General features: G+C 61.5%; 56 protein-coding genes and 1 pseudogene (1 of these 57 running past the window's edge). 22 read left to right on the top strand and 35 right to left on the bottom strand.

Annotation, left to right across the window (positions count from 1 at the left end):
- On the top strand, positions 1–574 hold the 3' portion of the coding sequence (locus AC1DYF_RS15785) for an ABC transporter permease (RefSeq protein WP_477877685.1). The gene continues 419 nt to the left of window position 1, outside the view; only the last 574 of its 993 coding nucleotides appear in the window; its start codon lies beyond the left edge, outside the window; its stop codon occupies positions 572–574.
- A 70-nt stretch (positions 575–644) separates the two neighbouring features.
- Complete coding sequence (locus tag AC1DYF_RS15780) at positions 645–1,772, top strand: substrate-binding domain-containing protein (protein ID WP_477877684.1); 1,128 nt, start codon at positions 645–647, stop codon at positions 1,770–1,772.
- Between the two features lie 298 nt (positions 1,773–2,070).
- Here AC1DYF_RS15780 and AC1DYF_RS15775 read toward each other — a convergent pair whose 3' ends face one another.
- On the bottom strand, positions 2,071–2,580 hold the full coding sequence (locus tag AC1DYF_RS15775; RefSeq protein ID WP_477877683.1) for a MarR family transcriptional regulator: 510 nt from the start codon (positions 2,578–2,580) through the stop codon (positions 2,071–2,073).
- On the bottom strand, positions 2,577–3,932 hold the full coding sequence (locus tag AC1DYF_RS15770; protein WP_477877682.1) for a substrate-binding domain-containing protein: 1,356 nt from the start codon (positions 3,930–3,932) through the stop codon (positions 2,577–2,579). Before AC1DYF_RS15770 ends, AC1DYF_RS15775 begins: the two co-directional genes overlap by 4 nt.
- Positions 3,933–4,118: 186 nt before the next feature.
- Here AC1DYF_RS15770 and AC1DYF_RS15765 point away from each other — a divergent pair, with 186 nt between their 5' ends.
- Positions 4,119–5,402, top strand: coding sequence for a metal-dependent hydrolase family protein (locus tag AC1DYF_RS15765; RefSeq protein WP_477877681.1), 1,284 nt, complete (start codon positions 4,119–4,121; stop codon positions 5,400–5,402).
- A gap of 387 nt (positions 5,403–5,789) precedes the next feature.
- On the opposite strand, the gene AC1DYF_RS15760 is transcribed toward AC1DYF_RS15765, so the two are convergent.
- Entirely contained in the window at positions 5,790–7,307 is a 1,518-nt protein-coding gene (locus AC1DYF_RS15760; RefSeq protein WP_477877680.1) for an outer membrane beta-barrel protein, read from the bottom strand.
- Between the two features lie 191 nt (positions 7,308–7,498).
- On the opposite strand from AC1DYF_RS15760, the gene AC1DYF_RS15755 reads away from it, so the two are divergent.
- A complete protein-coding gene (locus tag AC1DYF_RS15755) occupies positions 7,499–8,494 on the top strand; it encodes a KpsF/GutQ family sugar-phosphate isomerase (protein WP_477877679.1) in 996 nt (331 codons plus the stop codon).
- On the opposite strand, the gene AC1DYF_RS15750 is transcribed toward AC1DYF_RS15755, so the two are convergent.
- From AC1DYF_RS15750 to AC1DYF_RS15730, 5 genes are all read right to left on the bottom strand, one after another.
- On the bottom strand, positions 8,495–8,977 hold the full coding sequence (locus tag AC1DYF_RS15750; protein WP_477877678.1) for a hypothetical protein: 483 nt from the start codon (positions 8,975–8,977) through the stop codon (positions 8,495–8,497).
- Positions 8,974–9,333 (bottom strand): DUF5675 family protein, encoded by a 360-nt coding sequence (locus AC1DYF_RS15745; RefSeq protein ID WP_477877677.1) that lies wholly within the window; start codon positions 9,331–9,333, stop codon positions 8,974–8,976. Before AC1DYF_RS15745 ends, AC1DYF_RS15750 begins: the two co-directional genes overlap by 4 nt.
- Before the next feature lie 72 nt (positions 9,334–9,405).
- Entirely contained in the window at positions 9,406–9,864 is a 459-nt protein-coding gene (locus tag AC1DYF_RS15740) for an NfeD family protein (protein WP_477877676.1), read from the bottom strand.
- Positions 9,861–10,910, bottom strand: a complete 1,050-nt coding sequence (locus AC1DYF_RS15735) for an SPFH domain-containing protein (protein WP_477877675.1) — start codon at positions 10,908–10,910, stop codon at positions 9,861–9,863. The genes AC1DYF_RS15740 and AC1DYF_RS15735 overlap by 4 nt, the downstream gene beginning before the upstream one ends.
- A gap of 93 nt (positions 10,911–11,003) precedes the next feature.
- Complete coding sequence (locus AC1DYF_RS15730) at positions 11,004–11,957, bottom strand: GlxA family transcriptional regulator (RefSeq protein ID WP_477877674.1); 954 nt, start codon at positions 11,955–11,957, stop codon at positions 11,004–11,006.
- Between the two features lie 87 nt (positions 11,958–12,044).
- Between AC1DYF_RS15730 and AC1DYF_RS15725 the strand changes: the two genes are divergently transcribed.
- Complete coding sequence (locus AC1DYF_RS15725) at positions 12,045–12,824, top strand: MBL fold metallo-hydrolase (RefSeq protein WP_477877673.1); 780 nt, start codon at positions 12,045–12,047, stop codon at positions 12,822–12,824.
- Here the strand turns inward: AC1DYF_RS15725 and hemH are convergent.
- The 7 genes from hemH to AC1DYF_RS15690 form a co-directional block, all read right to left on the bottom strand.
- Positions 12,821–13,855: a ferrochelatase gene (gene hemH / locus AC1DYF_RS15720; protein WP_477877672.1), complete on the bottom strand. Its 1,035-nt coding sequence runs from the start codon at positions 13,853–13,855 to the stop codon at positions 12,821–12,823. The genes AC1DYF_RS15725 and hemH overlap by 4 nt on opposite strands.
- Before the next feature lie 125 nt (positions 13,856–13,980).
- Positions 13,981–15,921 carry a 5'-nucleotidase C-terminal domain-containing protein gene (locus AC1DYF_RS15715; protein ID WP_477877671.1) on the bottom strand — a complete coding sequence of 647 codons (1,941 nt, stop codon included), beginning with the start codon at positions 15,919–15,921 and terminating at the stop codon, positions 13,981–13,983.
- A 131-nt stretch (positions 15,922–16,052) separates the two neighbouring features.
- Entirely contained in the window at positions 16,053–16,445 is a 393-nt protein-coding gene (gene omp10, locus AC1DYF_RS15710) for an outer membrane lipoprotein Omp10 (RefSeq protein WP_477877670.1), read from the bottom strand.
- 174 nt (positions 16,446–16,619) lie between these two features.
- Positions 16,620–18,065 carry a homospermidine synthase gene (locus AC1DYF_RS15705; protein ID WP_477877669.1) on the bottom strand — a complete coding sequence of 482 codons (1,446 nt, stop codon included), beginning with the start codon at positions 18,063–18,065 and terminating at the stop codon, positions 16,620–16,622.
- 113 nt (positions 18,066–18,178) lie between these two features.
- The gene (locus AC1DYF_RS15700; protein WP_477877668.1) at positions 18,179–19,078 is read right to left on the bottom strand and encodes a heme-dependent oxidative N-demethylase family protein; all 900 of its coding nucleotides are present in this window, start codon (positions 19,076–19,078) and stop codon (positions 18,179–18,181) included.
- Positions 19,075–19,440 carry a nuclear transport factor 2 family protein gene (locus tag AC1DYF_RS15695; RefSeq protein WP_477877667.1) on the bottom strand — a complete coding sequence of 122 codons (366 nt, stop codon included), beginning with the start codon at positions 19,438–19,440 and terminating at the stop codon, positions 19,075–19,077. Before AC1DYF_RS15695 ends, AC1DYF_RS15700 begins: the two co-directional genes overlap by 4 nt.
- Before the next feature lie 2 nt (positions 19,441–19,442).
- Complete coding sequence (locus tag AC1DYF_RS15690) at positions 19,443–19,727, bottom strand: YciI family protein (protein ID WP_477877666.1); 285 nt, start codon at positions 19,725–19,727, stop codon at positions 19,443–19,445.
- Positions 19,728–19,835: 108 nt separating this feature from the next.
- Here AC1DYF_RS15690 and trhO point away from each other — a divergent pair, with 108 nt between their 5' ends.
- A complete protein-coding gene (gene trhO, locus AC1DYF_RS15685) occupies positions 19,836–20,780 on the top strand; it encodes an oxygen-dependent tRNA uridine(34) hydroxylase TrhO (protein WP_477877665.1) in 945 nt (314 codons plus the stop codon).
- Between the two features lie 17 nt (positions 20,781–20,797).
- Positions 20,798–21,979 carry an amino acid aminotransferase gene (locus AC1DYF_RS15680; protein ID WP_477877664.1) on the top strand — a complete coding sequence of 394 codons (1,182 nt, stop codon included), beginning with the start codon at positions 20,798–20,800 and terminating at the stop codon, positions 21,977–21,979.
- 20 nt (positions 21,980–21,999) lie between these two features.
- On the opposite strand, the gene AC1DYF_RS15675 is transcribed toward AC1DYF_RS15680, so the two are convergent.
- The 7 genes and pseudogenes from AC1DYF_RS15675 to AC1DYF_RS15645 form a co-directional block, all read right to left on the bottom strand.
- The gene (locus AC1DYF_RS15675) at positions 22,000–22,782 is read right to left on the bottom strand and encodes a maleylpyruvate isomerase family mycothiol-dependent enzyme (protein ID WP_477877663.1); all 783 of its coding nucleotides are present in this window, start codon (positions 22,780–22,782) and stop codon (positions 22,000–22,002) included.
- Positions 22,779–23,882 carry a cupin domain-containing protein gene (locus AC1DYF_RS15670; protein WP_477877662.1) on the bottom strand — a complete coding sequence of 368 codons (1,104 nt, stop codon included), beginning with the start codon at positions 23,880–23,882 and terminating at the stop codon, positions 22,779–22,781. The genes AC1DYF_RS15675 and AC1DYF_RS15670 overlap by 4 nt, the downstream gene beginning before the upstream one ends.
- Positions 23,883–23,906: 24 nt before the next feature.
- Positions 23,907–24,554: a maleylacetoacetate isomerase gene (maiA, locus tag AC1DYF_RS15665; protein WP_477877661.1), complete on the bottom strand. Its 648-nt coding sequence runs from the start codon at positions 24,552–24,554 to the stop codon at positions 23,907–23,909.
- Positions 24,555–24,556: 2 nt separating this feature from the next.
- Entirely contained in the window at positions 24,557–25,252 is a 696-nt protein-coding gene (locus AC1DYF_RS15660) for a fumarylacetoacetate hydrolase family protein (protein WP_477877660.1), read from the bottom strand.
- A gap of 52 nt (positions 25,253–25,304) precedes the next feature.
- Positions 25,305–26,030, bottom strand: a complete 726-nt coding sequence (locus AC1DYF_RS15655; protein WP_477877659.1) for an alpha/beta hydrolase — start codon at positions 26,028–26,030, stop codon at positions 25,305–25,307.
- Between the two features lie 31 nt (positions 26,031–26,061).
- On the bottom strand, positions 26,062–27,717 hold the full coding sequence (locus AC1DYF_RS15650; RefSeq protein ID WP_477877746.1) for a benzoate-CoA ligase family protein: 1,656 nt from the start codon (positions 27,715–27,717) through the stop codon (positions 26,062–26,064).
- A 147-nt stretch (positions 27,718–27,864) separates the two neighbouring features.
- Positions 27,865–28,821 (bottom strand): annotated as a pseudogene (locus AC1DYF_RS15645) (FAD-dependent monooxygenase); the annotation flags it as partial.
- Positions 28,822–28,914: 93 nt separating this feature from the next.
- Here AC1DYF_RS15645 and AC1DYF_RS15640 point away from each other — a divergent pair.
- The 5 genes from AC1DYF_RS15640 to AC1DYF_RS15620 all read left to right on the top strand — a co-directional run bounded on the left by AC1DYF_RS15640 (position 28,915) and on the right by AC1DYF_RS15620 (position 33,091).
- On the top strand, positions 28,915–29,316 hold the full coding sequence (locus AC1DYF_RS15640) for an acyl-CoA thioesterase (RefSeq protein WP_477877658.1): 402 nt from the start codon (positions 28,915–28,917) through the stop codon (positions 29,314–29,316).
- Positions 29,309–30,145, top strand: coding sequence for an IclR family transcriptional regulator (locus tag AC1DYF_RS15635; RefSeq protein ID WP_477877657.1), 837 nt, complete (start codon positions 29,309–29,311; stop codon positions 30,143–30,145). The genes AC1DYF_RS15640 and AC1DYF_RS15635 overlap by 8 nt, the downstream gene beginning before the upstream one ends.
- A 146-nt stretch (positions 30,146–30,291) precedes the next feature.
- On the top strand, positions 30,292–31,368 hold the full coding sequence (locus tag AC1DYF_RS15630; protein ID WP_477877656.1) for a CobW family GTP-binding protein: 1,077 nt from the start codon (positions 30,292–30,294) through the stop codon (positions 31,366–31,368).
- A gap of 291 nt (positions 31,369–31,659) precedes the next feature.
- A complete protein-coding gene (locus tag AC1DYF_RS15625) occupies positions 31,660–32,649 on the top strand; it encodes a WD40 repeat domain-containing protein (RefSeq protein ID WP_477877655.1) in 990 nt (329 codons plus the stop codon).
- 22 nt (positions 32,650–32,671) lie between these two features.
- Positions 32,672–33,091 (top strand): DUF2267 domain-containing protein, encoded by a 420-nt coding sequence (locus AC1DYF_RS15620; protein WP_477877654.1) that lies wholly within the window; start codon positions 32,672–32,674, stop codon positions 33,089–33,091.
- A gap of 36 nt (positions 33,092–33,127) precedes the next feature.
- On the opposite strand, the gene AC1DYF_RS15615 is transcribed toward AC1DYF_RS15620, so the two are convergent.
- Positions 33,128–33,505 (bottom strand): VOC family protein, encoded by a 378-nt coding sequence (locus tag AC1DYF_RS15615; RefSeq protein ID WP_477877653.1) that lies wholly within the window; start codon positions 33,503–33,505, stop codon positions 33,128–33,130.
- 143 nt (positions 33,506–33,648) lie between these two features.
- Positions 33,649–34,167 carry a hypothetical protein gene (locus AC1DYF_RS15610; protein WP_477877652.1) on the bottom strand — a complete coding sequence of 173 codons (519 nt, stop codon included), beginning with the start codon at positions 34,165–34,167 and terminating at the stop codon, positions 33,649–33,651.
- 449 nt (positions 34,168–34,616) lie between these two features.
- On the opposite strand from AC1DYF_RS15610, the gene AC1DYF_RS15605 reads away from it, so the two are divergent.
- The gene (locus AC1DYF_RS15605) at positions 34,617–36,548 is read left to right on the top strand and encodes a DEAD/DEAH box helicase (protein ID WP_477877651.1); all 1,932 of its coding nucleotides are present in this window, start codon (positions 34,617–34,619) and stop codon (positions 36,546–36,548) included.
- Between the two features lie 284 nt (positions 36,549–36,832).
- Here AC1DYF_RS15605 and AC1DYF_RS15600 read toward each other — a convergent pair whose 3' ends face one another.
- Positions 36,833–37,432 (bottom strand): GNAT family N-acetyltransferase, encoded by a 600-nt coding sequence (locus tag AC1DYF_RS15600; protein ID WP_477877650.1) that lies wholly within the window; start codon positions 37,430–37,432, stop codon positions 36,833–36,835.
- A 91-nt stretch (positions 37,433–37,523) separates the two neighbouring features.
- Positions 37,524–38,657 (bottom strand): ornithine/lysine decarboxylase, encoded by a 1,134-nt coding sequence (gene odc2 / locus AC1DYF_RS15595; protein WP_477877649.1) that lies wholly within the window; start codon positions 38,655–38,657, stop codon positions 37,524–37,526.
- 586 nt (positions 38,658–39,243) lie between these two features.
- On the opposite strand from odc2, the gene AC1DYF_RS15590 reads away from it, so the two are divergent.
- The 7 genes from AC1DYF_RS15590 (at position 39,244) to xylA (ending at position 46,770) form a co-directional block, all read left to right on the top strand.
- Complete coding sequence (locus tag AC1DYF_RS15590; RefSeq protein ID WP_477877648.1) at positions 39,244–40,137, top strand: LysR family transcriptional regulator; 894 nt, start codon at positions 39,244–39,246, stop codon at positions 40,135–40,137.
- Between the two features lie 101 nt (positions 40,138–40,238).
- A complete protein-coding gene (locus tag AC1DYF_RS15585) occupies positions 40,239–40,880 on the top strand; it encodes a DUF1007 family protein (RefSeq protein ID WP_477877647.1) in 642 nt (213 codons plus the stop codon).
- A gap of 206 nt (positions 40,881–41,086) precedes the next feature.
- Positions 41,087–42,157, top strand: coding sequence for a nickel/cobalt transporter (locus AC1DYF_RS15580; RefSeq protein ID WP_477877646.1), 1,071 nt, complete (start codon positions 41,087–41,089; stop codon positions 42,155–42,157).
- 83 nt (positions 42,158–42,240) lie between these two features.
- Positions 42,241–42,744 (top strand): DUF1993 domain-containing protein, encoded by a 504-nt coding sequence (locus AC1DYF_RS15575; protein WP_477877645.1) that lies wholly within the window; start codon positions 42,241–42,243, stop codon positions 42,742–42,744.
- A gap of 137 nt (positions 42,745–42,881) precedes the next feature.
- Positions 42,882–43,910, top strand: a complete 1,029-nt coding sequence (locus tag AC1DYF_RS15570) for a LacI family DNA-binding transcriptional regulator (protein WP_477877644.1) — start codon at positions 42,882–42,884, stop codon at positions 43,908–43,910.
- An 18-nt stretch (positions 43,911–43,928) separates the two neighbouring features.
- On the top strand, positions 43,929–45,383 hold the full coding sequence (xylB, locus tag AC1DYF_RS15565; protein ID WP_477877643.1) for a xylulokinase: 1,455 nt from the start codon (positions 43,929–43,931) through the stop codon (positions 45,381–45,383).
- A gap of 76 nt (positions 45,384–45,459) precedes the next feature.
- Complete coding sequence (gene xylA / locus AC1DYF_RS15560; RefSeq protein ID WP_477877642.1) at positions 45,460–46,770, top strand: xylose isomerase; 1,311 nt, start codon at positions 45,460–45,462, stop codon at positions 46,768–46,770.
- A 159-nt stretch (positions 46,771–46,929) separates the two neighbouring features.
- On the opposite strand, the gene AC1DYF_RS15555 is transcribed toward xylA, so the two are convergent.
- From AC1DYF_RS15555 to AC1DYF_RS15535, 5 genes are all read right to left on the bottom strand, one after another.
- On the bottom strand, positions 46,930–47,661 hold the full coding sequence (locus AC1DYF_RS15555; RefSeq protein ID WP_477877641.1) for a dienelactone hydrolase family protein: 732 nt from the start codon (positions 47,659–47,661) through the stop codon (positions 46,930–46,932).
- 110 nt (positions 47,662–47,771) lie between these two features.
- Positions 47,772–48,173 carry a hypothetical protein gene (locus AC1DYF_RS15550; RefSeq protein WP_477877640.1) on the bottom strand — a complete coding sequence of 134 codons (402 nt, stop codon included), beginning with the start codon at positions 48,171–48,173 and terminating at the stop codon, positions 47,772–47,774.
- Positions 48,174–48,370: 197 nt separating this feature from the next.
- The gene (locus AC1DYF_RS15545; protein ID WP_477877639.1) at positions 48,371–49,321 is read right to left on the bottom strand and encodes a 2-hydroxyacid dehydrogenase; all 951 of its coding nucleotides are present in this window, start codon (positions 49,319–49,321) and stop codon (positions 48,371–48,373) included.
- An 11-nt stretch (positions 49,322–49,332) separates the two neighbouring features.
- Entirely contained in the window at positions 49,333–50,355 is a 1,023-nt protein-coding gene (locus AC1DYF_RS15540; RefSeq protein ID WP_477877638.1) for a LacI family DNA-binding transcriptional regulator, read from the bottom strand.
- 126 nt (positions 50,356–50,481) lie between these two features.
- Complete coding sequence (locus AC1DYF_RS15535) at positions 50,482–50,988, bottom strand: MarR family winged helix-turn-helix transcriptional regulator (protein ID WP_477877637.1); 507 nt, start codon at positions 50,986–50,988, stop codon at positions 50,482–50,484.
- 80 nt (positions 50,989–51,068) lie between these two features.
- On the opposite strand from AC1DYF_RS15535, the gene AC1DYF_RS15530 reads away from it, so the two are divergent.
- Positions 51,069–51,848 carry a creatininase family protein gene (locus AC1DYF_RS15530; RefSeq protein WP_477877636.1) on the top strand — a complete coding sequence of 260 codons (780 nt, stop codon included), beginning with the start codon at positions 51,069–51,071 and terminating at the stop codon, positions 51,846–51,848.
- Positions 51,845–52,312 carry a hypothetical protein gene (locus AC1DYF_RS15525; protein WP_477877635.1) on the top strand — a complete coding sequence of 156 codons (468 nt, stop codon included), beginning with the start codon at positions 51,845–51,847 and terminating at the stop codon, positions 52,310–52,312. The genes AC1DYF_RS15530 and AC1DYF_RS15525 overlap by 4 nt, the downstream gene beginning before the upstream one ends.
- Positions 52,313–52,342: 30 nt before the next feature.
- Here AC1DYF_RS15525 and AC1DYF_RS15520 read toward each other — a convergent pair whose 3' ends face one another.
- The 4 genes from AC1DYF_RS15520 to AC1DYF_RS15505 all read right to left on the bottom strand — a co-directional run bounded on the left by AC1DYF_RS15520 (position 52,343) and on the right by AC1DYF_RS15505 (position 56,143).
- On the bottom strand, positions 52,343–52,888 hold the full coding sequence (locus AC1DYF_RS15520; RefSeq protein ID WP_477877634.1) for an NADPH-dependent FMN reductase: 546 nt from the start codon (positions 52,886–52,888) through the stop codon (positions 52,343–52,345).
- A 6-nt stretch (positions 52,889–52,894) separates the two neighbouring features.
- A complete protein-coding gene (locus AC1DYF_RS15515) occupies positions 52,895–54,277 on the bottom strand; it encodes a GH1 family beta-glucosidase (protein ID WP_477877633.1) in 1,383 nt (460 codons plus the stop codon).
- A gap of 165 nt (positions 54,278–54,442) precedes the next feature.
- Positions 54,443–54,862 (bottom strand): CopM family metallochaperone, encoded by a 420-nt coding sequence (gene copM, locus AC1DYF_RS15510; protein ID WP_477877632.1) that lies wholly within the window; start codon positions 54,860–54,862, stop codon positions 54,443–54,445.
- Positions 54,863–54,973: 111 nt separating this feature from the next.
- Positions 54,974–56,143, bottom strand: coding sequence for a Gfo/Idh/MocA family protein (locus tag AC1DYF_RS15505; protein ID WP_477877631.1), 1,170 nt, complete (start codon positions 56,141–56,143; stop codon positions 54,974–54,976).
- Positions 56,144–56,211: the final 68 nt, after the last annotated feature.

Raw genomic sequence — 56,211 nt, 5'->3', positions numbered from 1 at the left:
CAATGGCGTCGCCTTCATGTGGTCGGGCGGTTCGCCGCGTGGCTATCTCGCCGACAGCTTTCGCTGGTTCGGGCGCTACAATTTCACCGGTCTGCCGGTCATCCGCATCCTGCCGGTGGCGATCATCGTGCTCTTCGTCGTTTGTTTCGCGCTCTACTGGCTGATGCATCGCACCAATCTCGGGCGGATGATCCATGCGATCGGCGACAATCCGCGCGCGGCACAGCTGGCCGGCGTGCCGGTCAATCGCGTCCGCATTCTCGCCTTCGTCATCTCGTCGCTGACTGCTGTCATCACCGGCATCCTGCTCGGCGGCTTTGCCGGCGTGTCGACGGATGTCGGCAAGGGCTGGGAATTGCAGGCAATCACGGCGGCGGTGCTCGGCGGTGCGCAATTGCTCGGCGGGCGCGGCTCGGTGTCGGCGACGATTGCCGGTGCGCTGACGCTGACGGCGATCTTCACGCTGCTCAATTTTATCGGCCTGCCGCAGCCGGTGCGGCAGGTGGTGCAGGGGGTGATCCTGATCGCCGCCGTGGCGCTTGCCATGAACAGGCGCAAGCATACCGGCCGCTAGGCCGCACGAATTTCGCATGGCGGGAGGTTTGCCATGCGGATGGAGTCATCGAAACCAAAGGGAGGAACTGATGAAGAAACTACTCTTTCTCGCACTCACGATGGGGCTGACATTGGTCACCAATGCCTTCGCCCAGGCACCCAATTTCGACGATCCGAAGGAATTCGCCCGCCAGCGCGAACTCCTGAAAGTCAAGCCCATGGGGCCGGAAGGCAAGCCCTGGGAGCAATATCTGGTCGACGGCATGAAGGACACGTCGAAATTCAAGAAGGATGGGCCTTACACCATCTGCTTCTCGAATGCCGGCGTGAACAATCCCTGGCGCGTCGTCGGCTATACCGACATGCAGCAGGAGGTGAAGCTGCATTCGGATATCAAGGAACTGATCCATGTCGATGCGCAAGGCTCGGATGAGAAGCAGATCGCCGATATCAACGACCTCTTGAACGGCGGCAAGTGCAGCCTGCTGATCGTTGCGCCGAACACCACGGCAGCCCTGACGCCGGCCGTCGAAAAGGCCTGCGCCAAGCTGCCGGTCATCGTCTTCGACCGCGGCGTGACCACGACCTGCCCGATCACCTTCGTGCATCCGATCGGCGGCTACGCCTTCGGCATCCTCGGGGCCGACTACATCGTCAGCAAGGTGCCAAAGGGCAGCAATGTGCTGATGCTGCGCATCCTGCCCGGCGTCGATGTTCTTGAAAACCGCTATGCTGCCGGTAAGCGAATCCTGACGGAAGCGGGCATGAAGATTGTCGGCGCCGAATTCACCGATGGCGACAATGCCAAGACCAAGTCGATCGTCGAGGATTATCTGCAGCGCGGCAAGATCGACGCGGTGTGGATGGATGCCGGCGCCACCTCGGTTGCGGCGATCGAAGCCTTCCAGGACAGCGGCAACGACGTGCCGGTCTTCGTTGGCGAGGATCAGCAGGATTATCTGCAGAAGTGGAAGGAGCTGAAGCTCAACGCCATCGCGCCGACCTATCCGACCTATCAGTGGCGCACGGCGATCATTGCCGCCCTGCACGTGCTGAAGGGCGAGCCGGTGCCCGGCCCGGAATGGATCCTGCCGCAACCGGCCATCACCCAGGACACGCTCGACAAATATGTCAACACCTCGATGCCGCCGCTGCATTATGCATTCTGCGGCTGCGAGAACATGCCGAACTATCCGGCGGCGTGGATGCATAAGTAAGATTGACTGGCGGACTGCGAGGGGCGCCGTGAGGCGCCCTTTTCGCGCCCACTGGTTCGAGAAGAAATGGCGCCGCACGGCGCCAACTTCATTTGGGGCAAGGGGCCGCCGCGGGTTTTCCTCGCCCCTTGCGGGAGAGGATGCGAAGACCGGGTGAGCGTAAGCGAACCCTTGGTCGAAGTTGGTGAGGGGTGAAAACTCCGTCACATTACCCCTCACCAAGCGCGGCCAAGGGTTCACTGCGTTCACCCGGCCTTGCTATCCTCTCCCGCAAGGGGAGAGGTAGGGTGCCACAAGCTCACCTCGCCAGATGCTGTTCCAGCGTCTGCCGAACTCGCTCAAAATCCACGGCAATCCGCTGCCGCTCGGTCAGGCTCGTATGCGGACGCCAGGCGAGCCGCAACCGGGCACGATCAACCCCGGTCGCATCCGAGATCGCGGCATCGAGATGCATCTCATACTGCGGCTTGCCGAAAGCGATGATCGCTGTGTCGCCCACCACAAGCTCGGTAAAGGCATCGCTACGCTCATGCAGCCAGGCGAGCAATGTCTCAGCCGGGCCGGCAAGCGGGGCGATGCCGAAGGCGGCGAAGCCGAGTGTTATGGCCGCCGGGCCAGCCGTGATCGCGCCGTCGAGGCGGCGGCGAATGAGCTGGGCGTCCGACAGGCGCCGTACGATGTCGAAGGCGGTGCTGCGCGACACATCCGCCTTTTCGGCCAGGTCCATGACACTGGTGCTGTCGTCCCGGCTGAGTTCGGCCAGGATGCGCGCCAGCGATGCGACGCCCTGGGTTTCCTCGACGCTCATTGCCAGGACCTCGTCGCCGAACGATTATAGCTGTTGCCGGGATAGTGGACGCGGAAGGCGCGGGGATTGTAGCCCTCGCCAAGGCCCGAATGGAAGACGAGATCATCCGGCAGATCCCAGCGTACGCGATCCTCGACCCAGGCATCGGGCTTCAGCGAGCGCGTCGCCGCACCCTTGGTGATCGCGACATAGAGCGGCACGTCGACGCGTTTCGGCACCCATTGCCCCTGCAGTGAGGCATGGAGGATCTCCATGGCGCGAAAGCCCATGGATGCGGGATAGTCGACCGCGGCAAGCTGCACCTGGTGACGGATGGCGAGCTTGTAGGCGAAGTTGAGGTCGCCGCCGGTATGCGGCGGAAATTCGCCGCGCGACGTGGCGAAATCGTTGAACGCCTGCAACGAGCCGACACCTTGCAGGCCGCTGTCGCACCAGACGCCCGAAATCGGGGTGGCGCGCGAAAGATGGTCGCGGACGATGTCGCGTGCCCGTTCGCGGTCCCAGCCGGTCCATTCGACGGGCAGAAGCTGGATTTCAGGGAAATTGGCGAAGGCCGACAGGGCTGCGGCAAGCCGCTTGCGCGCCGGCTCGGCCTCGGAATGGCCGGGCAGCATCAGCACGGGGCCTTGACCAGCCAGGCGTTCGCCGAGCCAGATCGCCGAGAGACGGCCGATACCGGCATCGTCGGCACAGACGAAGCTCAGATAGGGGACATCTTCGGTCACGCCGCGGTCGACAAGCACGACGGCGATGCCGGCCGCCATGGCGCGCCCAACGGCGGGCGCCACGATATCCGGCACGGCGGCGCTGACCAGCAGGCCGTCGACACCCTCGGCGATGAAGGCGTCGATGTCGGCAGCCTGCTGCAAGCCATCTTCATTGGCGTGGCGCACGGTGAACCGGTCGACAGCGCGGCCGAGCCGGGCGGCGGCGAATTCGGCGCTATGCACCAGGGCATAGCGCCACGGATTGGAGAGCGAGGCATTGGAAAAGCCGATGCGGTAGCGACCGTCGCGGTGGCGCACATGCGGTGCCGAGAGCGCGATCGGCCCCGCCTCCGGTTTTTCGCGCAGCCTTTCGGACTCGGTCAGCCGATGGCTGCCACCGGCGGGAGGGCAGGGGCGAGCGCCAGGCCGGGTGGCGAAGGCCGCTGCGGCAGGGCCTATGCGCAGGCTGCCGCGTGCGCGCAGGATCAAGCCGGCCTCTTCGAGGATGCGGGCAATCCGATAGGCACTGGCGCGCGCAATGCCACATTCGGCAGCGAGATCGGTAAGTCTTGCCTCACCATTATGCTGCGCCAGTGCCAGCAGCAAGGCGATCGCATCATCGATACCATTGCGGTATTGGCCCATGCCGCCTCCCAACGTTTGGACCCTTTCATTAGAGGATGCTTGGGCTCTGCAAGTCAACCGGTCTGTCTCAAATAGCGGATTCGGTGCAAAACATGGCCGTAGGACACGGCATTTTCGCTGCCTATCATCGCCGTCATCGGGAGCGGCTTGCTCCGCTCTCCCCGTGACGATCGAGGAGGAAACGTCATGACCGCCTATCTGTTCACCAATGTCACCGTCTGGGATGCGATCGACGACGAACCCTATCGCGGCGAGGTTTTGGTTGAGGGTAACCGGATCAAGACGGTTGCGCGCGGCGCCAACCAGATCGCCCGTGAAAATGCAGCGGAGGTGATCGACGGCGGCGGCCAGTTCCTCATGCCCGGCCTGGTCGAGGGTCATTGCCATCTGAGCTTCACCAATCCGAGCCGCAATCAGGACCTCGGCGAAATCCCGCCGGAGGAACATCTGCTGAAGACGATGCGCAATGCGACGCTGCTGCTCAATTGCGGCTTTACCTCCGCCTATTCTGCGGCATCGGCAAAGCTTCGCCTCGACGTGGTGGTGCGCCAGGAGATCGAGGACGGCTATCTTGCCGGGCCGCGCTACAAGGCTGCGGGGCCGGAAATCACGGTCACCGGCGGGCTTGGCGACGAGCGCAAGAACCATGGCAATTTCGAAGGTTTCGGCATGATTGCCGATGGCGTTGCCGAAATCCGCCGCGCGGTGCGGCTTTGCGTGCGCGAGGGCGTCGACAATATCAAGTTCAACGTTTCCGGTGACGAATTCACCTCCAATATCCGCGCGGAACTGGTTTCGATCAGCCAGGAAGAGTTGAACGCCGGCGTCGAGACCGCGCACGACTTCGGCAAGCGTGTGGCGACGCATGCGCGCGCAGCCGAATCCGTCAAGCGGGCGCTGAGGGCCGGTGCGGACTGCATCTACCATTGCGATTTCGCCGACGAGGAGGCGCTAGACATGCTCGAAGCCGCCAAGGACCGGGTGATCGTCGGCCCAGCCTTCGGCCTGGTGCACAATTCGGTGTTCGAGGGCGATGTGGTGGGCATGACCAAGGCCGTGGTCGAGCGCATGGGCCTGCCGCGCAAGCTGGAACACACGATCGCCACCTATCACCAGATGCGCAAGCGCGGCATGCGTGTGGTGATCGGCGGCGATTATGGCTTCACCGTCACGCCTATGGGCCAGAATGCGCGCGACATCGGCCATTTCGTCAAATTCTTCGGCTATTCACCGGTCGAGGCGCTACGCTGCGCCACGGTCGTCGGCGCCGACCTGATGGGCCATAAGGGTGAACTCGGCGTGGTCAAGGCCGGCGCACTGGCCGATCTGCTGCTGGTCGATGGCGATCCGCTGAAGGACCAGTCGGTGCTGGTCGGACCCAGCCATTTCTCGATGATCATGAAGGACGGGTCGATGCATCGCGATCCGCGCAAGGCGAAACGGCAGGTGCGGTGGGTGGCGGCGGAGTAGTTCGCGTCAGGATTCATGGTTCAGCCGAGTCTGCCGGCGGCGGTAGGGTCGGTGCGTGTTATGACGGGGTCTGCGCATGTGGCAAAGACCCTCTCTGGCCTGCCGGCCATCTCCCCCACAAGGGGGGAGAAGACGCGCGGCACGCTCTTTGCCTCAATTGGGGCACAGCGAAGCCGCGGGTTAAGCCCCTCCCCCTTGTGGGGGTCCGAAGGACGGGTCGAGACCAGTGGCTCGACCCCGTAAGTTGGGGCGGGGTCTTTGCGCAATATGCGACAGCTCTGATGTCCATGGGGCAGCCTAGCCCGCAAGCTGGTCAACGAATGTCAGTATGATGTGGATCGCGCAGCGAGTTCTCAGCCGCCTCGGAAAAACGCGTCCCTGACACACTCACCGCTTCAGCGACAACCCCATGCCGGCCGTCAACTGGCTAGACGTCGGCGTGCCGGGCTGGGTGGTCTTTTCCCAGGCGATGTCGGCGTTGAGATCCAGTGAGCGGGACAGGCCCCAGGTCAGGCCGACGCCGAGGTCGTAGACTTTCTGGTTGGCCTGGGCGGCGGCGGAATAGTCGCGGATGGTGAAGGCGGTGCTGACATGGCCCTTCAGCGTGTCGATAATGTCCTGGGTGATCAGCGCGTTGGCGGTATAGGCGATGTCGCCGCTGGCGCCGGCCGTGGTCGATGGTTCGATCAGGGTCGTCAGGCCGAAATTGACGTCGGTGCCGCGCTCTGGCGACCAGGTCGCGTTGCCGTTCAGGGTGGCGGCGGAGATTGATTTCAGCCGGGAATCGTCGAACTGCGCCAAGGCATAGCCGCCCGCCAGTTCGCCGCGCAGCTTGTCGCCGAAATCGGTTTCGACGCCGCTGCGCAATTCGTAGACCTGCGCGTCGCGGACGAAGCCGAGGCTGTCCTTGTGCTCGTCATAGATCGTGCGGGCATAGGACGCCTGGATGAAGGGGATCATCGCGGCCGAGACTTCGTAGCCGATACGGCCGCGCAGCGTCACGGTATTGGCATTGCGGTCGGCCTGCGACACGAACTGGCCGGGCGTCACTTCGGCATCGCCAAAGGTCTGCCGCTGGAAATCGACACCGGCAGTGCCTCTGATGAGGCCGAGGTTGCGGACGATTTCGGCGGTTGCCGTCGTCGTATCGACCAGCGACTGGCTGGTGGCGTTGGAAATGGCGTTGACGGCGCTGATATCCTCGCGCTGGACGGAATAGCCGGCCTTCAGGTTGACCGCGGTGCCATCGGTGATGTCAAGCCTCAGCGCCGCATCGATGGAGCCTTCGGGATCGTCCTGCCTGATGCCGCTCAGCGTCTTCTGCCAGGTGCCCTGGGTGTTGATATCGAGCTGGTGCTCGTCCCAGTCCGATGTCAGGCTGCCCTTGAGGCCGGTCTGCAGGAAGGTGCGGTTGACGGAATCCTTGCCCGTCGCGGTCCGCTCGGTATTGATCGATTCCGACACTGTCGGCCGGAGAATGAAGGAGCCCATCCGGATGCCCGGTGTCAGCCCGTCATCGACCTTGCGCGGCCTGTTATCATCGACCTTCTGGTCGCGCATGTTCTGGCGGCGCAGTTCTTTCAGCGTCGCCGCATCGGCAATGGCGTTGAAATCGGCGCTCGGATCGAAATCGGGGTCGGCCGAAGTGACCGCGTCCTGTCCGGGCCTGCCGTTGCGGTCGGTATTGCCGGTGTCGGAATCGTCCGCCGTCGAGTCGTTGTTCGGATCCTGCGCCTGCTGATCCGGTGTCGTGGCGGTCAGCGGCTGGTTGAGCCGGTTCGATGCGCCGGTATCTGTCGGCGTCGCCGATTGCGCCGCCGCATGCCCGGCCGTGAGCAATGCCGCCAGTACGGCCGCCGACAGGCCTGCCGAAACGAGTTTGGCGTTGAGACGACGGTTTTTCATGCTCGGCCGGCCGGTCACAGCTGTTTCAAATCATTACCCATTGGTAAAGGAGCAAGGTTAATCATTCCTTTCAAAGTGCCGCGCCAAGCCACAAATCAGGCGATTTCATCCGGTTGAAGGTGGCGGCGAGGGCGCGCGATGTGACGGATTTCCGGTCTGGACATCGCCCCATTAAAGAGTAAATCGGGCCAATGACAGAAAATGTGCTGAAACTCCCCCAAAGCGACGCCGCCCGGTCGGCGATCCGGACGATAAAATACGAGAAGGCCGGGTTGGCCGAGCTTGAGCGCGCGCTCGGCAATGGTCTGTCGAGGCCCTTCGAAGAGGCGGTGGAACGCCTCGTCAAATTGCCGGGCCGTGTGGTCGTCACCGGCGTCGGCAAGAGCGGTCATGTCGGCACCAAGATCGCGGCGACGCTCGCCTCGACCGGCACGCCGGCTTTCTTCGTCCATCCGGTCGAGGCCAGTCACGGTGACCTCGGCATGATCACCGTGCACGACGCGATCATCGCGATTTCCTGGGGCGGCGAGACGACGGAACTGCAGGCGATCATCGCCTATTCCAGGCGTTTTTCCATTCCACTGATCGCCATCACCTCGGGCAAGGATTCGACGCTGGCGCGTGCCGCCGATATCGTGCTCTGCCTGCCGAAGGTGGATGAGGCCTGCCCGCATGGGCTGGCGCCGACGACGTCGACATTGATCACGCTTGCTATGGGCGATGCGCTCGCCGTGGCACTGCTGGAAGCACGCGGCTTCACCGCACTGGATTTCAAGACCTTCCATCCCGGCGGCAAGCTGGGGGCGACGCTGTCGCATGTGCGTGAGGTCATGCATACCGGCGACAGCGTGCCGGTCGTATTGCTGGGTACAAGCGTGCCCGACGCGGTCATGACGCTGACTCAAAAGCGCTTTGGCTGTGTCGGCGTCGTCGATGATGACGGCGTGCTGGTGGGGATCGTGACGGATGGCGATATTGCCCGGCGGCTCGGCAAGAACCTTGTCGAGATGAAGGTCGAGGACATCATGACCCATAGCCCCAAATTCGTGCATGGCGATATGCTCGCCACTAGCGCCATGGGGCTGCTCAACCAGTACACGATTTCGGCGCTGATCGTTACCGACGAGGACAAGCGCCCGGTCGGGGTGGTGCATTTCCACGACCWGCTCAGGATTGGCGTGGCGTAGTTACTGCGCGGAGACCGCGGCGATGCTGTCGCTGCATTGGCGAATGATCTTCGTGTCGCCTTTGGCTTTGGCAAGTGCCTGGAGAGCGGCCTTCTTCCATTGGGCCAGCTGTTCCGGGCTCGGCTCGATCAGCGGCACGGTGCAGACCTCATCCATGGGAAAGGCCGGGCCGATCATGGGCAGCACGGCATCCGGATTGACCTTCAGCGCCGCCGCGACCGCGCCGACCAGGTCTTCTCCGGTCCCGGCATCGGTTCCGGGCCGCAGCCGGGCGGCAATATCAAGCCAGGATTTGTTGCCGGTCGCGATCGCGTCGAGCACATGCTGCCAATCTTGCGGCGCAGTGGACGACAAAGTGGCGACGAGCTTGACCGGTCCGTTCCTGTCGATATCGGCTGCAATCTGCTCCGCAGTCCTTTCCGCTGCCATCAGCGGCACTGCAGCCAGTGCCAGCAGGATTGCAGTGCGTAGCGCGATGATCATGCCGTGACCTTCAGCGTTTGATCCTTGGAGCCCGAAATCCTGTGCCGTATGGATGGACCGAGGATGATGCAGCCTTCCGAGGCATCGTGCTTGGAATTGTCGCCGTGGATGAGGAATTCCGATCGGCCGAATGTGTTGGTGTCGGCGCTCGGGGTCAGCGCCATGACATGCGGCCCATGCGTCTTGGTGTCATAGGGGGCGCTGATCGCGTAGGTGCCCTGCGGAACCGGGCCGACATTGCGGACATTCTGCATGTCCGGATTGTTTCGCCCTTGTCCGGTCCCGGAATATCCGGTTCCGACCAGTTTCGTTCCCTGTTTCATCTCGCCTGATTTCTGACTATAGGTCCACGTCATTTGCTCCTCCAGTTCTCGCTGTCGCTATACTGGTCCGAGCAAGTTGCCGGCGCGGTTACCACGGGAACACTGTCACATCGCCTCGACCATCAGCCCGCTGCCACGGCTGCCCACCACCCTGACCTTGGAGCCGAGCGGCAGGTCGGGACCGTTGACCATCCAGACGGTGTCGCCGATCTTGACGCGGCCATGGCCGTTGACGATCGGGTCGATGAGATTGGCGGTGCGGCCGATCAGCGTCGCGCCACGGTCGTTGAGCAGCGGCTCGTCAGTCCGAGCGTTGGAACGGATCAGCCAGCGGCGGCCGATGAAGACGCTGATCACCGACAGGATCGCGAAGACGATCCACTGGACCTCCCAGCTCCACCAACTTGCGCCCCAGAAGGCGACCGACAGGCCGCCGGTGACCAGCCCGGCGAGGCCGACCCAGACGAGGAAATTGCCTGGGACGAGGATTTCGGCGACCAGAAGGACGACGCCGAAGATCAGCCAGCTCCAGGCGCCGAATTCGTGGATGAGATTGAGGATCATGTCTGGTTACCTCCCGGTTGGAAAGGCGACACGAACGGGTTGGGGTTGGCGTTGGTGACGATCGGGGTCGAGCGCGACCCGCTGTTGCGGGTGGTCGGCGCGGGCGTGGGGGTCGGCGTGTCGCCGCCGCCGAACACTTCCTTGGCAATTGCGCCGATTCCGGCGAGCGAGCCGATCAGGGAAGCGGCCTCCATCGGCATCAGCACGATCTTGGAATTGCTGGCCGAGCCGATGGCGGTCAGCGCCTCGGTATATCTTTGCGCCACGAAATAGTTGAGCGCCTGGACATTGCCCGCGGCAATGGCTTCGGAGACCATCATCGTTGCCTTGGCTTCCGCCTCAGCCAGGCGTTCGCGGGCTTCGGCATTGCGGAAGGCAGCTTCGCGTTCGCCTTCGGCCTTGAGGATGGCGGCCTGCTTGGCGCCTTCGGCTTTCAGGATCTGCGAGTTGCGCAGGCCTTCGGCTTCCAGCACCTGGGCGCGCTTCTCGCGTTCGGCCTTCATTTGCCGGGCCATCGAATCGACCAGGTTCTGCGGTGGGGTGATGTCCTTGATTTCGACGCGGGTGATCTTGATGCCCCAGGGATTGGCCGCCTCATCGACGGTCCTGAGCAGCCGCTCATTGATCGTGTCGCGGTTGGAGAGCAGTTCGTCGAGGTCCATCGAGCCCATGACCGAGCGGATATTGGTCATGGTCAGGTTGAGCAGCGCCTGGTTGAGGTTGGAGATCTGGTAGGCGGCCTGCGGCGCATTCAGCACCTGGTAGAAGGCGACGGCATCGGCTTTGACGCTGGCATTGTCCCTGGTGATCACTTCCTGGGTGGGGACGTCGAGCACCTGCTCCATCATGTTGAGCTTGGCGCCGATCGAGTCGATGAAGGGGATGATCAGGTTGAGGCCGGGATGCAGGGTCTTGGTATAGCGCTTGAAGCGTTCTACGGTATAGTTATAGCCCTGCGGCACGGTCTTGATGCCGGCAAACAGTGTCAAAATCACCAGAACGACTATGGCGACAACCGCCCAGTCCATGCCGGAAAAGGAATCCATTTTCGCGCGCTCCCTCGTTGCGAAATTCATGCTTGTTCGTAACATAGAACGTTGGAGTGGCGCGCTTTATTTGCAAGAGGCTGCGTCCTTCAATTACCCGGATTCGACCATGTTGCGCCGGTACTGACCCGGCGTCATGCCCGTCTCGCGTGAAAACACGGCGCGGAAGAAGGCCATGTCGGAAAAGCCGGCGCGTTCGGCGACCGTGTCGAGCGACAGCTGCTTTTGCGCCAGCATCGTCTTTGCGGCTTCGATCCGCCGCAGTTGCAGGAACTTGATCGGCGTGACGCCGTAATTGTCCTGGAAACGGCGCTGGAAGCTGCGCAGGCTCATATTGCAGAAGGTCGCCATATCGGGGACGGTGAGGCCGCCGCCGCCGCGCCGGTCCATTTCCCGTTCGAGCGCTTCGAAGATAGTCGCATCTCTCGGCGCCGCCACCAGCTTGGTGGCGTAGACCGACTGCTTCTGGCGGATCGTGTCGGCCAGCAATGTCTGGCCAAGACGTTGCGCCAGCGCGCCACCTTGCGTCTTTCGGACGATGTGCAGGCAGAGATCGACGATCGACAGCAGGCCGCCGGCCGTGATGACATCGCCATGGTCGACCAGCATTTCTCGTGTGTTCCAGCGCACTGCGGGGTAGGTGCGCGTGGCAAAGTCCACGTAGTTCCAGTGTGTCGTCGCCTCGCGGCTGTCAAGCAGGCCGGCGGCGGCCGGGAGGAATGCGCCCAGACAGGCACTGGCAATCGTGGCTCCCGCGTCAGCCGATTGGCGCAGCAAATCGAGCTCGGGGATGTCAAAGTCCTGCAGCAGGCGCGCGGAGTCCATCGGCGGGATGATCAGGTAGCCGCTGCCCATATTCTCGATCGGCTGCAGCTTGATCGTGCCGTCCTCCCATTCGAACCTGTTGCCGGTGCCGACGAGCCGGATATCGAAGACGGTGGCGCCTGAATGACGGTTGCCGAGGCGAAAGATGGAGGCCGCGAGCATGGCAAAGCCTGGTTGGGTGCCAGCGTGAAAGAGAATAGAAACAGGAATCGGCTTTGGCAAGAATGCCTCCATAAATGGCTTATTTGCCAATTGCGTCTTTTATAGCATGGCGTAGTTTCTGGCGCAAATACAGCAAAGGAGGCGAAAATGCCAGACAAGGAAGTAGCGCTCACATTGGTCGGCGGTCCGACGGTGCTGGTCGAGTATGGTGGATTGCGGTTTCTCACCGATCCGACTTTCGATCACAGCGGCCACGAATATCCCCGCAATGGTGTAACGCTCAAGAAAACCGCAGACCCTGCTCTTACGCCAGAGGCACTGGGCAAAGTCGACGCGGTGCTGCTGAGCCATGACCAGCATGCTGATAATCTCGATGACCATGGGCGGGAATTTTCCGAAACCGTGCCCGTCGTGCTGACCACGCCAGTCGGCGCCGGCCGTCTTCAGGGCAATGCCCGTGGTCTCGCCGTCTGGGAGACCGAGACGTTTCACGCAGCCGATGGCACTGAGGTGCGGATCACCGCGACACCCTGCCGTCACGGACCTGCGGGCATCGAGCCGGTGACCGGCGATGTCACCGGGTTTGTGCTCGAGACGGTGGACGGCTCGTTGCCGTCGCTCTATGTGACGGGCGACACGGTCTATTACGAGGGCGTGGCCGAGGTGGCGCGGCGGTTTTCGCCGGGCTTTGTCCTCGCATTCGCCGGGGCGGCGCGGGTTCGCGGTCCGATCGATCTCACCATGTCGGCCAATGACCTGCTCGACACGGCCAATGCCTTTCCGCAGTCATTGATTATCCCGGTTCATACGGAAGGCTGGGCGCATTTCACCCAGGCCGCCGAGGAAGTCGCGGGCGTGTTCGGCGCGCTCGGTCTCGGCCATCGCATCCGGACAATCAAGCCGGGCGATCGCACGATCCTCGGCTAGATCCAGCCCAGCAGTTCGCGCCGGACCTGGGCTTCGAGCACGTTCATCCCATCGTCGCTGTCGTTGAGGCAGGGGATGTGGGTGAACTTCTCGCCGCCATGGTGGAGGAAGGATTCCCTGGCCTGTTCGCCGATTTCTTCCAGGGTTTCCAGGCAGTCCGAGACGAAGCCCGGATTGAAGACGGCCAAGCGTTTGACACCCTCAGCCGGCAAAGCCTCGATGGTCTTGTCGGTATAGGGTTTCAGCCATTCTTCCGGTCCGAAGCGCGACTGGAAGGTCAGCATCAGCTTCTTCTCGTCCCAGCCGAGCCGCTGGCGCAGCAGCCGGGCGGTCTTCTGGCAATGGCAGTAATAGGGGTCGCCCTTGTCGAAATAGCTCTGCGGAATGCCGTGGAACGAGGCGATCACCAGGTCCGGCTGCCAGTCGAGCGTCGCCAGGTGATTGGTGATCGAATTGGCCAGCGCTTCGATATAGGCCGGATGGTCATGGTAGGGGGGCACCGTGCGGATCGCCGGCTGCCAGCGCATTTTTTGCAGTGCGTCGAAGGCCTTGTCGTTGACGGTCGCCGTCGTGGCTGCGGCATATTGCGGATAGAGCGGGAAGATCAGGATGCGGTCGCAGCCCTGGGCCTTGAGCGCATCGAGCCGTTCGGCGATCGACGGATTGCCGTAGCGCATGCCCCAATCGATGACGACATTGGGGAAATCCGCGAGCCGTTCAGCCATTTTCTCGGCCTGCGCCCGCGTATAGGTGCGCAGATAGCTCTCGTCCTTCTCCTTGTTCCAGATCGTCTCATAGGCCTTGCCGACTTTTTGCGGGCGGCGGTTCAAGACGATGCCGAACAGGATCGGATACCATTTCCACGGCGACCATTCGATCACCCGGCGATCCATCAGGAATTCCTTGAGATAGCGGCGCATCGAGGCATAGTCGGTGCCATCTGGCGTGCCGAGATTGACGARSAGCACACCGACTTTGCCGGATGTCACCGACGGATGGCCGGTGGGGAGCTGCGCTGCTGCAATGGTCATGATCGGTCCTGTTTTTCTTTGTTCTACGCGCAACGCCGCAGCGCGGATGATGCCGCCCCGGATATAGAAAAGAACAGCGGCCCGGAAAAGACCGGGCCGCTGGAAAGAAGTACCACAGATGTCGTTTACTTGGCGGGGATCGTCAGGTCCGCGCCGATCGTCAGCGCATGCGGCCGCATGCGGTTGGCTTCACGAATCTTTCTCCACTGAGCACCTTCGCCGTAATAGGTCTTGGCTAGATCCCAATAGGTGTCGCCCTTCGCGATGGTGTGCTTGGTTTCCTTGCCGGCGGTCTCGGAGGCCCCGGTATCGGCCGGCTTGGCCTCCGTTGTCGTGGTCGTCGCCGGCTTGGTTTCGGTTGTGGTGGTGGTCGTCGCCGCCGGTTTGGTCTCGGTGGTCGTGGCGGCGGGCTTGGCTTCCGTCGTTGTCGTCGTAGCAGCAGGCTTTGCCTCAGCGGCAGCCGCGACGACGGTCACGCGGCCATCGGTATAAGGCTTGTAAGGCGAGTGCTTGCCGATAAAGGCGGCGACCACGTCTTCGAGGTTCGGGCCGTAGTCATAGGCATCGATGCCCTTGTCCTTGAATATCTTGTAGCCGTCGCCGCCGCTGCGCATGTAGTTGTTGGAGACGATGCTATAGGTCTTGTTCGGATCGAGCGGTGTGAAACTACCGTTCTCGGCCACGTCGACCGACGTGATACGCTGGCCGACCGGCTTGCTGGCGTCGAAGCTATATTTCAGCCCGGCGACCTGCGGAAAGCGGCCGGCACCGTCGGCAACTTGGCTCAGGCCGTTTTCGAGCGCGGCCTTGACGTCCTCGCCCTTGAGCTTGAAGGTGGCGATGGTGTTCTGGAACGGCAGCACGGTCAGCACCGCGCCCATCGAAATGTCGCCGCCGTCGATCGAGGCACGCAGGCCGCCGCCATTGGCGATGGCAATCTGGACGCCTTGCGCCTTGGTGCTGTCGAGCATGGCGTCGGCCACGAGGTCGCCCATCTGGCATTCCTTGGAGCGGCAGGTGTCGTGCGAGCCGTCGATCGCGGTCGTTGACGAGCCGATGATCTTCTTCTTGACCGCCTCGATCGGCGCGCCGAGTTCCTTGATCCGGGCGGCGAGCACCGGATCGGGCTTGAACGAGGAATCGACCAGGATCGGGTCACCCTTTGCGGATTTGACCACGCCCTTGTCATCGAAGATCACGGTTATATCGCCGAGATATTTGCTATAGGAGGCGGCCTGGACCACCGGCACCTTATAGCCGCCAGGATTGTCAGCCCAGGTCGGGTAGGGGCCGGCCGCACTCTTGTCGGTGTTGGATAGCAGCGTGTGCGAATGGCCGCCGACCACGACATCGACATCCGGGATCTTGGCGATCGCGTCGAGATCGCGCTGGTAGCCGACATGGGTGAGCGCAATGATCTTGTCGACGCCCTGAGATTTCACCTCCTGCACCGCCTTGGTGATCGCATCGACATCGTTGGTGATGGTGATGTTCGGACCCGGCGAAGAGATTTCCGGCGTGTCGTTGGTCACGGCGCCGACAATGCCGATCTTCTGGCCGCCGACGGTCAGGATGAGATAGGGCTTGATCTTGCCGGCGATCTTGGACTTGGCGGAAGCCTCGACATTGGCGGTCACGACCGGGAACTGGACCTTTTGCAGGAAGGTCAGGAGCGCGTCTTCGCTATTGTCGAATTCATGATTGCCGACGGTCATGGCGTCGAACTTCATGGCATTCATCATCTCGGCTTCGACGGCGCCCTTATAGGTTGTGTAGAACAACGACCCCTGGAAACTGTCGCCGCCGTCGAGCGTCAGCACATTCTTGCCGGCAAGGCCGGCGCGGGCCTGGTCAATGGCGGTCTTCAGGCGGGCAGCGCCGCCGAAGCAGGCATTCTTCGCCTCATCCGCGGCCGAGCAGGTCGAGTCATATTTGTTGATCGATTCGACGCGGGAATGGAAATCGTTGATGTGCAGGATATGCAGTTCGTAGTCGGCCAGTGCGGCGCCGGCCGAGAAGGCAAGCGCCGAGGCACTGACGCATACGAGACGGATCGTGCGTAACATGGTGTTCTCCTTCCTATTGCAACATGCCTCTACCGCTGAATTATCCAGGGCGTATGACATCTATGCTTTCGCAAGCGACCGGACCTCCAAAGAAGTCCGGAATCAGGTTCAAGAGAATCGGCCGGCGGTGATTATTGTGCCGCCACCGGCGTCGCTGCGCCCTTGCGCACCAGCGAGAACTGGGCGCCGGAATCAGCCGTACAATTGAGCTGCTGCGGCGAGATCATCGCACAATTGACCTTGGACTGCTTGTTCTGGACATGCGAGACCATGTTGATCGCGTAGAGATTGTCGCCGGGCAGCTTCACATAGGTGCCGGATGCGAGCAACTGGTTGGTATCGGTGGTGCGCGTGTTGAAATTGCCGGCCTGGAAGGTCGAGACAAGCCCGTTTGGATCGGTCCAGTTGCCTTCGATCGTCGTCGGCGCGGCCGGGGTGTTGGGCGCCGGGCGGTCGCCGCTGTCTGTGGTGCACGATGCCAGTGTCGCAGCGGCTATCAAGGCCGGAACGGCAAATTTCCTCATATCGATCTCCCCATGGGGCCGGCGTGGCGCAGTGTGCCGGCGGCGTGTCGGAATTGATTTTGCCGTCATTCTGAAATGAACGCAAGGCGTTGGCAGTGATCAATCCGCCTGTGCGGGAAGAATGCAACAGCACCCCCGAGCGTTCCATGCGCGCGGGGGTGCCTGTTAGACGGTTCAGCGAACCAGAATATTCTTGAACTGCCAGGGATCGGACTCGTCGATGTCCTCATCGAACAGCGCTTGGCGGCCGTCAAGCGGCGTCCAGTCGGTATAATGGCCTTCGACCGGGCCGAGATAGGGCATCTGCACTTCGAGGCAGCGCTTGTAGTCCATTTCCTCGGTCTCGACGATGCCGGCATTGGGGTTTTCAAGCGCCCAGACCATGCCGGCGAGCACGGCGGAGGTCACCTGCATGCCGGTGGCATTCTGGTAGGGTGCGAGCTTGCGGGCCTCTTCGAGCGACAGCCGCGAGCCATACCAGTAGGCGTTCTTCTCGTGGCCGTAGAGCAGCACGCCGAGTTCGTCCTTGCCGTCGACCAGTTCCTTCTCGTCCAGCACGTGCTTGACCGGCTGTTCGTTGCCGCCATTGCCGAACATTTCGTGCAGCGACAGAACCGCGTCGTTGGAAGGATGATAGGCGTAATGGCAGGTCGGCCGGTAGGTCACGTCGCCATCCTTGTCGCGGACGGTGTAATAGTCGGCGGTCGAGATCGCCTCGTTATGGGTGACGAGAAAGCCGTATTGCGGGCCGGGTGTCGGGCACCAGGTGCGGACGCGCGTATTGGCGCCGGGCTGTTCAAGGAAGATGGCGGCCTTGCTGCCCTTCTTGAACTTGCGGCCGTTCTTCGGCATCCACTTCTCGTTCGTGCCCCAGCCGAGTTCGGCCGGCTGCAGGCCCTCGGAAATGAAGCCATCGACCGACCAGGTGTTCCAGAACGTGTTGAACGGCTTCGGCTGCTTGGTGCGCTGCGTGTCGCGCTCGGCGATATGGACGCCCTTGACGCCGAGCTTCTTCATCAGCTTGGCCCAGCCCTCGCGGTCGCCGGTCGCCGGCTCGTCGTATTTGAGGCCGGTGTCATTGGCGAGATTGATCACCGCCTGCTTGATGAACCAGGACACCATGCCCGGATTGGCACCGCAGCAGGAGACCGCCGTCGTGCCGCCCGGATTCTTCACCCTCTCGGCCTGCACGGTTTCGCGCAGCGTATAATTGGTGCGCGCGGCGTTGTCTTTTTCCTTGTCGAAATAGAAGCCGAGCCAGGGCTCGACGACTGTGTCGATATAGAGGACGCCGAGCTTGCGGCAGAGCTTCATGATATCGAGCGAGCCGGTGTCGACCGACAGGTTGATGCAGAAGCCCTGGCCTTCGCCCTCGGTGAGCAGCGGCTTCAGCAGGTCCTTGTAATTGTCCTTGGTGACTGCTTCCTGAATGAATTTGATGCCATGCTTCTTTATGAGCTTGGGATCGGTGTCCTTCGGATCGATGATCACCATGCGGCTCTTGTCGAACCGAAAATGGCGTTCGAGGAGAGGCAAAGTACCACGTCCGATCGAGCCAAAGCCGATCATCACGATCGGGCCACTGATGTCGCCGTAAACGGGGTAATTTTGTTCATTCATTTTAGGGAGGCACTCCTGTGATTGGTTGTTGTACAGTTGGAGAATTTCTCTAACCACAATCCCTTGTCACAATAAAGGGGGTTCGCCCACTATATATGACGGTTTTATGACGATCAGCCCTGCGATGAGCGCAGTTCTAAGGCGCGCAGATAGTCCAGAAGTGCTTCTTTCTTGGTGAGCATGCCCTTGTAGGCGAGCTGTTCCGGCGAGAAGTCTGCCAGCCGCTCGGCGAGTTTCGCCGCGATCTCACGGCCATCCCGCAGCGTGGTGAGCAGGCCGATCGGATCGGTATAGATGCGGATGGTGAAGACGATGCCGCCGGTTTTCGGCAGGCGGCGGAGCGTCTGGCGCTCGACGCGGATGAAATTGGTCGCCGGCGTGAAGAGCCGGCTCTCCTGCCGGGCGCCGCGCTCGGGCGGCCAGAAGAGGTCGCCTTCGGGGTAGATCGACCAGTTCAACCGGACGGCCGGGAGGTCGGGCTGCAGATTGTCGAAGATGCGGTTGACCATGGTGGCGTTGCGGGTGCCGCCGGCAAAGCCGGGCACATGATGGTGGACGCCTTCCATCGGTAGGCCGATCTTCTCCTTGAGCGACCAGGAAGAGGGGAAGGCGACATAGCCGGCGGTGACATGCCAGCCGGTGTCGCGCTTTTCGAGGACGACGAGGTCGTCTTCAACCAGTGCGCCAGCGGTCAGAAGCGGTGGCTGCTCGGTATCGAGATCGACTGTGCGGCCGGCGAAGCGGATGGTCGAGCCGTCCCTCTGATAGGTATCGGCGTGCTGGTCCAGCAGGTGTGCCGCGAGCAGATGAAGGCATTCGCTCTGGGCGGGTTCTGAGCCTTCGACCGTCTGGAAAACCGCGTCGAAATGATCTCTGAGCAGCCGGTCTTTTTCCCGCAGGACGCTATCGAGGTCGGCATCCGGCTCGATCCAACGGTTTGGGTCGAGCGCTGAAAGCCCAATGGTGAAGGGATTGGTACCGGAAGCGTAAGGCTTGTATTTGAGATTGGTCATTCGCACTTCGTACCCTGATGGAAGAGCAGGCGCCAGCGACTGTCTTCGCCGCGCTGCCAGACCGAACTGCGAAGCGCTTTTGTCTCGCTGCCATCAGGAGAGATGACGGAGAGTGTATAGAGAGCAAGGGCCGCGTCTTCGCCCAGGCGTTGGACGCCGAAGTCGTCAAAACGATAGTTGATCGGGTGCCGTTCTGCCGCCATCGCTGCGATAATTTCGTCGCGGCGCCACGCATGGCCTGATTTACCGAATTCGCGAAAACCATCGGCGAGCAATTCACTCGCCTGCTCCGGCGATGCGCGGACGCCAAGGTCCAGAAGTCGCCGCTCCAGAGCTTCGATCTCGCAGGCGAGCGCGTCCATGGTCAAGCCTTGAGGATGTCTGCGCCGGGCAGCGTGGTGGTGAAGGCCACTTCCGTGATCTCGTATTCCGCCACGCCGGCCAGGACGAAGGGATCGGCAGCGCAATAGGCTTCGATCTCGGCGCGGTCGCCGCGCGACAGGATCAGGCCGCCGGTGCGCGGCACCTTGCGGCCGGAGGCGATGAAATGGCCGTCGTCATAGCCCTTCTTCACCCAGGCCATATGCGGTTCGACGACCGCGTCGACCTTTTCCAACGGCACGATATAGTTCAGCGAGAGAATGAGCATGGCGGACCCCGGCAAATTATACAGTTGCAAAACTAGCATCCAGAAACTCAATTGCAAGCTTTTGCCAAGCCGATTGCGCTTTGCCGCCAAACCCGGTATTTCCCGGCCATGAACGACCAGATACATTCCCCTGAAAACATGGAGGCGAGCCCCTTCCTGGTGGCGGCGCTCTATCATTTCGTCTCGTTTCCGCAGTTTCGCGAGATGCAGGAGCCTTTGCAGGCGCTTTGCGAAGCCAACGATGTGCGCGGCACGCTGCTGCTTGCGCATGAGGGGATCAACGGCACGATTGCGGGTCCGGATGACGGTGTGAAGACCGTGCTGGGGTTTTTGCGCGCGCAGCCGGCATTTGCTGGGCTGGAGCACAAGGAAAGTCGCGCCAGCAAGGCGCCATTCATTCGGATGAAGGTGAAGCTGAAAAAAGAGATCGTCACCATGGGCGTCGAGGACATCGATCCGACGCGCGTGGTCGGCACCTATGTCAGCCCGCGCGACTGGAATGCCTTGATCACCGATCCGAATACGATCGTCATCGACACCCGCAATGATTACGAGACGGCGCTTGGTGTGTTCAAGGGTGCGGTCGATCCTGATATCAAGACGTTTCGCGATTTCCCCGATTGGGTGCGGCAGAACGATAGCCTGCACGACAAGCCGAAGGTCGCCATGTATTGCACCGGCGGCATACGCTGCGAGAAGGCCACCGCCTTCATGAAAGAGCAGGGTTTTGATGAGGTCTATCACCTCAAGGGCGGCATCCTGAAATATCTGGAAGAAGTGCCGGCAGAGGAAAGCCTCTGGGAAGGCGCCTGCTTCGTCTTCGACGAGCGCGTCTCCGTCGTCCAGGATTTGAAACAGGGCGACCACAAGCTCTGCCGCGCCTGCCGCAACCCGCTAACTTCCGAAGCCCTGGCTTCTCCGCTCTACGAAGCCGGCGTTTCTTGCCCGCAATGCTACGAGGTGCGGAGCGAGGACGACCGCAATCGGTTTCGCGAGCGGGAGAAACAGGCTCGCCTGGCGCGCGAGCGTGGGCAAAAACTGTTTGGTGTGTGAATTCACAAGGAAAATCGATGTTCGAAACGCTGACCGCCGCCCCGCCCGACAAAATTCTTTATCTTTCCACCCTGTTTCGCGCCGACCAAAGGCCGCAGAAAATGGATCTGGGTGTCGGCGTCTACAAGGATGAGGCCGGCGAGACCGTTATCATGCGGGCGGTGCGCGAGGCGGAAAAGCGTCTCTATGACAGCCAGAAGAGCAAGACCTATGTCGGCATGGCCGGCGACGAAGGTTTTAACCGGGCGATGCTGAAGCTGGTCTTCGGCGCGGATGCCGATCTAAGCCGTATGTTCGGCTGCCAGACAGCGGGCGGCTCGGGCGCGCTCCGGACAGTCGCGGACCTGCTGAAGAAGGCGCGGCCGGATGCGACAGTCTGGCTCTCCGACCCGACCTGGGTCAACCATCCGCAGATCATGGCTGCCGCGCATCTCAAGACGGCCACTTACCCCTATTTCGATGCCACCTCCGGGACGGTGAAATTCGAGGAAATGCTGGCGGCGCTGAAGGCCGCCAAGCCGGGCGATGTCGTGCTGTTGCATGCCTGCTGCCACAACCCGACCGGCGCCAACCTGACCCTCGATCAATGGGGCAAGCTGGCCGACCTGCTGGTCGAGCATCAGCTGTTTCCCTTCGTCGATCTCGCCTATCAGGGTTTTGGCGACGGGCTGGACGAAGATGCTGCGTCCGTCCGGCTGCTCGCCGGCAAGGTGCCGGAAATGGCTGTCGCGACCTCCTGCTCGAAGAATTTCGCCGTCTATCGCGACCGCGTCGGCGCGGTGCTGCTGATGGGACGAGATGCCGAGACGGTGAAGATTGCCGGCGGCCAGGCGACAGCGCTGACCCGCATCCTCTATTCCATGCCGCCGGATCATTCCGCGGCAGCAATCCGTATCATCCTCGAAGACGAAGCGCTGACCGCAGATTGGAAGGCGGAACTTGAAGGCATGCGGCTCCGCATGCTCAAGCTGCGCAAGGCGTTTGCCGAGGTGATGCGCCGGCAGACCAATTCGGACCGTTTCGATTTCGTCGCCGAACATCGCGGCATGTTTTCCCGCCTCGGCCTGAATGAAGCTCAGGTCAACCGCCTGCGCGACGAATTCGCGATTTATATGGTCGGTGACAGCCGCATCAATGTCGCGGGCCTCAAGGAAGACCGACTGGAAGAGCTGGCGAAAGCGATCGTGGCGGTTCTTTAATTGCCGCTTGGCGCTTTGGCTCAAAAACCGATCAAGGCCGGTGGGCCGACTGTAGGTAATGCGCCACCCACGCATTCGAGATTGCGTACTCCGCGGCCGCTGAGCCAGCGGGCGATGTCAGCGGCCCGCCCCGTCACTCTGAGTTTGGCCTGACGGGTTGAAAGAAGCGGCCCGGTCCGATCTGTCGCGGAAAGCGCCACCGCATGTGTGCCAAGCCGTTGGGCGGCATGCTGGACGATGAGCCGATCCAGCAGGTCGTCCGGCATGTCGGCAAAGCGCCCGCCGCTATCGAGATCCACGGCATGCAGCCAGAGCGCCGCGGCGCGCATGACGGGGGTGCTCCTGAGAGAGATCATCCGGCCGCCGGCATCGGCGATCGAGCCGTTCCAGCCGGTGGCGTCAAGATCGCGCCATTCGACATTGAGATGAGCCTGCGAATGGTCGAAGAGATAGCGCAGCGCTCGCGACGGCTGGGTGACGCCGAATTCGAGGTCCGCCTCGTTCACTCGGGCGGCGCGCGGAAAGGCGCCGTCTTCGCCCGTCCTCGCCCAAGCGATCATCTCGCTCGTCAATCGGGCGTGATAGCCGATATAGGCGATCAGCCGGCGCCGCGTAAAGCCGGCAACGGCGCTGGCTTCGTCAAGCGCCGTTGCCGGCAGATCATTGAGCAGGCGGGCAAAATAGGCCGTTCCGCGTCGTGCCCAATCCAGTTCACGGGCCGGAGCATTGTCCGCATCGTAACGCGCGCCACTTCCCTGCCTTTGCCGGAGCGCCATTCGCGCGGTGTCGATCGATTGGGTCACGGTTCGGCCGCCTCGACATGGGTGCGCATGAAGTTGAGCCGTTCCATGATCGGCGCATCGGAGAAACGGAAGAGATCGAATTGCGTTTCCGCCTGCAGTGACCAGGGTATCCACGAGGGAATGACGAAGAGATCGCCGATGTCGAGCTGATGGGTGACACCATCGATGACGGCCGCACCGCGTCCTTCGAAGACCTGAAAGACGGTCGAACCGACTTCACGGCGTGCCGGCGTTTCCGTTCCTGCTCGCAAACGATGAAATTCGCAGCGGATGGTGGGCATGACATCGCCGCCCGTGGTCGGATTGACATAACGGATTGCGGCGTGGCCCTGCTCCACCGTCGCCGGCTGGCCCTCTTCCTCAAGCAGGAGCTGCTCCATCAGGGCGCGATCGGTATGCTCCCAGCGATAGGCACCGATGGGTGAGTTGACGGTGTCACGCGGGCTGGACAATGGACGCAGGCCAGGATGACACCAGAGCCGCTCGCTGCGCGAAAAGCGCGGTGTCGCATAGTCGGTCACCCTGTCCGATCCGAATTCGAAAAAGCCGACATCGTTGTGTTGTGCAAACGGGATATCCAGCCCATCGATCCAGGCCATCGGCCGGTCGCTGTCGTTGTGATGTCCATGGAAATGCCAACCCGGCGTCAGCAGCAGATCGCCCCGGCTCATCCGCACCGGGTCACCGTTGACGACGGTCCAGACGCCTTCGCCTTCGACGACGAAGCGGAATGCGTTCTGCGCGTGACGGTGTTCGGGCGCCGTTTCCCGTGGACCGAGATATTGGATCGCAGCCCAGAGGGTGGGGCTGACATAAGCGTGACCGCCGAGGCCGGGATTGGCCAGGCCGATCGCGCGCCGCTCGCCGCCACGTCCGACGGGCACCAGATCGCCGGACCGCTGCGCGAGTGGCAGGAGCTCCGCCCATTTCCACACATGCGGCACCGCCCGGGGCTTGGGATGGCGCGGCATCAAGTCGCCAAGCTGAATCCAGAGCGGCATCAGATGCTGTTCTTCAAAGCCACGGTAGAGGGCGCGCAATTCCGGCGTGTCGTCGGGCGTCATTTGATTGGCGGGAACACCTTCCGTCTTGTCGAGCATGGCATTTCTCCAGATGGTGTTTTGTCAGGCCGCGTCGGGCTGATTGGGCGGCGCCGCCCGGCTGAAGGCGGGAATTGCGTCGAGCCGCTCAAAGATGCCGGCAATCGTCGGCCATTTGGCTGTCGCAATGTCGAAGCGGCGGTTGTTCCAGACCTGGGCATAGAGGCACAGGTCGGCGAGGCCCGGCGTGTCGCCATGGCAGAAACGGCCAGTCCGCCGGTCGCAGGAAAGCAAAGTCTCGAACGTATCGAAACTGGTCTCGACCCAGTGGCAGAACCACGCCTTTTGTGCGGCTTCGTCGGCTCCGAATTGGTCTGCGAGATAGCCGAGAACGCGAAGATTGTTGAGCGGATGAATCTCGCAAGCAATCGTCAGCGCGAGCGCCCGGACGCGTGCCCGGCCATCCGGATCGGAGGGCAGCAGCGCAGGCTCCGGATGGGTTTCCTCCAGCCATTCGATGATCGCGAGCGACTGCGCCAAGTGCGTGCCGTCGGGGCGTTCCAGCGTCGGCACCAGCCCTGCCGGATTCATCGCCAGATAATCCGGCCTCAGCGTGTCACCCCGGCGAAGCACGTAAGGGACATATTCATAGTCGAGCCCCTTGATGTTCAGGGCTGCGCGCAGCCGCGTCGAGGTGGAAGAGCGAAAGAAATTGTGCAGTCTGAAGCCCATGGTTACATCCTTGGCCCGACATCCGTCCGGATTTTCCCCAGTCCATCGATGCTGACGACGCATACATCGTCCGGCATTAGCGGCCCGACACCAGCCGGCGTCCCGGTCATGATCAGGTCGCCGGGCGCAAGCGCGATGGAATGGGACAGATAGGAAATGATCTCCGGCACCGACCAGATCAGTTCGGAAAGGTTCGCATCCTGCTTGGTTTCGCCGTTCACCCTCAGGCGGATCGCCCCTTTGCTCAAATGCCCTGTTTTGGAGACAGGCGAGACAGGACCGATCACGGCGGATCGATCGAATGCCTTGCCGAAATCCCAGGGACGTCCCAGGTCACGCGCCGCGAGTTGAAGGTCGCGGCGCGTGAGATCATTACCGACGGCGTAGCCCCAGACGTGATCGAGCGCATCTGCTTCGGCGATGTTGCTGCCGGCCTTGCCAATCGCCACCACCAGTTCCGCTTCATAGTGGAAGTTCTCGGTTTGCGGCGGATAGGCAATGGTGACATCGGAGTCGACCACCGCATCCGCGGGCTTGGAGAAGAAAAAAGGCGGCTCCCGGTCAGGGTCCTTGCCCATTTCTCGAGCATGGGCCGCATAATTCCTCCCGACACAAAAAATCCGTCTCACCGGCAGGCGGTCGATGCTGTCGGCGACTGCCACGCTCGGAACCGGCGCGGGAGGAAAAACGTAACCCATGAAAGTCTCCAGTTTGGTTGTATGGCGGGAAACGAAATATTCCCTGCCCGCTTCAGTCTCGGCCAGCCTCGATTATCTTCAGGCCCAGCAGTTCCGGCGCCGTGAGATGGGTCGAATGGCTGCCCGGCATGCTTACCAGCCGGTAGAGGCCGAGCTTTTCGGACAGGCGCGGATGAAACGGCAGCGATTGCGGCAAGGATGTATCCTCGGTGCAATGCAGGAATGATTTGCCGATGGCGAATTCGGCCGGGTTCTTCGAAAGGCTGATCCGGTCATTCATCGTGTTGAACGGCTGCGGATTGAGACTGTCGAACAGCGATCTGGCCTGTTCGTCGGTGCCGTCATTGATGAAGGCTTCCCGGAGAATGGGATAGGGGAACAGGACCTCTCCGGTTTCTCCCGCAAGCTGCGGGAAAAGCGCCTGGTAATGCGGCGGACACATGTCGATCAGGCTTTCGCCGTTATTGGGCACGAACGCGCTGAAATAGACCAGACGCCGCACCCGGCCTGGGCCAAGCCGGTCCGCTGCCCCGGTGATCGCCATGCCGCCCCAGCTGTGGCCGACGAGGATCGCATCATCGATCCCATGTTCGTCGAAATACTCTACCAGCGAGTTGATCGCGTCGTCGAGCGTCACTGCCTTCCGGTCGTCGCCGGGGCGATTGCCTTTCAGCGTGGGACAATGAACCTCGTGTCCGGCCGCGCGGATCGGAGCCGCGCAGGCCTCGAAGTGATTGCCGTCGTGGCAGGCACCGTGAACAAGAACGTAAGTCGCCATAAATCTCTCCTCCTCTATGGTCGATTTGACTCTATGCAGGGATTGCTTCCTTCGAGACCAGCGGCATGGCCGCGACCGCCTGGCGGTCGATCTTGCCCGTTCCGGTCTTCGGCAAATCCGCGACATATTCGACGATGCGCGGATACTTATAAGGCTGCAGCCGGGACTTCACATAGGCGCGCAAAGCCTCCGTCTGCGCGTCGTCGGCCGTCTTGCCGCTGCGCAGGCGGACCACGGCCCGCAGCGTCATGCGGCGATCTTCGAGCTGATGTGCGAGGACTGCGCATTCATGGACATCCGGATGTTCGTTGAGGCAACGTTCCACTTCGAGCGGCCACACCCATTGGCCGGAGACCTTGATCAGTTCGTCAGCGCGACCCTGGAAGTAATAATAGCCGTCCCTCTCGATGAACCGGTCGCCGGTATAGAGCCAGTCACCGCGCATGGTTTCGCGCGTTTTGTCGGGACGGTTCCAGTAGGACGGTGCCGAGGAATGGCCACGCACGAACATCACGCCTTCTTCGCCCGGGCCGGGAATTTTGCCTTCCTGCGTCTCCAGACGGATCTCATAGCCGGGCACGCGGGCGCCGGCCGAACCGATCCGATGATCATTGAGACTGTTGGAAAGATAGATATGCAGCATTTCGGTCGAACCGAGGCCTTCCGTGGGGCCGTGGCCGGTCAGTGCCTTCCAGGTGTCGTAAATATCCTTGGACAAGATCTCCGCGGCGGACATCGATTGCCTGAGCGAGCTCAGGTCGCGGGACTTGAAACCATCCGCCCGGGCCAGCGCCGTGTAGAGCGTCGGAAGGCCGAAGAGAACGGTCGGCCTGAACCGTTCGATCAGGTCGAGCACAGCATCGGGCTTGGKCTGTCCGGGCATAAGAAGCGTAGTCGCGCCCACGGAAAAAGGGAATGTGAGCGCGTTTCCGAAACCATAAGCAAAGAAGATCTTTGGAACGGAAAAGCAGATATCGTCGTCCTTCAGCTTCAGGACATTCTGGCCGAAGGATGCCTGCGTATAGGCCATGTCGTGATGCAGATGTACGATGCCCTTCGGACGTCCGGTCGAACCCGACGAATACATCCAGAAGGCCATGTCGTCCGCACCGGTATCGGCGCATCCGAGCACATCGGATTGGCCGGCAAGGAAATCGGCTGCCAACAGGCGTCCATCCCCCTGGGCTGCGCCATTGACGATCACGACACGCTCCAAAGCAGTGCCTCGCAGGGTCTCATCCGAGAAGCGGCCGGCAAGCGAGGCTTCGCACAGCGCGATCTTCGCTCCGGTGTCCTGCAGGAAGAAGTTCAGCACATCCGGCGTGGTCTGGGTGTTGAGAAGCACAGGCACATATCCGGCGCGGACCGCGCCGAAAAAGGCGGCCGGATAGACCGGCGTGTCGTCGAGGAAAAATGGAATGCGATCGCCGCGCCGCAAGCCGGATGCGATGAAGGCGTTGCCCCAACGGGCAGCCTCGGCGATGAGTTCGGCATAGGTCGTCGTGCCGGCAGGTCCGATCAGCGCCGGCTTGTCGGGATTTCGGGTCAAGTTATCCCAAAGAATGCTGGAGCAGTTGGGATGCGCGGCTTTATCGAAACCGATCTCGGTTGCACCCGGCGTGCCATCGCCGACCGGATCGGTGACGGATGCTGTATCCCCGCTCTTTGCCGCTTCGTAACGGGCCATGAAGGCGGGCGCCATCTGGCGCAGCCGGTCCGTGTCGATACGGCCGGAACGGGTGATGTAGTCGAAGGCGAAATCGACCGGCGGCAGCGCCATCTTGTTCGCGAAACCCTCATACCATTGGGCCGACGTATTGGCGGCGTCGACGATTTTCCTGGCCACCGGCTGGCGTTCTGCCTGATAGGCGGCGAGCGCAGCATCGACATCCGCATGGGTCGAAAGTGCACGCACCAGAGCGATTGCATCCTCCATCGCAAGCCGGGTGCCGGAACCGATCGAGAAATGGGCGGTATGTGCGGCGTCGCCGAGAATCACGCGCCGTCCGGCAAACCAGTTCCTGCACCAGAGTCGTGGAAACTGGCGCCACATCGACTTGTTGGTGATGAGCGGTGCACCATCGAGGATGTCGGCAAAAACAGTCTCACAGACGCGTGCGCTCTCGTCTTCATCCATTTTGGCGAAGCCGCAGGCGTTGAACGTCGCATCGTCGCATTCGACGATGAAGGTGCTGCGGGCGGCCTGAAACCGGTAATGATGGGCATTGAATGCGCCTTTGGCCGTTTTCACGAAGGTCTGCGTCAGTGTCTCGAATGGCCGATCCGTTCCAAACCAGGCAAAGTGATTGCTGAAATATTCGAGGCTCGGCGCGAAGCCGGCTTCATCGGATCTGCGCACCAGCGAATTCAGCCCGTCCGCGCCGATGATGAGATCGGCTTCAAGGTCATCGAGCGACGCGACCGGCTGCGAGAAACGGATCTCAACGCCAAGCGCCTCGGCGCGCTGGCGTAAGAGTTCGATCAATTCCAGCCGTCCGATCGCCGAAAATCCGACGCCGTCCAAAACCACTGGCCCGCCGGGCAAATTGAGCACCATGTCCCGCCAGCGCTCCATGCCCGACGTCACGAGGTCGTGCGTTTCCGGATCGTCCGCTTTCAGAAAGTCCAGCGCCTGATCCGAGAAGACGACGCCGAAGCCGAAGGTGGCGCCCTTGCGATTCTGTTCGGTCACGCGCAGCCGGACATGCGGCATGAAACGTCGCAGGAGAATGGCGGTGTAAAGCCCGGCCGGGCCTCCACCCAGTATCTCGACGGTCGTCAGTTTCGACATGGCATCCTCCAGAGCCCTCGACATATGTTGCATTGAAGGATAGATATTTTTCCGTATTATGCAACGAATTTCATACGGAGGAAAATTGGAAAAATGCATCTACTTGAATATCCGGTGAGTTTCGGAGATTGCGATCCCGCGGGAATCGTTTTCTATCCCCATGTCTATGCATGGTTCGACCGCACGTTTCATGATTGGCTGAGGCGGTATGGCGGCCATGAGGAGGTCTGTCGAAAGCTTTCCGCGCAGGGTCTCGGATTGATGGAGGCCTCGGCCCAGTTCCGCCGCCCGATGCGTGATGGCGATATTCTGGCAATCACCATCGCAATCGAGAAATGGGGACGGAAGACGATGCACATCGCTTACGAGGTGTGCGTTAATGGTCAGATTGCCGTTGCCGGCACGGAGGTGAGGGGTCTATTCAAGCGCGATGGCGCGGCGATCGTTGCTGCGGATATCGAAGCCTTGCGCGAGTTGGTGAATGGCCATGAGTGACGACGAAAAGACGGAGGTGCCGGCTGGCGGCATCCAGTCGCTGGATGCGGCGCTGAAGCTGCTGCAGTTCATGACCGGCCTGAGCGGACCGGTTTCTTTATCCGAGCTTGCGCGCGATTGCCGGATGCCGCCAAGCAAGGTGCATCGATATCTCGCTTCCTTTCAGCATGCTGGTCTGGTGGTGCAAGCTGGTCGTTCCGGCAAGTATGACCTCGGTCCAGGTGCGGTCATGCTTGGCCTTTCCGCGCTGGGGCGGCTCGACTTCGTGAACCGCGTTTCCGATATGCTGCCGGATCTGCGGAGCGACACAGGTCTGACTGCACTTCTTTCCGTCTGGGGCAATCAAGGCGCGACAGTGGTCCGCTGGGAGCGGGCGGCCTCGCCGACCGTGACCTCGATGGGATTGGGTACGATCCTGCCGCTTCTCAATTCCGCCACTGGCCGGGCGTTTCTCGCCTGGGCGCCGGCCGAACCGCTGCGGGCCGTGCTCGACGCGGAGCTTCGACAGGCCCGCGGCAGTTCGAAAACCGGGCCGCAGAGCAGGCAAACAGCCAAGGACGTGGGCGCGTTGGCCGAGACCATTCGAGCACAAGGTTATGCGTCCGTCGAAGGTCGCTTCATCCCGGGACTTGTTGCCATCGCCGCTCCGATACTCGATTGGCAGGCTGAGGCACAGGCGATCGTTACCCTGATTGGCACCGATCCGGCCGTTGCTCAGCCAAATTCCGACGCCGTCAAACAACTCAAAGCCTTTTGCGCAAAGCTGTCTTTCGCGACGACGGATGGAAAGGAGGAGAAAGGCGGGAAGTCACGAAGAGGGCGGTTCTGAGAGGTTGGCTCTTTCAGACATCGAGGATGGCAGAGGCACGACCGTTGTCTCCGCGTTCGCCGCCCTATTTGCGCTCCGGCCCATCCTCTCCTATATAGGCCCTGACACGGTTCCCAGCCGCGCCCGTCATTTTTTTCGAGGCTCTTATGACCGAAGCTGCCACCCAGACCAAGCCCATTCCCGTCACCGTTCTCACCGGCTATCTCGGCGCCGGCAAGACGACGCTGCTCAATCGCATCCTGTCCGACAATCACGGCAAGAAATATGCTGTTATCGTCAACGAGTTCGGCGAGATCGGCATCGACAATGACCTGATCGTCGAGTCGGACGAAGAAATCTACGAGATGAACAATGGCTGCATCTGCTGCACGGTGCGTGGCGACCTGATCCGCGTCGTCGAAGGCCTGATGCGCCGGCCGGGCCGTTTCGATGCCATCATCGTCGAGACGACCGGCCTTGCCGATCCGGTGCCGGTCGCCCAGACCTTCTTCATGGATGACGATGTGCGCGCCAAGACCCAGCTCGACGCCGTCGTGGCGCTGGTCGACGCCAAGCACCTGCCGTTGCGGCTCAAGGATTCGCGCGAGGCTGAGGACCAGCTTGCGTTTGCCGACGTCGTGCTGCTCAACAAGACCGACCTGGTCAGCCCCGAGGAAGTCAAGCGCATCGAGGATATCGTGCGCGTGATCAACCCCTCGGCTCGCATCTATCACACCGAGCGTTCCAATGTGGACCTTGGCAAGATCCTCGATGTCGGCGCTTTCGATCTCGACCGGGCGCTGGAAAACGACCCGCAATTCCTCGAACACGGCCATGAAGACCATGTCTGCGGTCCCGATTGCGATCATCACGACCATGATCACCATGGTCACGACCATCATGACCATGACCATCATCATGACCATGGCCCGTCGGCGATCCATGATGTGACGGTGCAGTCGATCTCGCTGCGCGGCGGCGCGATGAACCCGAAGAAATTCTTCCCCTGGATCGAGCGCATCACGCAGACGCAAGGGCCGAACATCCTGCGGCTCAAGGGCATCATTGCCTTTGACCAGGACGATGAGCGCTATGTCGTCCAGGGTGTCCACATGATCATCGAGGGCAATCACCAGCGCCCGTGGAAGGATAGCGAGAAGCGCGAAAGCAAGCTCGTCTTCATCGGCCGTGATCTCGACCGCAAGAAGATCGAGGACAGTTTCAGAGCCTGCGAGGCGGCTTGACAGAAACCTGGTCCGCCAAGGGCATTTCCTGCGGCAATGGACGGCGCCTACCGATCTCCCCGATCATAGTCTTTGGCGGGGAGATGTCATTCGGCCTCCCCATCGGCCCCGAGGCGCCTAAAGTCAGGGCGAAGGCAAATTATCGCTTGAAACCGCGTGGCTTCACGCTAATTGGAGCACATGGTTCGTCTATGGCTGCCATCTCGACGAAAATGAAAATCCAGTGCCGATGCCGATGGCCGGAACCATGGTCAGGCGGAATTCTCGGCCCGCACCAAGGTTGATTATCTGATGCCGACTGTCGCACCGCTTGACCTCGAAGGCCATGTGCTGGGTGCCTTCTTTCTCGGCAATGTGCCGTTCTTCATCGCCTCCTCCGGCGAGATCCACCGGCTGGACATGGGCCAGAAGACGGTTGCGGCACATGAGGGTCTGCTGACCGTCGTCGTCGATCCACTGACCAATTCGCTGGTCACCGGCGGCGAGGACGGTAAGGTCAATCGCATCTCCGCAGACGGCAGCGTCAAGCTCCTTGCCGAAGTGCCGCGCAAATGGATCACGGCCTTGGCCGCTGGGCCATCAAGCGCGGTGGCCTATGCCTATGGCAAGACGGCGACTGTCGTGATGTCGGGTGGCAAGACACGCGAATTTTCCGAGCAACGCTCGATCGAGGGCCTCGCCTTTGCGCCGAAGGGGCTGCGGGTCGCCATCGCCCGCTACAATGGCGTCACCCTGCAATGGGCGGGCACCAATGGCGCCCCGGTCAACCTCGAATGGAAGGGCGCCCACAATCAGGTGACGTTTTCGCCTGATGGCCGCTTCCTTGTCACCACGATGCAGGAAAATGCCCTGCACGGCTGGAAGATCGACGGCAAACCCGGTGAAGAGACGCGCCAGATGCGCATGAGCGGCTATCCGGCCAAGCCCAAGTCGTTCTCCTGGTCGCCCAAGGGCAAGTGGCTGGCTTCTTCCGGCGCGCCGGCGGCGATCGTCTGGCCCTTCGCCGCCAAGGACGGACCGATGGGCAAGGCGCCGCTGGAACTCGGCACGCGTGCCAACATCCTCGCCACCGCCGTCGCCTTCCATCCGCATGAAGAAGTGCTGGCGATCGGTTTCATCGACGGCATGATCCTCGGCGTGCGCATCGGCGACCAGAAGGAGGCGCTGCTGCGCCGGCCGGGCAAGGGCGCGATCTCGTCTATGGGGTGGTCGGAGAACGGCAAGCTGCTTGCATTCGCCTCGGAAGCCGGCGATTGTGGCGTCGTGGATATTTCGGTTTAGGGCACGCTCTGGGAGGTGCATCATGACCCTCCCACAAGACTATGAGAATGCCTCGCGGGATTTCGACCGGTTCATGGATGATCTGCTGGAGATCTCTATGCTGGCTACCCATCATCAGGCCCTTGCCGTGTTGCGCGGCGTGCTGCATACATTTCGTCAGCATTTGACTGTCGAGCAGGCGTTGCGCTTCGCCGATGCCTTGCCGCCGGTGGTCCGGGCGCTGTTCGTCGAGGATTGGTATCCGCAGGCCAACTCGCCGCCGTTCCCGTCCGAAGCGCAGCTTATCGCCGAGGTGCAGGCCGTCCGGAAAGACCACAATCTTGCCTCGGCGAGCTCGATCCGCGATGTCGCGCAGGCGCTTCGGCGCAATGTCGCCATGGGCGATTTCCGCCGGACGCTCGACACGCTGCCGCCGGCGGCGCAGCGCTACTGGCTCGATTGAGAGGGTAGGGCGGCCGGCGGCGGCCGCCCCGATCCTTCAAGCCATCGGCTTGGGTTCGAGCAGGCCGACGGCCGTGTGGGCCGAATCCATGACAATGGCGATCCAGCCGGTGCTTTCGATCTCGAAGGGCTCGCGCATGACCATGCCACCGGCGCCGGTCACTGCTTCGATGGCTGCGTCGATGTCATCGACATTGATGTAGGCGAACCAGTCATTGGCGCCCGGCTGGTCGGCGGCGCAGGGCATCATGCCCGCAACCGGCACCGGATTGCCCTCGACGAAAGCCAGCGTATAGGTCATGCCGCCGAATGGCATATCCTGATAGGTCCAGCCGGCAACCTTGGCATAAAAGGCCTTGGACGCCTCGACATCGCTCGTCATCAATTCGTTCCAGCCGAATGTTCCGTGGCTCATCGTCATCTCCCTTGATCTGCGAAAATGCAGCGGGAGGCGGTTTAGCAGAGAAATAAGAACGCCGTTCGACGGGTAGCGCTACAACGTGTGCATCCAGCCAATATTGTTATTCGAAAGTTAGATCGGGGTATCAGAAATTGGACTCAGTCCATGGACGATATTTCACCTGAAATGAGCTGACGAGCTCTTTCGGCGACATTCGGATCGTCAGCATGTGTCAGCAACTGCAGCTTTTCAAGAGCATACGCAGTTCCAAATCCAGCCAATGCCCACGCACACTTCTTGCCCAGAGAAGAGAATTCATCTTTGATCGGGTACGGATAGTCCCGGATTGCTGTATCATAAAGAAAGTCGATAGCTGGCTCGTAACGCTCCTCTTCTATTACCGCAACGATATATTCATGTGAGCGGTGCCAATCCTCCTTCAATATCGGACACAGCGTCGCCGGAAAATCCTTTGGCATACCGAACATGTCTGCAACTATCAGACAGAATGCGAGATTTTTACGGTTATGTTCCGCAATTGAGTATGCCAATTCTTCTTCGAAATAGGGGATCAGGGATTCAGGAAGTAGCTCCCTTATTGCCTTCCGAGCTATCTCCTTCTTGATCTCGAAACGTGCACTGGCTGCAATTATGTTTATTATCTCTTCTGAAATCACTCTCTCGCCTCCACACTATCTCACTTTGGCGCATCCAGCCGTCACAGACATAGTACCCGTCGAGCAGGTCGGCGATCACGGTGGCGAAGGCGCCAAAGCCAATCAACAGGCAGGTTATTCGACCGAGAAGTGTCGGGAATTTCGTACCCGATTTCCGCACCACGTCGGCTATGCCCCGTTTTTCGAAGAGCTTAGTGCCGCCGAGGTGGCACGGCAAGACGGTCGACCGCGACCGACATTTAATGTAACCTGCCGAAGACACCCACGCATGAATGCCAGTATGCTTCATCGGCGGCGCACGCGTTAACCGCATTCAAGCTATGTCACGAGCGCACTCGACATTTTGTGCAATGCACTCTATGTAGGCGCAAGCTTAATATCGACGCGGTCCGCCGCGCTTGCATCCGACCCGTTGAGGTCTCGGATGCGCGACATCCGAAAGACATGAAATGACACAATTTGCAGGCATTGCGCCGGCGCTCGCTGTGGCGCTTGAGAAGCGCGGCTATCTTGAACTCACCCCTGTGCAGCAGGCCGTACTGGCGCCCGAACTCGATGGCGCCGATGCACTGGTCTCGGCGCAGACGGGATCGGGCAAGACGGTGGCCTTCGGCCTGGCGCTGGCGCCGACGCTGCTTGGCGACAAGAGGCGTTTCGAGCGCACGCACGTGCCCTATGGCCTGGTGATCGCGCCGACGCGTGAACTGGCGCTGCAGGTCGCCCGTGAACTCGAATGGCTTTATGAGGACACCGGCGCCTCCATCGCCACCTGCGTCGGCGGCATGGATGTGCGCACCGAGCGCCGGGCGCTGGAGCGCGGCGCCCATATCGTCGTCGGCACGCCCGGCCGGTTGCGTGATCACATTACGCGCGGTGCGCTGGATCTCGCCGGCATCCGCGGCGTGGTGCTCGACGAAGCCGACGAAATGCTCGATCTCGGCTTCCGCGAGGACCTGGAATTCATCCTCGAAGCCTCGCCCAGCAATCGGCGGACGATGATGTTCTCGGCCACCGTGCCGAATTCGATTGCGACGCTCGCCAAGAGCTACCAGCGCGATGCTGTGCGCATCGCTGCTTCCACCGAGCGCAAGCAGCATATCGACATCGAATACCGCGCGCTGGTCACGGCGCCGAGCGATCGCGACAACGCCATCGTCAATGTGCTGCGTTACTACGAAGCCAAGAATGCCATCGTCTTCTGCAACACACGTGCGGCGGTCAATCACCTGACGGCGCGGTTGCACAATCGCGGCTTCACCGTCGTGGCGCTGTCCGGCGAGCTTAGCCAGAACGAACGCAGCCATGCGCTGCAGTCGATGCGTGACGGCCGTGCACGGGTCTGCATCGCCACCGACGTGGCGGCGCGCGGCATCGACCTGCCCAATCTCGAACTGGTCATCCATGCCGACCTGCCGACCAATCCGGAAACCTTGCTGCATCGTTCGGGCCGCACCGGCCGCGCCGGCCGCAAGGGTGTTTCGGCGCTGGTGGTCCCGACCAATATCCGCCGCAAGGGCGAACGCCTGCTGCAGGCGGGCTCGATCCGCGCCGAATGGGCCTCGCCGCCCTCGGCCGACGATGTCAATGCGCGCGACCGCGAGCGGCTGCTGGCCGACGATGTGTTCGAAACGCCCATCGACGAGGACGAGCGCGATCTGGTCGGTGCGCTGGTCGCGAAATTCGGTGCCGACAAGATTGCCTCAGCCTTCCTGCAGCTCTATCGCGGCAGCCGCTCGGCGCCGGAAGAGCTGATCGATATCGGTCCGGTCACCGAATATGCGGCCGCCAAGCGTCCGGCGACCCGTGACAACGCCTCCCGTGACGCAAGCCCGCGTGAGGCGACACCGCGCCGTTCGCGCGAAGAATTCGGGCCGAGTGTCTGGGTGGCGCTTTCGGTCGGCCGCAAGCAGAATGCCGAGCCGCGCTGGCTGATCCCGGTGCTCTGCCGCGCCGGCAATATTTCCAAGGCCGATATCGGCCAGATCAAGATGCAGCAGGACGAAACCTTCGTCGAACTAGCCGCCGACAGCGCCGACGCGTTCCTGCACCAGATCGGGCCGAACAAGACGCTGGAGCGGGGCATGCGCATCCGGACGATCGAAGGCATGCCGGACTTCAACCGCGCCCCGCGTGCGCCAAAAAAATTCGAAGGCGAACGCAAGACGTTCAGCGATGATAAGCCGGCTAAGCGTGATGGCGCAGCCTCTGATTTCGAGGGCGAGCGTCCGCGCAAGCCCTTCGCCAAGAAGGCTGAGTTCGAGGGCAAGCGCAGCTATTCCGATCGGCCCGGCAAGGATTGGGCAAAGCCGACCAAGGCGCCCTATGACCGCGGCGGCGAGGGCAAGCCCAAGGGCAAAAAGGGCAAGAGCAACACGCGCTGAGGTCTGCGATTGCTTTCCGCATGTTGCTAAAAGCAATTTGCCCTCTTCCCTTGTCAAAGGGAAGAGGGCATTGGCTTCGTCGACGCCGCCTCGTCGCGAAGCGTGTGGCATGCGGGGGAACGCGATGGGGCCAGACCGGCCCTGCGGCTAAAACAACTGGTCGCCGCCTCCCCACGCATTGGCAAGGATAGCTTGAGCTTAAAGAAATGCATCCCCTAGGAATCAGGGGCTGTTTCTTGTTGTGTTTCAGCAGGATTGAATAGAGGCCGGGTTCTTCCCGGCCGTCAGGCGGCGTTTTTCAGCGGCGGTTCGGCCAGCCGGCGACCCGAGGGGACCAGCACACCGGCGGCGCCTTCGAGCCAGCGGTCTTTGAGCTCGAGCGCCAGGAAGCGGTCGCGGGCGAACGGGCCGGGCATCATCAGCGTGCGGGTCTTGTCGACCGAGAAACCGAAGCGCTCGTAATACGGCGCATCGCCGACCAGCAGGATGGCGCCATGGCCGCGCTTCTTGGCTTCGAGGATGGCCGCACGCATCAGTGCTGCGCCAATGCCTTTGCCCTCATGGTCGGAATCGACGGCCAGCGGGCCGAGCAGCAGCGCCGGCACGCGGATGTCGTCGCGGGTGACGCCGGCTTCGATTTCCCAGAGGCGGACAGTGCCGATGACATGGCCGGACGGGTCGCGGGCGACCAGCGCCAGGCCTTCGGCCGGCACGCGGTTGCGGCGGAGCGCTTCGGAAGATTTCTTCTTGCGGTCGGGACCCATCATCTTGTCGAGCAGGCGCTCGCGCGCGACGACGTCGGACGGATTTTCGGCGTCGATCCGGAAAGCGGTTTCGGTTTTGTGCGCAAACAATGCGCGGACAGTATCAAGAACAGCGGCCATCTTGGCCTCCCGTGCTCAATGCCGTGGTAAGCGGTCAGTGGAGTGGAATTGTGAGTTTGCCGCCCCGGCTGGCTACGGGGCTGGCGGTATTTCAGATGATATAGGCCTTGAGCGGCTCGAAGCCGTTGAAGGCGACCGCGGAATAGGTCGTCGTATAGGCGCCGGTGCCTTCGATCAGGAGCTCGTCGCCGATCGTCAGTGTCACCGGCAGCGGATACATGTTCTTCTCGTAGAGCACGTCGGCGGAGTCGCAGGTCGGGCCGGCGATGACGCAGGCTTCCATCTCGTCGCCGTCACGCTCAGAGCGGATCGGGTAGCGGATGGCTTCGTCCATGGTCTCTGCGAGGCCGCCGAACTTGCCGATGTCCAGGAACACCCAGCGATGGGCGTCGTTGTCGGACTTCTTCGAGATCAGCACGACTTCCGTCTTGATCACGCCGGCATTGCCGACCATGCCGCGGCCCGGCTCGATGATGGTCTCCGGAATGTGGTTGCCGAAGTGCTTGCGCAGTGCTGCGACGATCGCGCGACCATAGGCCTCGGAGGTCGGGATGTCCTTGAGGTACTTGGTGGGGAAGCCGCCGCCCATATTGACCATCTTGAGCTCGATGCCCTGCTTGGCCAACTGCGCGAAGACACGCTTGGCATCGCCGAGCGCCGAATCCCAGGCATCGACCTTGGTCATCTGCGAACCGACGTGGAACGAGACGCCATAGGAGACGAGGCCGAGCTGATGGGCATAGACGAGCACGTCGACGGCCATCTGCGGCACGCAGCCGAACTTGCGCGACAGCGGCCATTCGGCGCCTTCGCCATCGGTGAGCACGCGGCAGAACACCCGGGCGCCGGGGGCCGAGCGGGCGATCTTTTCCACTTCCTCATGGCAATCGACAGCGAAGAGGTTGATGCCGAGCGCATGGGCGCGGGCGACGTCACGCTCTTTCTTGATCGTGTTGCCGAAGGAAATGCGGGAGGGCGTCGCGCCGGCATCAAGCGCCATTTCGATTTCGGCCACGGAGGCGCAATCGAAGTTGGAGCCGAGCCCGGCGAGGAGCTTCAGGACTTCAGGTGCGGGATTTGCCTTCACCGCGTAGTAGATCATGCTGTCCGGCAGGGCATGGCGGAACGCGGTGAAATTATCCTTGACCACATCAAGGTCGACGACAAGGCACGGACCCTCGGGACGTCGGGTGGCGAGAAAATCGCGGATGCGCTGTGTTGTCATGAAAGTACCCTTCCAAAATCGAATCAAGGGGCGTTGCGTCAACCGGGTGCATACGGTCTGATCGCTATGTCCGTGTGGCAGTACTCCGGAAACCGGAGGGCAAAGTGGTGACGATTTCTTGTTCCGGCGCCAGCCGATGGAGACCCCGGCGCCAAAATTCGAAAGCCATCACGCGGCTTTATGAACCAACGCCACGGAATGGCGATCGTTCAGATTTGCTGCCTTAGATTGGAGGGTGGTTCCCACCGCACATCGGGCAATGAAGGTGTGCCTCTTCAGTAACCCCGGCTGTTGGAAAGCCGGCAGACACCAGAAAGGCCCGCACCGTCGTTGCTTCAAGATGTCCTCGCTTGTCCCGGTTGGCCGGGGTAGCGACTGGAGCGGTTAGTTCCAGGTACCTTACCGATTTCCTCACCATTCGAGGGTTCGGCGGACACCCACAGGCACGTGCGACTTTGGGCTGACGGTGAAATAGGGATATTCGCCGTCATAATCAAGAATTTTCTTGCCTCTTTTTGAAAAAAATTTGCCGTGGTAAGACACTGGCACACATAAGAATTTTAACGAATTTCTGAAATGGGGTTTCATGGACACGCTGACCAGGATGCGGGCCTTCATCGACGTGGTGGATGCCGAGGGTTATTCGGCCGCCGCGCGCAAGCTGGGACGCTCTAAGGCGCTGCTGTCCAAATATGTGAAGGAACTGGAAGACGAGCTCGGCGCACTTTTGCTCAACCGCACGACGCGGCAATTTTCGCTGACCGAGGCCGGCCATACCTACTATCGGCAGGCGTCGGAGATATTGAAAGAGATCGACAGCCTTGCCGACCAGGTACGCGAGGGCGCCACCGACCTCAAGGGCCGTATCCGTATCAGTGTGCCCAGAAGTTTCGTCGATGCCGAGATCGGCCGCTCGCTGATCGACTTCTCGCTGGAACATCCCGACATTACGCTCGAGATCATTGCCGAGGACCGCTTCGTCGATCTGATCGAGGAGGGGTTCGACGTGGCGATCCGCATCACCCGGCTGGAAGATTCGGGCATGATCGCGCGCAAACTCTGCGATTTCGGCTTGCACTGTTTTGTCTCCCCGGCGCTGCTGGAGAAATACGGGCCGATCAAGACGCCGCAGGACCTGGCGCTGGTGCCCTGCATCGTCGACACCAACAGCCGGGCCTACAACAACTGGCGTTTCGCCGGCGCGAGCGGCGGCTTCCAAAGCGTCACCGTCAGCGGGCCGATCGAGGTCAATTCGCCGATCGCCTCGACACGGGCGGCGATCGCCGGGCTTGGCGTGGCGCTGATCCCGGATTTCGTCGCCAAGCCCAAGACTGAGTGCGGCGAACTCACCACCATCCTGGAAGATTTCATGCCGGATGGCGGCGGCATCTACGCCATCTACCCGCATCGCCGCTATCTGCCGGCCAAGGTCCGCCGCTTCGTTGATTACCTGCATGGCTGGTTCAAGAAGAACGTATAGGTCCGGGCATAGTGTCCAAATTGCCGCAGGCGGTTAACCATTCGGAATTTTGACTCATTCATTCGGTTTTTGGGCGGCCAGGATTACGGGACAGTCTCCAGATGAAACATTCATTTCTGCCGCTTCTGGCCATGGCCGTGCTTTTGCCGGCGGCAGCTTCTGCCCATCCGCACGTCTTCGCCGATGCCCGGCTGGAGATCGTTGCCGATGCCAATCACAATGTCGTCGAGCTGCACAATGTCTGGCGCTTCGATGAAGTGTTCTCGTCCAGCGTGCTGATGGATTTCGACAAGAACACCAATCTCAAGCTCGACCCGGAGGAGCTCAAGGAAGTGGGCGAGACGGTGCGCACGTCACTCGCCGATTTCGATTACTATACGAACCTCACCCAGGACGGCAAACATGTCGACGTGCAGAAGCCTGATGTGATCAATGTCGACTACCGCGACGGCCAGCTGTTGATGTTCTTTGCCATCAAGCCGGCCAAACCGATGCCGCTCAAGGGCAAGCTGACCTTCGGCATCTACGATCCGACACTCTATACTTCGATCGATTTTCCGACGGAGAAAGACGTGGTGATGATGGGCGACTTCGCGGGCTGCACCGGCAAGATCGTGCGCCCGGATCCGGATGAGGTGATTGCCGAAAACAAATCGACCCTGACCGATGCCTTTTACAATGACCCCACCGGAACCAACATGGCGAAGCTGTTTGCCATCCGCGAGGAGGTGACATGCAAATGAGATCGAACACTCTCGCGGACGATGTGTCTGTGGCTCACCCCCCTCTGCCCTGCCGGGCATCTCCCCCTCAAGGGGGGAGAATGGCAAGAGGCACGACCGATGCCCCAAAGGGGCGGATACCGAGCATGSAACACTTTGATGAGGCAGGACAGCGCCCCATCCAATCTCCCCCCTTGAGGGGGAGATGGCCGGCAGGCCAGAGAGGGGTGGCCAAGACCATCTCGATAGCAATTCTGGCGTTCCTTACCACCGCGACGCTCGCCCATGCCGGCTCGTCGCTTGGCATCGGCAATACCGATCCCGGTGCAGGCCCGCCGCCGAACTTCGTCATTGAATATATGCCCTGGCTGGCCAAGCTGATGTTCTGGATTAACACCATGCAGGCGCAGTTCTATCGGCCCCTGGTCGCGGCCCTGAAGGGCATGCGCACCGATTTCTGGCAGGTTTGGCCGTTGGTTGGTGTCTCCTTTCTCTACGGTGTCTTCCATGCCGCAGGTCCCGGCCACGGCAAGGCGGTGATTTCGTCCTACATGATCGCCAACAAGATCGAGTTGAAGCGCGGCATCGTGATCTCCTTCCTCTCCGCCCTGCTGCAGGGGATGATGGCGATCGTTGTCGTCACCGCTGGCTTCCTCATCCTGCGCGGCACGACAATCACCATGAACGATGCACAGAAATGGCTCGAAGTCGGCTCGTTTGCGCTGATCGTCGTCTTCGGCATGTACATGCTGGTGCGCAAGCTGCGTAGCCTGATGTGGCGGCCTGTGCTTGAGCTGGCGCCGGTCGGCCCGGAGCTCGCCGTTGCCGGCATGGGCAGCATGAATTTTCGCGAGGGCATCGAGCGCGGCCATCGCCATGGTCCCGGCCTCAACCATCCGCATGCGCACACGGCCGGCGAGGTCTGCGAAGTCTGCGGGCATGCGCATGTGCCATCCGTCGACATGGTCGCGGGCGAGGAATTCTCGCTCGCCTCGGCCTGGACGGCAATCATCGCCGTGGGCTTGCGGCCCTGCACGGGCGCACTCTTCGTGCTGACTTTCTGCTTCCTCAACGGGCTTTATCTCGGGGGCGCGCTCTCGGTGCTCGGCATGTCGATCGGCACCGCGATCACCGTATCGATCCTGGCGACGATTGCCGTCATGGCCAAGGGGACGGCGTTGAAGATCGCCGGCGACGGCTCGGCCGGCCTGTGGATCGGCAATGCCGTGGAATTGCTGGCCGCCGTCTTCGTCATCCTGTTCGGATTGCTGTTCCTGCTCGCCTCGCTCTACGACTGATAAAATAGCGACACGCTCTGGTAAAAGCGTCGGCGGCAGCGCACATAGAGGCCGCCGATTTTCTTTTTCAGGACACCGAAAATATGAGCATCACCCTTCATTCCGTCGCCACGCTTTCCATCCTGCCGCGCTTCAAAGGCCTCAAGGCCGCGCTTGACCAGGCCGAAGCGCTTTGCATCGAGCGCAAGATCGACCCTTCGGTCTTTCTCAATGCCCGGCTTGCGCCCGACATGCGCAGCCTGACCAATCAGGTGCAGCTCGCTTCCGACCATGCCAAAGGGTCCTTCTATCGCACCGCCGGCCTGCCGAACCCGTCGCTGCCCGATACCGAATCGAGCTTCGCCGAACTGCACGCGCGCATCGACAAGACGATCGAGCTCATTAAAGCCGTGACGCCCGAGCAGATGAACGGCCGCGACGACGCGATCGTCGAGCTGAAACTCGGCAGCGGCGTGCGACAGTTCACCGCACATGATTACCTGATCGGCTTCGCCCTTCCGAATTTCTATTTCCACGTCACCACCGCCTACGACATCCTGCGCCACAACGGCCTGCCGCTCGGCAAGATCCTCTATATGGGCGCCTGATCGCAGCTTGCAGACAGTCAACGGGCGTTCCTTGCCGGCTGGCGAAGGGCGCCCGTTTTTTGACCGGAGCTTAAAGTACCAAATTCTGATTTACGTACCTCAAAATCTGTTGTAAGACGAGCCGCAGGGAGGACACCATGCGGCCAACAGTACATGACATCGCTGAGGCGGCGGGCGTCAGCCTTGCTACGGTGGATCGCGTGCTGAACCGCCGGCCGGGCGTCCGCGCCGAGACGCGGGCACGGGTTGAGGATGCGATCGGCCGCATCGGCTTCGTTCGTGACATGGCTGCGGCCAATCTCGCCAAGGGCCGTGTCTATCCGCTGGCCTTCGTCATTCCCGGCAGCGATAATTCCTTCATGGTCGAATTGCGCCGCGAGGTCGGCGAGGCGATCAAGCGCTCGCCGCTGGAACGGACCAGCCTCCACTGCATCGAGGTTCCGGCCTTCGACGCGCACCGGCTGGCGGAAGCGCTGGACGGTTTATTCGCCGATCCGCCCGCCGGTGTTGCGGTCGTTGCTGTCGATGCGCCGGAGGTGCATGCGGCCATCGGCCGGCTGCGGCAGCAGGGTGTCGCCGTGGTTACCCTGGTCTCCGACCTGCCGGGTTCGGAGCGCGACCATTTCGCCGGCGTCGACAATGTCGCGGCTGGCCGCACCGCCGGCAGCCTGATGGGCCGGTTCCTGAACGGGCAGCAGGGCAGCGTCGCCGTCATCGCCGGCTCGATGCTGGTGGGCGACCATCGCGACCGCCTTGCCGGATTTTCCGCGCGGCTCGCAGAGATCAATTCCGGCCTCGATATCCTGCCGGTTGTGGAAGGGCAGGACGATCCGTCGCGGCTGCATGATCTCGTTGGTCATCTCCTGCACCAGCATCCCGGGCTGGCCGGCATCTACAATCTCGGCGCCGGCAACCGCGGCCTCATCCGGGCGATCCGCGAGCGGCAATCCGGCGCCCGGCGGCCGGTCGTCATCGCGCACGAACTGACACCGTTTACGCGCGAGGCGTTGAATGCCGAGCTCATCGATGCGATCCTCAACCAGGATCCCGGCCACGAGGTTCGCAGCGCCATCCGCGTGATGAAGGCCAAGGCCGATGGCGTGCCTGTTATCGATGCGCAGGAGCGCATCCGCATCGACATTTTCTTGAAGGACAATCTGCCCTGAGCGGCAGCAGGAGGCATCATGTATCTCGGTCTCGATCTCGGCACGTCCGGCGTCAAAGCCATGCTGATGGACGACCAGCAGAAGATTATCGGCTCGGCGAGCGGTTCGCTCGACGTGTCGCGGCCGCATTCGGGCTGGTCTGAACAGGATCCGGCGCATTGGATAAGGGCGACCGAAGAGGCGATCGCCGGCCTCAAGGCAGCCCATCCGAAGGAATTGGCTGCGGTCAAGGGCATCGGCCTCTCAGGCCAGATGCATGGTGCGACGCTGATCGATGCCGATGACAAGGTGTTGCGGCCCTGCATCCTCTGGAATGATACGCGCTCCTATCAGGAAGCGGCGGCGCTCGACGCTGATCCGCGTTTCCGCGCCATTACCGGCAATATCGTTTTCCCCGGTTTCACCGCGCCAAAACTGGTCTGGGTGAAGAACAACGAGCCGGATGTCTTCGCCAGGGTGAAGAAGGTGTTGCTGCCGAAGGATTATCTCAGGCTTTGGCTCGCCGGCGAGTATATTTCGGAAATGTCGGATTCGGCCGGCACAAGCTGGCTCGATACCGGCAAACGTGCCTGGTCTGCCGATCTGCTCGCCGCCACCGGTCTCGACGAGAGCCAGATGCCGTCCTTGGTCGAAGGCACCGATAGAGCCGGCACACTACGCAGCGAACTGGCGGCCAAATGGGGCATGGGCTCAGGCGTGGTGATTGCCGGCGGTGCCGGCGACAATGCGGCTTCGGCCTGCGGCATGGGCACGGTCAGCGAGGGTCATGCCTTCGTCTCGCTCGGTACGTCCGGCGTGCTGTTTGCCGCCAATGCCCGCTACCTGCCCAATCCGGCCAGCGCCGTGCACGCCTTCTGCCACGCGCTGCCGAACACCTGGCACCAGATGGGCGTCATCCTTTCTGCGACCGATGCGCTTAACTGGTATTCCGGCATCACCGGCAAAGGTGCTGCGGAACTGACGAAGGAACTCGGCGATGACTTGAAGGCGCCGAGTTCGGTGACCTTCCTGCCCTATCTTTCCGGCGAACGCACGCCGCATAACGATGCGAAGATCCGCGGCGTCTTCACCGGCCTGGGTCACGAGTCGGAGCGGGTCGTTCTGACGCAGGCGGTGCTCGAAGGCGTGACCTTCGCCATCCGCGACAATCTCGAAGCCTTGAAGAGCGCCGGCACACGTATCGCCCGCGTCACCGCCATCGGCGGCGGTTCGCGTTCGCGCTACTGGCTGAAGTCGATCGCCACCTCGCTCGGCATTCCGGTCGACATTCCCGCCGATGGCGATTTCGGCGCGGCTTTTGGCGCCGCACGGCTCGGTCTGATCGCCGCCACCGGTGCCGATCCGGTCGCGGTCTGCACGCCGCCTGCCACGGATGAGACGATCGAGCCCGATAGCGCGCTGACGCTTGCCTACGAGGCGGCCTATGCGCGCTATCGGTCGGTATATCCGGCGATTTCGGCGCTTGGGCAATAAGATGACAGTTCTCGCGATGCGCTAAACGACCCCGCGCGACGCAGACAATAACGAACACTAACCTAAGGAGACAACTATGAGCACCGGCTTTTTCGGCACGATCGAGAAGATCAAATATGAGGGTCCGGACAGCACCAATCCGCTGGCCTATCGCCACTACAATCCCGATGAGATCGTCATGGGCAAGCGCATGGAAGACCATCTGCGCTTTGCGGTGGCCTATTGGCACACCTTCGTCTGGCCCGGCACCGACCCGTTCGGCGGCAACACGTTCGAGCGTCCCTGGTTCAACAACACCATGGAAGCGGCCAAGCTGAAGGCCGACGTCGCCTTCGAATTCTTCACCCTGCTTGGCACGCCGTTCTACTGCTTCCACGACGCCGACGTGCGGCCCGAGGGCAGCAACTTTGCTGAAAACACCAAAAACCTCAACGAGATCGTCGACTATTTCGCCGAGAAGCAGGCCCAGACCGGCGTCAAGCTGCTCTGGGGCACGGCGAACCTCTTCTCGCATCGCCGCTATATGTCGGGTGCCGCCACCAATCCCGATCCGGATGTGTTCGCCTTTGCCGCTGCGACGGTCAAGACCTGCATCGACGCCACCAAGAAACTCGGCGGCCAGAACTATGTGCTCTGGGGCGGCCGCGAAGGCTATGAGACTCTGCTCAACACCGATCTCAAGCACGAACTGGACCAGATGGGCCGTTTCCTCAATCTCGTCGTCGAATACAAGCACAAGATCGGCTTCGAGGGCACGATCCTGATCGAGCCGAAGCCGCAGGAGCCGTCCAAGCACCAGTATGATTACGACGTCGCCACGGTTTACGGCTTCCTCAAGAAGTACGGCCTGGAAAACGAGGTGAAGGTCAATATCGAGCAGGGCCATGCCATTCTCGCCGGCCACACCTTCGAGCACGAACTGTCGCTTGCCAATGCGCTCGGCATTTTCGGCTCGATCGACATGAACCGCAACGATTATCAGTCGGGCTGGGACACCGACCAGTTCCCCAACAACGTGCCGGAAATGGCGCTGGCCTTCTACCAGGTCCTGGCCGGTGGCGGCTTCAAGAATGGCGGCACCAATTTCGACGCCAAGCTGCGCCGCCAGTCACTCGATCCGGAAGACCTGCTGATCGGCCATATCGGCGGTATCGATTGCTGCGCCCGCGGCCTCAAGGCGGCTGTGCAGATGATCGAGGACAAGGCGCTTTCCGATCCGCTCGAGGCTCGTTATGCCGGCTGGAAGGTGCCTGAGGCGCGGAAAATGCTCGACGGCGGTTATACGCTGGAAGAAATCGAGGCTTGGGTTGTCAATTCCAACGTCAACCCGCGGCCGAAGTCCGGCAAGCAGGAAGCGCTGGAGAACGTGGTCAACCGGTACGTTTGATAGTTACCTCTTCTCCCCATCGGGGAGAAGATGTCCGAAGGACAGATGAGGGGGCTTCCTGGGCGAGGCGGCCCCCTCATCCGGCCCTACTGGGTCGAGCCACTCGTCTCGACCCGTCCTCTGGACCCTTCTCCCCGAGGGGAGAAGAGGACACCACTGTCACCCAAGGCTTTCCTCAAAGAGCGTCAGCAGGCGCTTCCAATGCCGCTCGGCGCCGGTTTCGTCATAGACGCCGTCGCGATCCGGGACGGTCCAGCCATGCTTCATCCCGACATAATTTTCGATGATGTGGTCGACCTCGGCCACCCGGAATGCCTCGGCAAGCCGGGCGGACTGTTCGGGCGGGAAACTGCCGTCGACGCCGGCAACGCCGACATAGACGCGGCCCCTGATCTGGCTGGCCAAGCGGTGCGGGCTATCCTCCGCGTCGCTGGCGAGATTGCCGCCGTGGAAGCTTGCCGCGGCCGCAATGCGGTCCGGATAGGTCGCAAGCGCGGTGATCGCGCGGCCGCCGGCCATGCAATAACCGGTCACGCCGACCGGTCCCTTGACGCCCTCGGCGTCGAGCGCGTCCAGGAAGGCGGCGGTATCGGCCCTGGTCATGGCGTGGCTCGTGCCGCGGATCATCGTCATGACCTGGTTGCGATCGGCCTCGACATTGAAGGCATTGCCGCTGAATGGGCCATAGGCACCGAAGCGGTAGAAGAGATCGGGCAGCAGGACGACGTAGCCGGCATCCGCAAGCCGCTGGGCCATGTCGAACATCGCATCCCGGATGCCGATGCCGTCCATGTAGAACAGGACGCCCTTGGCGGTCTCTGCGCCATCCGGGCGGAAAACCCAAGCCCTGGCGGTACCATCGGCAGTTTTGATCTCGATCTCGCGTTTCATGATAATTCCCTTGCACTTGACAGCCGGCAGACGGCTTTTGCAATTTGTCAAATGGCCGTGACCGGCTCAAGACAAATTGGCGTGTCCGGCTGCAAGGGATTTATGGGGCTTCAGTTCACCGCATTGAAAGCGAGCACCGCGTTGTCGGGTTGAAGCGCTTCGAAATCGACGCCGTCGCCCTGTGCCAGCGTCAGGACTTCCCGTCCGCTGTCATCCGTGAGCGTCACGGTATTGTCCGCGTTCTGCGTCCAGTTGCGTACCTCGCCAAGGCCGGGCCAGACCGTTTCGCAATCATGGCCGGGCCTGACGTCGCTGGAATGGCCGCTTTGGCGGTTGCCGCGGGTCAGCAGGCAGGCCGTGCCGTTTTCCATGTTCGAGACGGTGAAATCCAGATTGGTTTTGTTGACCGAAGCGGTCACGACCGGATCTGGCGCCGGCTCTTTCGCCGGGCCGAGCATCCACAATCCAAAACCGCCGACGCAAAGCGTCAGGATGAGCGCGCGCATGCCCATGATCCGCTCCATCTTGGTGCCGTCCCCAGGTTTTGAGGCGGCGCCGGGCGCGCATGCCCGGCTTGAAGGAACAATGATGCGGTGCAAAACTTGCCGGAGGATTAACGATTTTCGGAATATGGTAAAATTCTAATTAAATTCTCCCTGTTTTGCGGATGCCGTTATCCTGAAGCCGGGGCCCACTTTCGGGCAACATGCTATCTGTTCCACGGCGTCTCCGGCACCGGGGTGACCGGTGCGCCCTTCTCAAGGAAGGAGATGACGTTGTCGGCGACGAGATCGGCCATGGCATTGCGGGTGACGACCGAGGCCGAGGCGACATGCGGCAGCAGCGAGACATTGTCGAACTTCAGCAGTGCTTCCGGCACATTCGGCTCGTCGTCGAACACATCCAGGCCGGCGCCGGCAATGTCGCCGTTTTCCAATGCCTTGATCAGGTCGTCCTCGCTCACCGTCCAGCCGCGGCCGACATTGATCAGCACGCCGTTCTTACCGAGCGCTCTGAGGATTTCCGTGTTGATGGTGCGACGTGTTTCCGCCGTCTTCGGCACGATGCAGACGAGCGTATCGACCGTCTCGGCCAATTCCTTCAGCGAGCCGACATAGTCATAGGGCACGGCGCTGTTGGGCCGGCGGGTGTGATAGCTGATCTTGACGTGGAAGGCTTCCAGGCGGCTGGCGATCTGCTGGCCGATGCGGCCCATGCCATAGATACCGATATGCCGGCCGCGCAGCGACAGCGGCGACAGGCGGAACGGTCCGTCCTTGACCCAGCGGCCGGCACGCAGCCAGTTCTCGGCCTGGGGCAGCAGGCGGATCGTGTTGAGCAGCAGGCCGATGGCCGTATCAGCCACTTCCTCATCGAGCACGTCGGGCGTGTTGGTGACGATGATGCCCTTGCTTGCGGCATGTTTGACGTCGACGCCGTCATAGCCGACGCCGAAATTGGCGATCAGCTTCAGTTTCGGAAGCGCGTCGATCAAGGCAGCCGAACTGCCGCTGGAGGCGACGGCTGCCACGACCTTTTCAGCCATTTCCGGCGTCACATCGGCCGGATTCGTGCTCTTCAATTCGATGAGGTCGAAGCGGCCGGTGAGACGTTCGCGCACGCGCGTGTGAACCTTGCCGATCAGGAGAACAGTGGTCATGGGAAATATCGTTACTTTCGCGGTTTCATGGGACCGGAAGACTGGCGGATGCGCATTTCCGGTTTGATGAGATGAAGGCCGTCGGGTTCGTGGCTGCCGGCCAGGCGATCGAGCAGTGCCCGCGCCGCGAGCCGGCCGACCTCCGACTGTCCGTTCCAGACGGTCGTCAGCGCCGGCGTGGCGATCGAAGCTTCCTCAAGATCGTCATAGCCGGAGACCGAGATGTCAACCCCTGGTGTCAGCCCCGCACGGGCGATGCCATTCATCAGGCCGATGGCGACGAGGTCGTTCCAGCAGACGGCGGCGGTGGGTTTGAGCGGCAGCGACAGGAAATGCACCGCCGCCTCGAAGCCGCTCTGGCGGGTGCGAGGGCCGGGAATCCTGAGTTCCGGCAGAACATCTATATTGGCCTTGCGGAGCGCATTGACATAGCCCTGGTAGCGGTCGCGGCCGGTCGAGGTCTGGTCCGTGCCGCCGACCATGGCGATCACCTTGTGGCCGAGCGAGATCAGGTGGTTGGTGGCGAGCGAGATGCCATAGCTGTCATCGCCGCGGAAGGCAGGCAGGCTGACGCCCTCGATGGTGCGGGCGACGAGGATGACCGGCATGCCGTTTTCCTCGGCCAGTTCCAGGTCCTCCGGCGGCGTGCCGATGGCCGGCGACATGATGATGCCGTCGCCGCCGAGCTGCAGCATCGTCTCGATGAAATTGCGCTGCTTTTCGACCGAGTCGTAGTGATTGGAGAGGATGAACGTGTGCTGGCTGCGGTCGAGTTCGCTCTCGATCGCTTTCAGGATTTCGGCGTAGAACGGGTTCATGATGTCGTGGACGATGACACCGATAATGCCCGAGCGCGAGGTACGCAGGCTCGCGGCGCGCCGATTGTAGATATAGCCCAGTGCGCGCGCCTGTTCCTTGATTTTGTCACGGGTGGAGACGGCAACCAGCGGGCTGTCGCGCAGCGCCAGCGAAACCGTGGCGGTCGATACGCCCAGGGTCTCGGCTATGGTCGATAGTTTAATCTTCTGGGCCATACAGCCTCCCGCACGCACGACCCGCCGAACTCAAAAAACGGCGGCACCGATCTGCATATCTCCCTAAATCGATTGAGGTAGCACAGAATCGCGCATCTGCAACGCCTCCGTCACGCCGGAAGCGTATTATTCCCCATTTCCCTCGTCATCATCGGCCTGATCGCCGAAATTGCGATTGATCCGGCGCAGCACCTTGGAGAATTGGCGGATTTCCTTGTCGGTCAGACCGTCGAAAGCAAAAGCCTCTGTCGCCTTGATCGCATAGGCGATGGCGCCGACATGCCGTTGCCCTTCGGGCGTCAGCGTGGCGCGCATCTGCCGGCCGTCGGTCTCTCCCGGCAATTTCTGGATGAAGCCCTGCGCCTCCATGCGCGACAGCGTCCGGGTCATGGTCGGGGGCTTGACGCCGAGTTCGGTGGCAATCGCGCCTGCGGTCATGGATTCCTTGCCGGCGAGCGCCAGAATGACCGCGTCCTGGCCGGCATAGATGCTGCTTGCCGACAGCGAATTGGTGAGGAAGGTCCGCATCGAGCGAGCTGCGCGGGTGATTTCCGGCTGCAGCGTGCCTGCCACATATCGCTCTTTCGGCTTGTCGTCCTTCTCCTTCTTGTCGCCCTTGTCCTTCTTGACCATGTCCGCCCCGGTCTTTGCTTAAATCTGCGGAGACTGTATGACTGAAGCGCAAGGCGCATGGCAAGGGGAAGTTGGACAGAATGGCCGATCACGAAAAAAACCCTCGAACCATTGCCGTCCTGCCACTCGGAGCCCACGAATATCATGGTCCGCATCTGCCGCTCGACACCGATACGCTGATCGCAGAGGGCATCGCCGAGCGCCTGAAGGAGGCGCTGCCGCAGCATATCGAGATGCTGTTCCTCGAGGCCGATCCGATCGGCTATTCGATCGAGCATTCCGACCGCGAGGGTACCCGCTCGCTCGCCTTCAACGAGGCCGTCGAGGGCTGGCTCGATATCGCCGACAACCTGATGCAGAGCGGCGTGGAAAAGCTCATCCTGCTCAACGCCCATGGCGGCAATTCACCACTGCTCACCATCGTCGCCACCGAGGCGCGGGTGCGGTTCAAAATGCTATGCGTGACGACGAGCTGGACGCGCTTCGGCGTGCCCGATGGCGTGATCACGCCTGCGGAAAAAGCGCTCGACATCCATGGCGGCGCCATCGAGACTTCGGTGATGCTGGCGCTGCATCCGGATAAGGTCGATATGTCGCTGGCGCAGAATTTCCCCTCGCGGCAGAGCTATTTCGCCCGCGATTTCGGCCATCTGCGCGCCTATGGGCCACATGCTTTCGGCTGGATGATGAGCGATCTCAATCCGGATGGGGCGGCGGGGGATGCGACGGCGGCGACGGCTGAGAAAGGCGAGGCGCTGATCGAGCATGCGGTGAAGGGGCTGGTGGAACTGGTCGAGGATGTCGACAGGTTCGATATGTCGATTTTTGGGGCGAGGCGCTCGCTGGTGGCAGACCTTTGAGATATCTCTCGACCGCATTTGCAATCACTCTGGCCGCCGCGTGCGCTGCCTGTGCCATGAGGATATCACCATTACGCATTCACGACGATGGCGTGGTAGAGACGCGGCCCAAAGGGTATTTCGGAACGTTGGGCGATCGTTGGAGAAAAATCGAAATATCGCTTCCAAAGCAGAATGTGAAATGGCTCCACGAGTGGGAATCCACTTTTTTTGTCGAGATAACCAATTGTGAAGGCAAAGGTTTGATGCCGTATGAGCTCTTTGTCAACGGAACTTCTGTAGCTCTGTTGTCAATGGAGGACGCAGAATTTGACCAGTTCTACAAGACCTTGAAGGATCCAGTGAAAGGTTACGTCTATATTGAAGAATCCAGATATGAGAACCAGCAGCACCTTTGCATGTCATTCGATGGCGGGAGCATGACTGCGGCAAAAGTCTGGAGCACCGAGTATGGGATTAAATAGTCGGTGCTTTGGGGGCCGCTGGGCTTCGGCCTAGGCGTGGCCGTTCAACCCGTCTATCCATCCCGCGAAGCCGTGCAAGGCTCGCTGCAACTCCTCTTGTCGTTTCCGGTCGGCAAACATCCCTGCAATCTCATCCGGCGTCCGGCTGATGAGATGGATGTGGATGCCGACCTCCGGCATTACTGCCACCGACATGGTGCGCAGCACCTCGGACAGCGCCGCGTGCGAGATGTCGTTGCGGCTCGACGCTCTGAGCAGCATCGCAGGCTTGTGCGGGATCTCGTCGCGCGATACCAGCCAATCGAGCAGGTTCTTCAGCCCGCCCGGAATGCCATGGGCATATTCCGGGCAGGAGATGATCAGGCCGTCGGCTTCGCGAACCTTTTGGCCGAGGTCGTTGACGGCCTGTGGCGTCAGATCGCCTTCGCGATCGGGATTGAAGATCGGCAGGTCGCCCATGCCGTCATAGAGTTCGATGGCGATGCCGTCCGGTGCATCTTTCGCCATGGCGCGCAGCAGCGCCGTGTTGGTGGAAACACGGCGCAGGCTGCCCGATATGGCGAGGAAGCGCTTCACGGCCGATCAGGCGGCGTCGGTCTTGATATAGTTGCCCTTGGGGAATTCGTTGGCGAGCGCGCTATACCACTTGCCGCTCTTCTTCACCGTTCGGACCTGCGTCTGATAATCGACATGGACGAGACCGAAGCGCATCTTATAGCCCTCCGCCCATTCGAAATTGTCCATCAGCGACCAGGCGAAATAGCCGCGCAGCGGATAGCCTTCCTTGATCAGGTCTGCCGAGACCGACAGGTGGTCGATGTAGTAATCGAGCCGCGGCTGGTCGTCGACCTCGCCATTGACGCCGACGCCCATATTGTAGGCAGCGCCGTTTTCGGTGATGTAGAGGTCCGGCAGGTCGTAGCGGGCATAGAGGTCGTGCACGACGTGGCTAAGGCCCGTCGAATTGATCTCCCAGCCGATATCGGTCTTTTCCGGCTTGACGGCGGCGGCCTCCACGGTCGCCGGGAAGGCGGCGTTCGGGTTCGGATCGGCGGAGACGTGCTCGGGCCGGTAATAGTTCAGGCCCCACCAGTCGATTTTCTGCGAAATCGTCTTGAGGTCGCCGTCCTCGATCTTCGGCATGATATCGCCATAGGCGTCGAGCAGCGCCTGCGGGTAATGGCCCTTGAACACCGGGTCGAAGAAGATGCCGTTGTGGAAGGCATCGTGGCGGACGGCGGCGGCCTTGTCGGCCTCGCTACTAGAGCCCGGCATCACCGACATGGCATTGTAGACGATGCCGACCGGCAGTTTCGGCGCCTCAGTGCGGATCGCCTCGACGCCGAGGCCATGGGCGAGGTTGGTGAAGTGAGCGGCATGCAGCATGGCCTGCATGTTGCGCTCGCCCGGGGCATGGATGCCGTAGAGATGCGACAGGATCACCGAGCACCAGGGCTCGTTGAAGGTGGCAACCGCATCGAGCCGGTCGCCGAGGCGGCGGATCACCGTCTGGGCATAGCGCTGGAAGGCATAGGCCGTCGAGCGCGCCGTCCAGCCGCCGTCACCCATCAGCGTCAGCGGCAGGTCCCAATGGTAGAGCGTAGCGAAGGTCTTGATGCCGCGCGCCTTGCAGCCGTCGACGAGGCGGTCGTAGAAATCCAGGCCCTTTTCGTTCAGCGGGCCGGTGCCATCGGGATAGATGCGCGGCCAGGCGATCGAGAAGCGATAGGCTTCGACGCCGAGTTCCTTGATCAGGTCGAGGTCTTCATCCAGGCGGTTATAGTGGTCGCAGGCAATGTCGCCATTGTCGCGGCTATGCACCCGGCCCGGCATGTTGCAGAAGGCGTCCCAGATCGACGGCTTGCGGCCGTCGGCTTTGCTGGCGCCTTCGATCTGGAAGGCGGCGGTGGCGACGCCAAACACAAAATCTCCCGGGAAGCGGGCGGCGAGAATTTTCGGATCCATGCTGAATTTCCCCTTTTAGGGTGACGGACAGGCGCGTCGCGCCAGAGTTCGGAGGCGGTTTAGCCAAGCCGGGCCGGAAAGTCGAGTTACGAAATTTTTAAATCTGTAACGTTGCAGTTTGAATTGCCACGGCTGTTTGCGGGGCATAGACTTTATGGACCGGCGCTATTTCGGGTTCTTCTCCAGCCATTTGGTCATGTCATCGATTTCCTTCCTCTGGGCATCGATGATTTTCTGCGCCAATTGCCGCGCCCATTCATCCTTGCCGTATTTGAGCTCGACCTCGGACATCTGTACTGCGCCCATATGATGGGCGATCATGCCGCAGATGAAGGCGACGTCCGGCTTGTCTTGCATCATGCCTTGCGTCATCGCCGGATCCATCTGCTGCATGCCGCTCATGAAATCCTTCTGGAAGTCCTTCATCGGCATGCTGGACATGTCCATTTGCTGTTGCATCGCCATGCTCTCGCCGGGTTTTTCACATGCCTCGGGAAGAGTCATTTCCATCGAAAAAGCAGGGGTGGCGAGGATCGGGATCACGATCGAGATGGCAAATGCTGTCGTCTTGAGAATAGGATTCATGGTCAATCTCCAAAGCATTCAACATTATCGAGCAGCGTCATTGTGGCCGCAATTGGAAAGGGCGGCAAAATTGCCGCCCCGGTTTCTCATATTGATTGTCGTGACCCGCCGTCAGAGCTTCACCCAAGCGCCATTGCGCTTGGACGAATTGATGCAGGCCTCGACAAAGGCCACACCCTTCACGCCGTCCTCGACTGTCGGATAGATCACAGCCGGATCGACCGGCTTGCCGTTGCGCTTGGCGATGATCGCCTTGGCTGCTTCGGTGTAGATGGTGGCGAAGCCTTCCAGATAACCTTCCGGATGCCCCGATGGGATGCGGCTGACGCGGCCGGCGGCAGGACCGGCACCGGCGCCGTTGCGGGTGAGTAGAGTTTTCGGCTTGCCGAGTTCGGTATACCAGAGATAGTTCGGATCGGCCTGGACCCATTCGAGACCGCCCTTGGTGCCGTAGACGCGGACTTTCAGGCCGTTTTCGTGGCCGGGGGCGACCTGGCTGCACCAGAGCAAGCCCTTGGCGCCGCCTTTGAAGCGCATCATCACATGCGCATTGTCGTCGAGCTGGCGGCCGGCGACGAAGGTGTGGACGTCGGCGGCGAGTTCCTCGGCTTCGAGGCCAGAAATGAAGCAGCCGAGATTATAGGCATGCGTGCCGATGTCGCCAGTCGAACCGCCGGCGCCGGATTGCTTCGGGTCGGTGCGCCAGGCGGCCTGCTTCTGGCCGGTCTGTTCGATCGGCTCGGAAAGCCAATCCTGCGGATATTCCATCTGCACCAGGCGGATTTCGCCGAGCTCGCCGTTCTTGACCATTTCGCGGGCCTGCCGGACCATCGGATAGCCGGTGTAATTGTGCGTCAGGATGAACAGCGCATCGCTCTCCTTGGCAACTTTCAGCAGTTTCTTGGCGTCGGCGAGGTTGGAGGTCAGCGGCTTGTCGCAGACCACGTGGATACCGCGGGTCAAAAATTCCTTGGCGGCCGGGTAGTGCATGTGGTTCGGCGTGACGATCGCCACGGCTTCGATGCCGTTCTTGAGCTTGGCTTCGCGGATCGCCATGGATTTGAAATCGTCATAGGTGCGCGACGGGTCGAGGCCGAGTTCGGCGCCGGACTGGCGTGCTTTCTCCGGCGTCGACGAGAGCGCGCCGGCGACGAAGTCATAGTGATCGTCGATGCGCGCCGCGATGCGGTGCACCGCGCCAATAAAGGCGCCCGAGCCGCCGCCCACCATGCCGAGCTTGATGCGCGGCTCGAATTTTTCCGTCGTTCCTTCGATGGCCATGTGGTTTCTCCTGTTCTTGTTGGTTGGCAGCCGTGGTACCCCCCCCTCTGCCCGGCAGGGCAGAGGGG

The sequence above is a fragment of the Rhizobium sp. P2_G9 genome (genome assembly GCF_056403475.1).
The sequence above is the reverse complement of the archived record's forward strand: the minus strand, read 5'-3'. Positions and strand labels throughout refer to the sequence as shown.

Coding starts and splice junctions, on each gene's coding strand:
- maiA (WP_477877661.1), bottom strand. CDS start 24,554: ATGGGCTTCAGACTGCACAATTTCTTTCGCTCTTCCACCTCGACGCGG.
- AC1DYF_RS15635 (WP_477877657.1), top strand. CDS start 29,309: ATGAGTGACGACGAAAAGACGGAGGTGCCGGCTGGCGGCATCCAGTCG.
- AC1DYF_RS15760 (WP_477877680.1), bottom strand. CDS start 7,307: ATGAAAAACCGTCGTCTCAACGCCAAACTCGTTTCGGCAGGCCTGTCG.
- copM (WP_477877632.1), bottom strand. CDS start 54,862: ATGAATCCTATTCTCAAGACGACAGCATTTGCCATCTCGATCGTGATC.
- AC1DYF_RS15655 (WP_477877659.1), bottom strand. CDS start 26,030: ATGGCGACTTACGTTCTTGTTCACGGTGCCTGCCACGACGGCAATCAC.
- AC1DYF_RS15540 (WP_477877638.1), bottom strand. CDS start 50,355: ATGGCCCAGAAGATTAAACTATCGACCATAGCCGAGACCCTGGGCGTA.
- AC1DYF_RS15640 (WP_477877658.1), top strand. CDS start 28,915: ATGCATCTACTTGAATATCCGGTGAGTTTCGGAGATTGCGATCCCGCG.
- AC1DYF_RS15515 (WP_477877633.1), bottom strand. CDS start 54,277: ATGGATCCGAAAATTCTCGCCGCCCGCTTCCCGGGAGATTTTGTGTTT.
- AC1DYF_RS15550 (WP_477877640.1), bottom strand. CDS start 48,173: ATGGGCATGCGCGCGCTCATCCTGACGCTTTGCGTCGGCGGTTTTGGA.
- omp10 (WP_477877670.1), bottom strand. CDS start 16,445: ATGAGGAAATTTGCCGTTCCGGCCTTGATAGCCGCTGCGACACTGGCA.
- xylA (WP_477877642.1), top strand. CDS start 45,460: ATGAGCACCGGCTTTTTCGGCACGATCGAGAAGATCAAATATGAGGGT.
- AC1DYF_RS15690 (WP_477877666.1), bottom strand. CDS start 19,727: ATGCTCATTCTCTCGCTGAACTATATCGTGCCGTTGGAAAAGGTCGAC.
- trhO (WP_477877665.1), top strand. CDS start 19,836: ATGAACGACCAGATACATTCCCCTGAAAACATGGAGGCGAGCCCCTTC.
- AC1DYF_RS15535 (WP_477877637.1), bottom strand. CDS start 50,988: ATGGTCAAGAAGGACAAGGGCGACAAGAAGGAGAAGGACGACAAGCCG.
- AC1DYF_RS15695 (WP_477877667.1), bottom strand. CDS start 19,440: ATGGACGCGCTCGCCTGCGAGATCGAAGCTCTGGAGCGGCGACTTCTG.
- AC1DYF_RS15735 (WP_477877675.1), bottom strand. CDS start 10,910: ATGGATTCCTTTTCCGGCATGGACTGGGCGGTTGTCGCCATAGTCGTT.
- AC1DYF_RS15555 (WP_477877641.1), bottom strand. CDS start 47,661: ATGAAACGCGAGATCGAGATCAAAACTGCCGATGGTACCGCCAGGGCT.
- AC1DYF_RS15545 (WP_477877639.1), bottom strand. CDS start 49,321: ATGACCACTGTTCTCCTGATCGGCAAGGTTCACACGCGCGTGCGCGAA.
- AC1DYF_RS15570 (WP_477877644.1), top strand. CDS start 42,882: ATGCGGCCAACAGTACATGACATCGCTGAGGCGGCGGGCGTCAGCCTT.
- AC1DYF_RS15700 (WP_477877668.1), bottom strand. CDS start 19,078: ATGACCAATCTCAAATACAAGCCTTACGCTTCCGGTACCAATCCCTTC.
- AC1DYF_RS15605 (WP_477877651.1), top strand. CDS start 34,617: ATGACACAATTTGCAGGCATTGCGCCGGCGCTCGCTGTGGCGCTTGAG.
- odc2 (WP_477877649.1), bottom strand. CDS start 38,657: ATGACAACACAGCGCATCCGCGATTTTCTCGCCACCCGACGTCCCGAG.
- AC1DYF_RS15620 (WP_477877654.1), top strand. CDS start 32,672: ATGACCCTCCCACAAGACTATGAGAATGCCTCGCGGGATTTCGACCGG.
- AC1DYF_RS15585 (WP_477877647.1), top strand. CDS start 40,239: ATGAAACATTCATTTCTGCCGCTTCTGGCCATGGCCGTGCTTTTGCCG.
- AC1DYF_RS15600 (WP_477877650.1), bottom strand. CDS start 37,432: ATGGCCGCTGTTCTTGATACTGTCCGCGCATTGTTTGCGCACAAAACC.
- AC1DYF_RS15750 (WP_477877678.1), bottom strand. CDS start 8,977: ATGATCATCGCGCTACGCACTGCAATCCTGCTGGCACTGGCTGCAGTG.
- AC1DYF_RS15630 (WP_477877656.1), top strand. CDS start 30,292: ATGACCGAAGCTGCCACCCAGACCAAGCCCATTCCCGTCACCGTTCTC.
- AC1DYF_RS15745 (WP_477877677.1), bottom strand. CDS start 9,333: ATGACGTGGACCTATAGTCAGAAATCAGGCGAGATGAAACAGGGAACG.
- AC1DYF_RS15530 (WP_477877636.1), top strand. CDS start 51,069: ATGGCCGATCACGAAAAAAACCCTCGAACCATTGCCGTCCTGCCACTC.
- AC1DYF_RS15590 (WP_477877648.1), top strand. CDS start 39,244: ATGGACACGCTGACCAGGATGCGGGCCTTCATCGACGTGGTGGATGCC.
- AC1DYF_RS15660 (WP_477877660.1), bottom strand. CDS start 25,252: ATGGGTTACGTTTTTCCTCCCGCGCCGGTTCCGAGCGTGGCAGTCGCC.
- AC1DYF_RS15575 (WP_477877645.1), top strand. CDS start 42,241: ATGAGCATCACCCTTCATTCCGTCGCCACGCTTTCCATCCTGCCGCGC.
- AC1DYF_RS15775 (WP_477877683.1), bottom strand. CDS start 2,580: ATGAGCGTCGAGGAAACCCAGGGCGTCGCATCGCTGGCGCGCATCCTG.
- AC1DYF_RS15725 (WP_477877673.1), top strand. CDS start 12,045: ATGCCAGACAAGGAAGTAGCGCTCACATTGGTCGGCGGTCCGACGGTG.
- AC1DYF_RS15670 (WP_477877662.1), bottom strand. CDS start 23,882: ATGCTCGACAAGACGGAAGGTGTTCCCGCCAATCAAATGACGCCCGAC.
- AC1DYF_RS15780 (WP_477877684.1), top strand. CDS start 645: ATGAAGAAACTACTCTTTCTCGCACTCACGATGGGGCTGACATTGGTC.
- AC1DYF_RS15505 (WP_477877631.1), bottom strand. CDS start 56,143: ATGGCCATCGAAGGAACGACGGAAAAATTCGAGCCGCGCATCAAGCTC.
- AC1DYF_RS15770 (WP_477877682.1), bottom strand. CDS start 3,932: ATGGGCCAATACCGCAATGGTATCGATGATGCGATCGCCTTGCTGCTG.
- xylB (WP_477877643.1), top strand. CDS start 43,929: ATGTATCTCGGTCTCGATCTCGGCACGTCCGGCGTCAAAGCCATGCTG.
- AC1DYF_RS15765 (WP_477877681.1), top strand. CDS start 4,119: ATGACCGCCTATCTGTTCACCAATGTCACCGTCTGGGATGCGATCGAC.
- AC1DYF_RS15740 (WP_477877676.1), bottom strand. CDS start 9,864: ATGATCCTCAATCTCATCCACGAATTCGGCGCCTGGAGCTGGCTGATC.
- AC1DYF_RS15705 (WP_477877669.1), bottom strand. CDS start 18,065: ATGAATGAACAAAATTACCCCGTTTACGGCGACATCAGTGGCCCGATC.
- AC1DYF_RS15715 (WP_477877671.1), bottom strand. CDS start 15,921: ATGTTACGCACGATCCGTCTCGTATGCGTCAGTGCCTCGGCGCTTGCC.
- AC1DYF_RS15680 (WP_477877664.1), top strand. CDS start 20,798: ATGTTCGAAACGCTGACCGCCGCCCCGCCCGACAAAATTCTTTATCTT.
- AC1DYF_RS15625 (WP_477877655.1), top strand. CDS start 31,660: ATGCCGACTGTCGCACCGCTTGACCTCGAAGGCCATGTGCTGGGTGCC.
- AC1DYF_RS15615 (WP_477877653.1), bottom strand. CDS start 33,505: ATGAGCCACGGAACATTCGGCTGGAACGAATTGATGACGAGCGATGTC.